Raw genomic sequence first — 57,671 nt, 5'->3', positions numbered from 1 at the left:
TGTATCAATCGAATCATAAAACACTGAAAAACAAGATCATTTTAAACCGAAATATGATCAATTTGCTAATAAACGGAAACAAAACGGTAGATTATCCAGAATCGTCTGTTGAAGTGAAAGCCGGAGAACTGATACTACTTTCCACAGGAAATATTCTGACTTCGGAAGTGACATCCGACCAGAACGAGTTTACCAGTATTCTGATCTATTTCAGCAACGAAATGTATAACCGTTTCTGGATTAAGTATGAACACCTTCGTTCTCAGGCTAAACAACACAATGGAAAACCTTATTTGATTTATCAACAAGACAGTTTTATTCAACAGTATATCAACTCTTTATTTATATTATTAAAACATCCGGATTTGCTTACTGCAGAAATAAGACAATTGAAGATGGAAGAACTTATGCTCTATCTCCTACAAAGTGATCCGGAGAAACTACAGTCGTTCCGAATTGTTACCCAGGATCGTGAAAATCTACAGCTAAAAAGGGTTGTAGAGCGTTATATTGGAAAACCGACCACGATTGATGAACTCGCTTTTCTCTGCAATATGAGTACTTCCACTTTTAAAAGACGATTTGAACACTTATACAATACATCTCCGCAAAAATGGCTGCTTAATAAAAGAATGGAACTCTCTGCAGACTTGCTTCGTTCATCAGATACCATCCCTTCTCAAGTATTTTATCGGGTGGGATATCAGAATCATTCCAGTTTTTCAGAAGCTTTCCGGAAACATTTTGGAATTACTCCAAGTCAATATCATTCTCAATATTTGACCGTCCGGGAATAGCCGATGATCTTCCAGCCCTAACCACTCTTCTCGTAACCGCCCTACCTTTGTCCTGTAATTAAAAAAAAATACTATGAATTCATTAACAGACACTAATAAAAGTATTGTACGTCGTTTCAACAAAGAAGTTATCGAACAGGGAAACATCCAAAGTTTTCAGGAACTTATGGATGATCATTTTATCAATCATTCTGCTCCATCCGGTTCAGATAATGGCCCGAACGGAATGATCTATACGTTTAATCATATTCTGCGTCCGGCAATGCCAGACTTACAAGTAACTATCTATGAGCAGATTGCAGAAGGCGACCTTGTGACTACTCGAAAAAATATCAGCGGTACACACACTGGCGAATTGATGGGCATTAAAGCAACGGGACAAAGAATAAGCATTGATGTTATTGATATTGTAAAAGTAAAAAATGGGAAGTTTGTGGAACATTGGGGAATCAATACTCTTCCGACGGTTCTGGCTCAACTAAAAAAATAATCCATTAGTAAAACCGATCGATCTTATCGAAAAAAAGCGTTTTACCGATTTTGAAATGCAGGGTAACTTTGCTAAAAAATTGAGATGCAGTCATTAGTCGCATTAAAATCCACAAATTTCAGATTATTTTTCACTGGCCAATCGATATCCTTATTAGGCACCTGGATCCAAAAAACAGCTGTTGCATGGGTGGTTTACAAACTCACAGGCTCTCCTTTTATTTTAGGAGTGATTGGTTTTGTAGGGTTAATTCCTACCTTACTTTTATCTCCTTATGTAGGAAGTTTTGTAGAGCACAGCCACAAATATAAGGTGATGAAAAACACCCAGTTCTTAGCGGCACTTCAGGCTTTTTTACTGGCCATTTTATTTTATTTTAAGGTATACAATATCAGTATTATTATTCTGCTAACGCTGATGCAGGGCATTATTAATGCATTCGACGTCACCTGCAGACAGGCTATGATGATTGATCTGGTGGATGATAAGGAAGCTTTACCTAACGCTATTGCGCTTAATTCAGCAATGAGTAATCTTGCACGGGTTGTGGGGCCGGCACTAGCGGGAATTCTGTTATCTGTATTTGGTGATGATTTTTGTTTCATCAGTAATTTCGTCAGCTTTATTCCTGTCATTTATTGTCTGTATATGATGAAATTGCCTTTATATGAAAGTAAACCTCATCTTTCTAATGTATGGAGTGAATTAAAAGAAGGATTCCGATATGTGAAAAACGAAAAGACTATTTTTTCCCAGCTTTTGTTGCTTTCTTTTTTCAGCCTGATGCTCATTCCGTTTACGACTTTGCTTCCGGTAATTGCTAAAGAAGTTTTTCAGGGAAATTCCAAAACATTTACTTTATTTGAAAGTGCGGTAGGAATAGGGTCTTTGCTGAGCGCTGTGTATATGACGAAATTGAAACAAATGGGCAAACTTCATAAAATTATCATTTTTTCAAGCTGTATTATGTCTTTGGGACTTTTTACTGTTTCGTTAAGTCCAGGAATTCATCTGGCATTTTGGGGGTTGGTTTTAAGTGGTTTGGGAATGATTTCTCACTCTGCTGCCGTTAACACTTATATTCAGCTGAATACTGATCCTAAAATGAGAGCCCGGGTTATCAGCTATTATATTATGGCTTTTATTGGGATGACGCCTATCGGAAGTTTATTAATTGGATTTATGGCAGAGTTTCTCAGTACGAGAAGTGTCCTTTTTATAGAAGGAGTATTGGGAATATTAGCTGTTACTGTTTTTGTGATATACTCCAGAAAGTCAAAAAGAGCTGATGTTTCTCCTGAATTATAATTTTTTTCTACAGAAAAAGGTTGAAGGTTTTGCTTACATTTGTTGAGTCTTTGAAAATATAAATTAATGGAACTTCGTCAACTAAAATATTTTCTCAAAGCGAAAGAGCTATTGAGCTTCACTGCAGCAGCGGAAGCACTCAACATTAGCCAAAGCACACTTTCTCAGCAAATAAAACAGCTGGAAGATGAAATTAATATACCTCTCTTCAATAGAATTGGCAAGCGCATTATGCTAACTGAAGCCGGAAGTCTGTTTTCGGAATATGCTGCCCAAAGCGTGAACAGAGCCAACGATGGATTGGTGCTGATGAAAGATCTCAGCCTTCTTCAGACAGGAAGATTGTTTATAGGAGTTACTTACGCTTTAAGAAATCTTCTTACCAAAGCACTAATTATATTTTCGGAACGGTATCCCAATATCAAAATCAATGTTATTTTTGGAACAACAAGAGAACTCATTGATAAACTGGATCATACAGATCTGGATTGTATTCTCACCTTCAGAAACGAATCTGAAAGTTCTTCTTTCAACTATCAGCCTTTATTTTCATCTCCTATGACATTGGTCGTTTCCAAAAATTCTATGCTCGCAAAGAAAAAAACGATTACCATTAATGAAATTTTGAAAGTTCCTCTTGCTCTACCCGACAGCGGATACAGTACGACTTATTTTATCAAAAAAATACTGGAAAGTAAAAATATTGAACCCCACATTTCTATTGAGATTAACGATATTCCAACCTTACTGGAATTGGTAAAAACCAACAACTGGAATACAATTCTGACGGCCATCAGTGTGAATGATCCTGAATTGGTAACGATTCCCATTATAGGTAAACATATGCTCCGGGAAGCTACGGTTATTTCTCTGAAAGAAGCTTATCAAAAGAAAAGCATGCAGGAATTCTTAGCGATCCTTGCCAATATTTTACCTCCACAAGGATCTTTAAAGCTTCAAAAAAATCAGTAAAGACCAAGTACTGCATAACCAAAAAACAGAATAAATATTCCTCCCATAATTCCCGATACTAAAAATGAAAGAAGGTAATAGGAACCCTTTTTCTCTTTCTTCTTCAACTTATTGTAAATAAAAACCGGCAGTGTATATAATATTGCAGGAATCAGAAATATTAAAAAAAGCAGAACAATGAGTCCTTCTTCTGTAAATATACTGGCTATCATAGTTATTATGTTTTCCGGGAATATCTACAAATATAATGCCTTCTCTTTTTTAATCCTCAAGGACAATGCAATATCGTAAATGAAAGATTGTGCCAATTTTATTCAAAAAAAATCGGCACAAAATATATTTGTACCGATCCCAACCATTATTAAAAACTAACGAAAAGATGATTTCGCCAAGATTTTAGATGAAGAAATAAGATGTTTAATAAAGAAGCCAGATGCCCAAAAGAAAGGTTTTATGATGATTTTCATTGAACAAGGATTAATAAAATGTATCATGTGCTGAATTTAAAGTATTAAAATGCATTCAGCTCTTCTGCATATAAGGATACGTTCTTTCGGCATCTGGGCTTCTTACCCACAATCAAATCTTTAAACAAGTCTGAATTTCAAGTATTTAATCTTATTTCTTTATAAATTTATTTCTATACTCTACTCCGGAGGTACTTTGGGAAATAATAATATAATTCCCTGGCACCAAATGGCTCACATCAATGGACTGATTATATTGATGATTGCTTTTTGTCATAACAAGTTTTCCGGACATATCTATGATTTTTATTTCTTTATACTTTTCAGATTCTTTTCCAATATAAAGAAGCTGAGCGGTTGGATTAGGGTAAACCTTCAATTGGTTATCTTTCGCTTTTACTTCTCCGGTTCCCAGATTGTTACAGAATGGCCAGTCTCCAAAATTCAGTTCCAAAAAAGCAAATGAATCCAACATCTGACACTGGTCCGGACAATATTCTGTACAGGCATAAAATCCATACGTTCCACTATCCACCGCATTATAAGTAGGGCCTGAAATACCCGGAATGATACAGGGATCATTTACTGCCGGAGGATTGCTTGACGGAAGGCATCTGAACCAGGTATGTTTACCATACAACACCGGAAATATATTCTCCAGTTTTACGGAAGCTCCGTTGCACACATTAACAGCTCCGGTATCAGTTTGTTCGTAAGTACCTGGTGTAAATGTGGAGATCATTGCAGGAAGTCCATACACAAATCCGTCTGCAAAAACGGCCGGGCTTTCCGCTGTACAATCTCCATCTGTAACGATTACTTTAAAATAATTCAACTGCTCACTCCCATTCACCGTTAATTGTTGTGATGTTGCTCCAGGAATAGCCATCCAAGGATTGGTATTGGGAGACTGCCAGGTCCATTCCTGCTTATACCACTGGTAACTTCCGTAGGTTTGTGTGGTGGAAAGTATTTCATTTTCAGTATCACAGAAGAGAATGGTTCCTGGAGATTTTACTCCAAGCCTTGGGCTGGTAATTGTAGGAGTACATTGCGCCTTGATATTCAGAAAGCTGAATAACACAAACGCTAAAAGAATTAGTTTTGTTTTCATATATAAATATTTAAGATTGATTTTTATTTACCTATTCTTCCACATTTAATCCAGCAACAGTCTTACCCCGAATCTCACATTGAAATAAAATGGTTTTTCTCTATAAATGGTATTGGGGGAATGGTCTGCATTGAAATGATATCCTATTCCCGGTTCTGCGTAAATTCCGAATCTGTCGACAAGTTTTAACTGAAGTCCAATAGCTGTATTTACAGAAAACTGCAGAGGTTTACTTTCCAAATCTTCTTTATAGGTTTCCTTTATTTCATTATTCACGATATACTTTGTTGTAATATTTCCCGCCACGGGTTTCTCCAGCAACGCTCCACCTGTTACATATCCTGTGAACCTACCTTTCTGAAATACATTGTAGTTGATCTGAACAGGAATTCCTATATAATGAATAAACTGATCGGCCTTGATATAATTGGTGTCACCTCCTGAATGAAGCTCGGACGCTAACTTTGTATAGTTCAGTCCAGTTCCGATTCCCCATTTTTTTCCTAAGCTATAATAAAGAGAGAGGCCCATTGTGACTGGAACTTTATGCCTGATCGTTGCTTCTACAGCTCTATCCTGGTTAGCCAGAAGTATCTGTGTAAGAGGATCATCTATATATTCAGTAGCACTCAAGACTTTTTCTATATTCATTGCTTTTCCGTCTATAGAAGCATATCCGGGAAACTGCTGTTCTGCGGAATTAGAAGAAGCACTCCCAGTAAGCATACTCAACATCCACGATTTCTTTTGGGCTGGTTCTGAAACTTTTTTGCTTATATTTTCAGCATATAATTCCTTTGACAACTGTTCTTTGAAAGGAGATTCATCCACTTGAGATTCTTTATCATTTTCATTGTCAGCCATCTTTTCATTTTCGGGAACGGTTTTCATGGATCGAGCATTTTCGTTAGAAAATACTTCTGTTGTACCATCCGGTATTTTTCCTATTTGTTGCAGATTATCATTGATTTCGGTTTTATTTTGTCTAAAACTTTGATAATTTTCAACTTTTTGAGCTTCTTTTATCGACAAAGCATTTTCAGCCACAGAAGAATTGAAATTTGAAATTATATACTCTTTTTCGTTTAGATCACTCTGCATTTTCTGCATTTCCCAACCTGAATTTTTCTCTTTTTTCTTCCGAATATCTCGCTGGTTTTGAGAAAGTACTTTAGTTGTATTATTGTCAGGCAGCAATTGTATAATCCAGATAAGCAAAGCAATGGCCGCTGCCATTCCTCCAATACGATAGAACAAAGCCCGATTCCCTTTCACACTCTTTGCCGGCGGCAATTCAGAATCCATATCATCCTGATTTTCATTGAATAAACCAACAATCGGAGCATTATTTTTCTCTTCAGCGAATAATTCATCTCTGATGTCATCCCACAATCCTTCAGGAATATCCTCTTCATGGTCTTCCATTCTGCTACGCAGGTTATTTAACCATTCATTATTCATATTGTGCTTTTTTTGACATTTTAAACTCTTTTATTTTCTGACTGAGCAATGCTTTCGCTCTATGAAACTGGGATGCTGAAGAGTTCTCTGCTATTCCCAGGATGGCGGCAATTTCTTTGTGACTTTTTTTCTCAAACACATACAGATTGAAAACCGTTCGGTACCCATCTGGTAAGGTTCTGATCATGTTCATAATATCTTCTTTGGGAATTTCCTCAAAATCCGGTTCTTCTTCATTGGGAATATCCGGAATTTCTTCTACCTCAACGGTAGATTTGAAATCTCCTTTCTGCCTGATATGTTTCAGAGATTCGTTGACTACGATGCGGGTTAACCATGCTTTTAGCGATCCATTTCCTCTATATTCAAAAGATTCTATAGAGCGGAACATTTTGATAAAGCTGTTTTGAAGAACATCATGAACATCTTCTCTTTCGGCAATGTAACGGAAGCATACATAAGTCAGATTTCGGGAATAAGCTCCGAAAAGCTCTTTCCAGGCAGCTTCTTCTTTATTGAGAAGTTGCTTTATCAAAATCTGTTCTTTAGTTTCTTCCATAGACTGCTGCCGTGGCTCTTTCGATAGGTATTAAAATTTTCAGCAAAAATAGATTGCATCTTTATAAAACGCAATCCATTGATGATGAGATCTGTTAATTAATTTTCGCAATTACATACTTTAATGTACCAATCATACCCGATTTCTTCACTGAGATAGTATAATAGTTAAAAATAGCTATAAATGTCTACTACAAATTTACATAAAAATACATTTTTCAAATCTATAATTGACCTAATTGACAATCTTCAAACTGAGAATGATTGCAGGGAATATTTGGAAAAAATTAGATGGAATGGTGAACCGGAATGCCCTCATTGTGGAAGTAAATCAGATAAGCATTATAGATTAAATAAGGAAAATTTCAAAGGTCTATATAAATGTAGTGATTGTAAAAACCGATTTACAGTAACTGTGGGAACTATGTTTGAATCATCACACATTTCATTAAGAAAATGGTTTACCGCCATTTACATATTCTGCTCGCATAAAAAGGGAATTAGTTCTGTACAGCTGCACAAAGACCTCCATATCACGCAGAAATCAGCTTGGTTTCTTTTGAGCCGAATTAGATATAACTTTAATCAGGATCATATTGTGGTTTTTGATAGCGATACACAGGCTGATGAAACTTATGTAGGTGGTGAAGCAAGAAAGAAGAATAATGAGCATAAAAATACACAGGGTAGGTCTTTGAAAATCAAAACACCTGTATTTGGCCTTATTTCCAACGGAACTGTTTTTACCAAAGTAATACCCAATGCAAAAGGAAAAACGCTTAAATCTATTATAAGTAGTCGTGTATTGAAAGGAACTACACTCATTACAGATGGTTGGAGAGGTTATAAAGGCTTACATGAAGATTACCGTCATGAAGTAGTAGAACATAGTAAAGGTACTTACAAAAGAGGTGAATTCCATACTAATGCGATTGAGGGCTTTTGGAGTATACTAAAACGTGGTCTGATCGGAATATATCACTTCTGTTCAGTAAAACACCTAGAAAAGTATTGTAACGAATTTTCTTACCGATACAATACCCGTGATATGTCCGATGGGCAAAGATTCGTAGAAGTATTGAAAATTATAAATACAAGACTAACATATACCAATCTTAAAAATACAATAACAATAATTAAAACTTAAAACAAAATTTTATGAACACACAAAAAGCAAAACAAGCAAACGAAATGACAAACAGAGAGTTGTTTGAAGAATTAAAAGAAAGAGGATTTTTTATGTTTGATAAACTTAGACATACTGGTAATGAACAATATGTTTTAGTTTCAACTAAAAAACCTACTAAAAATGTATGTATTAATCACAAGACTGATGAAAATATTCCCCAAAATTATGAATATGTTGAAATCCATCTATAATGATGGATTTCAACATTTGTATTAATCTTTTATAAGATTAAATAATGAAATAAATTCAGTTCTAGCCACAACTATACTATTTTTAGCATTAGTTTTTAAAACTGCATTTCTTGCATTATCAAAAACTTTTTTATGCTCTAAATTCTTACCTGATGCATAATAAACAAAATTACTTGAAATTTTGTGTGCAGTACCATTAATATCCACTATTTTATCCGAAAAATGACCATCTTCAAGCATGTGCTTTTTTAGATTTTCATAATCATTGACGTTCGCATCATGTAATTCGATATAAACAATATAATTATCCATAGTTATTAGTTCAATTTTTCCCAAAAATATCACTAATAACCGAAATAAACAAACCATCACATTTTTGTGAGGGTTTAATGTTGTTTCTGAGGTAATGTATAAGGACTAGGTGCACCAAATGTTGTATCTGACATATCAATCATTTCTAAATCAGAATTATAACTAGGGTCTATAGATTTTTCCTTTAAAATAAGCATCCAATCAAGTTGATCATTAAATATAATCTTTGGAGTTTTATTATCTAACAGTATCTTTTTGTTTTCTACAATTACAGGTATTTCATTAATGGATATATTTTCTTCAAATGGTTTTCTATAGTCTGTTATAATTGTACTTTTTATTGATTTATCATTAACAAAGTAGTATGTGTTTTTAAACGATAAGTCACCACCAATTTCAAATTTAGCTATGTTTTTTATTTTACCATCTTGTGCATTACCATAATAATAACATGAGCAATGTATACTATCATAGAAATAAAATTCATCATTTAATTTACCGTCTTTAAAGTTTACTGTATAATTTGGAAATTTGAATTTATTATCGATATTTGATAACCTGCCATTATTAAAAGTATATTCTATTCTAACCCATTTATTATCAGAATTCAAATATGTGTAAGATTGAGTACCATTGTAGCTACCATTATCGTTGTAATTAAAAACTTTTTGTATAGCATTCCCATTCATAAAAGGTTGTGCAATGTATACTATTTTGTTGTTGTGGTAATATCTAATAAGGCCTACACTTGTATCACTTCTATATTCAATGTTTATTCCATGCAATTGACCCATTGCATTATATTCAGTAATATTGGTAACTCGTTTGGTGAAGTTGTTCACATTTTTAACCGTTTTGGATGGCTTAACTAAATTGGATTTGTTGAAATATGGTAGATCAGCATTGTAAATTTTAACTTGTGCGTTTAGACTTGTAGTTGACAGAATAATGGCTAATGATAAGATAATTTTTTTCATAGTTTTTGATTTTTTAACTCACAAAAGTATTATGTGAGATGATGATTTCCTTACGGCTTACCGTAATTCGATTGAACATAAATTGATTTAGGTTCTTCTCACCCTCTATGAAGAAAAAATATACTTATTGAAAAATAGAAAGCGTGAGGGTTACTAACTTACTTTATCAGATAGGGTACTGGTATACCGCAGGAGTAAAATAAGTAGCAGACCCCTCACGCCATATAATGACATGAGAGTTGCTAACATATTCCCCTCCATTTTAAAAATTACCAGTTTCTATCTGAGAGAATGTTGTTAAACACTTTCGATGTTTATTCCGTTGAAATTTGAACGCAAATGTAAAACAAATATTTGGATGAATAAATACAATTATGAAAATAAAAAATCCACTAACAGATTGATGTTAATGGATTTATAAAATGTATTATACTGATATACTTTTGGTTATAAAGTTTGGTACATTCAAGTATATAAATGCGTTAATTTTTTATACAGAATGGAAAGTTATAATTAATGACTTCATAAGGGGTAAGAACTGTTCCATCTACTGTAATTTTCTGTGCTGTAAAAGCATATCTCAGGGATCGGTCCATTCCTACATAAAATCCTTTCTGCTTAGCTTCCAGTGTGACCACGGTTTTTTTGTTCACTCCGTTTACCGGGATCTGAAACTCCAGGGCTTTAGGGGCAAACGCTAATTCTACAACATTGTTAGCTGCGTTTACAGATGCGGTATAGTTTAGGTTATATTTCACTTTTCCTATTGCTTTTAAGGCTGTTTTTACTTTTCCTGTATCTTTTACTACTGTTTTTACAATCTCATTGATAGGGAATTCTGCAAAGATTATAGTATCTTTTTTTACTTTAAAATCTTTGATGCTCTCTGTTTTGGTGGTTCCCTGTATGATAATCAGTTTTCCTTTATAATTTCCGGGCATTTCTTCGAGCTTCACCAGTGGAATATCTGGTCCGTCGTCATTGCAAGAGTATAAAGTGAATCCTGTAACTATCAGTAATACGGCTATAAAAAATTGGGGTACTGTAAATTTTTTCATTGCATTATTTTTTCGTTAAACATTAATTATTTTAGAGTACTCAATGATATAAACCTCGTTTTCCGGAAATCTTGCACGATTTTCTTCAAAAAAGAGAAAACAAAACATAACCACCTGATTTACTGATTATAAAATTTCATATTTCTATGACATTCTTTTTTTAAAATCAAAAAAAGGAAGCCACCAACGTAACTTCCTTTTGCATTAATCTATTATTTTACCTTTTATTGTACTCCTCCTCCAAGAGCTCTGTAGAGATCCACCTCAGCATTGAGTCTTTCAAGGGTAACGTTTACTGTTTCCAGATCGTTCTGGAGTTTATTGTTCTGCGCTGTGATCACTTCCAGATAAGTGGCCATACCGCTTTTGTAAAGTTTCAGAGCATCATTGATTCCTTTATCCAGAATTGCCGTTTTTTGTTCCAGAAGTTCTAATCTTTCGGTAGAACCTTTAGATTTAGCCATAGCATCGGATACCTCTCCCACTGCTGTCATGACGGATTGTTTAAAGTTGACAGCGGCTTTTTCCTGTTCAATAAGAGCGGTTTCATAAGCTGTTCTCAACTCTTTTTTCTGAAAGATAGGAGCTGCGAGGTTAGCCGCAACCGCTTTTGTAATAGACCCCGGGATATCAAACCAAGAATTGAATTTATTAGAATTTACTCCAATCTGAGGACTTAGGCTGATACTTGGATACATGGCAGCCTTTGCCAATCCTGTTTTTGAGTTTAAGCTGATCACGTTCAGTTCTGCGACTTTCAGATCTGGTCTTCTGCTCAATAGCTGTGCAGGAAGACCTTCTGAAAGTTTATTTTCCGGGATCATTGTTTTTAAATTTCCTTCTCTTTCTATCTTATTCGGATATTCACCACAAAGGATGCTTAATGCGTTCTCCTGAATGGAAATATTCTGTTTTGCTAGTGGAATCAGTAATTCTGCGGTCTTCTTCTGCGCTTCAGACTGTTGAACCGCTAACGAATTGATTTGTCCGGCTTTAAACTGAAAATTCATCATCTTAAGAGTACTGTAGCTCAATTCAATGTTTTGTTCGGCTATTTTCACCTGTTCATCGAGACTTATTAAGTTATAATAGGCCTGAGCTACCTGAACGACGATTCTGCTTTTTATGGCATTTAGGTTTTCTTTTTGTGCAAAATATTCTGCAGCAGCAGATTCTTTCTGCATTTTAGCTTTCCCCCAGATATCTACTTCCCACGAAAGTCTAAGAGCCGCGCTGAAGTCGTCTATGTATTTCGTTCCTACAAACTGCTCGTTAAGAGAACCGTTAAGGGTATTTATGGATGCCCAGCTTCTGTTAGCTCCTGCAGTGAAATCCAACGTCGGCATCAGCGACAATTTTGCTTTTTTATAAGCAAGATCCAGCTGTTCTATATTTTTTAAAGCAACGCTCACTTCATTATTTTTGGTAAGGGCTCTATCTATTAATAGGATCAGTTTTGGATCTTTGAAAAACGTCTTCCAGGGAAGGACTATGGTATCTCCTGTTACCTGTAGTGATTCCCGATAGGTCTCAGGAACCTGAAGTTCTGTTCTTGTATAGGGTTTTCCTACAGCGCACGACATCAGAACTGATGCCACTGCGCCTGAAATAAGGAAATTCTTTATCTTAAATATTCTCATTTGTCAATTGATTTTGTATTACCGGATACTTCTTTTTAGATGAAAATTTCTCATCCAGATACTGGAAAAACATATACAGTACTGGGATTACAAATACTCCCAGAACAACTCCGCTCAGCATTCCTATGGCCGCACTTACACTGATCGATTTATTTCCGGAAGCCATCCCTCCTGTAGAAATCATAAGTGGGATCATTCCTACAATAAATGCTAAAGACGTCATAATGATAGGTCGTAATCTCGCTTTGGCTCCTTCCAGCGCTGAATCCAGAATAGAAAGACCTGCTTTTCTTCGCTGGATGGCAAATTCCACAATAAGGATTGCATTTTTGGCTAATAAACCGATAAGCATAATTAATCCTACCTGTACATAAATATTATTATCCAGTCCGATCGCTTTTATTCCTAAAAATGCTCCTACAATCCCCGTCGGAATAGAAAGCATTACGGCTAAAGGAAGAATATAGCTTTCATATTGAGCAGCCAACAGCAGATAGACGAATAACAAACACAATCCAAGAATTACAACGGTTTGATTTCCTGCAGACTTTTCTTCCAAGCTTAGCCCTGTCCATTCATAGCTATAATCGGAAGGAAGCTTGTTTAAAGTAGGTTCAATTTTATCCATTAAAGCTCCGTTACTTATACCAGGTTTCGGCACTACGTTGATATTTAATGAATTATACAAGTTATATCGTTGTACAGATTCTGGTCCATATACTTTTTTCAAAGTAATCAGGGTATTGGCAGGTACCATTTCGCCTTTGTTATTCTTCACGAAAATATCATTGAAAGCCTGCTCATCCATTCTGAAAACACCATCCGCTTTTATATTCACTCTATAGAATTTTCCAAATCTTGAGAAATTCTGAGACTGATCTCCCGAGAAATAAGTCTGTACAGTTCCTAATAAATTGGCGATACTTACACCAAGCTGCTTTGCCTTATCTTCATTTACTTCCAGCTCCAACTGAGGATAATCTGCCCTGAACATGGTATAAGCATAAGCTACTTCCGGAACCTGCATCAGCTGGCCGATAACATCATCTGCTTTGGCTTTAAGAGATTGTGGATCTCTTGCCATACGGTCCTGAAGCACAATCTCTGCATCATTGGTTACTCCATATCCTTCTACAGGAGGCATTCTGAAGCTCATTACACTTCCTTCTTTGATAACTGAAAGCTTTTCGTTCACAATGGTCATGATCTCATCAATATTCTGGACTGCTCCTCTTTCCTTTTTAGGCTTTAGTTTCACAAATCCCATGGCATAGGCTGGCCCGGCACTGTTACTCAACAGGTTAAATCCTGTAATGGATGTATTTTCCTGAACAGCATCTACTGTTTTCAAAATTGCATTGATCTTGTTGGAAACCTCTGTTGTTTTCGTTAATCCTGTTCCTGGTGGCATACTTAAAGAATAGATAAAAAATCCGTCATCTTCCATAGGAACAAAACTTTTGGTGGTACTTGTCATCAGCCATGCGGATAATCCTATAATACCTGCGACCAAACCTGCGGCAATCCATTTTTTTCCAATTAGAAAACGGACTCCTTTGGCATAACGGTTGGTCATATTATTAAATCCTGCATTGAAAGCTACAGCAAACCTTTGTCCGAATCCTTTAGGTTTATTCCCTTCTTCTGCGTGGTGATTTTTCAAAAATACGGCACATAATGCAGGTGTTAAAGTAAGTGCGTTTACGGCAGAGATGATAATTGCAATGGCCAATGTATAAGCGAATTGTTTATAGAAAAGCCCTGCTGAACCTGACATAAAACCAATCGGAATAAATACCGCGGACATCACAAGCGTAATAGATATTACGGCTCCTGTAATTTCGCTCATCGCTTTATGAGTAGCTTCTCTTCCGGAAAGATCTGTACCTTCCATATTACTGTGAACGGCTTCTACCACTACAATAGCATCATCCACTACAATCCCGATCGCCAACACTAGTGCAAAAAGTGTTAAAACATTGATGGTAAATCCTAATACCAAAAGGAAAAAGAATGTACCTATGATGGCTACCGGAACAGCAATGGCTGGAATAATGGTAGATCTGAAATCCTGTAAAAAGATAAACACCACGATAAATACGAGGATAAAGGCTTCTATAAGGGTTGATTTTACCTGTCCTGTTGCTTCATCCAGTCTTTCTTTAGTACTCATTACCTTGGTATATTTTATACCGGGAGGAAATGATTTTGAAAGTTGATCGATTGCTTTGTTTACCCCTATTTCAATTTCGTTGGCATTAGAGCCAGTTGTCTGCATGATCGCTACCGTAACTGCATTTTTACCATTGGAAAGGTTATCTCCACTGTTGTTGATAGATCCAAATTCTACTCGGGCCACATCTTTAAGCCTGATCACATTGGTGCCATCATTTTTAACAACGATATTTTCATATTGTTCAGGTTTATTCTTTTTTCCTTTGTATCGGATGACATATTCCAGTGCCGCCTCAGATTCTTCACCCAATTTCCCCGGTGCTGATTCTAAACTGTGGTCTGCAATAGCATTGGATACATCTGAAGGTTCAAGCCCGTAAGAAGACATCTTCTGTGGATTCAGCCAGATTCTCATAGAGTAATCCTTTACCCCAAAGATCTGTGCCTGCCCTACTCCTTTTACCCTTTTTATCTGAGGGATAAGGTTGATATTGGCATAGTTCTGCAGAAAGGTTTCATCATACTGTTTATTATCTTCAGTATAAATATTGAAGATAAGCACCATACTATTCTGCTGTTTCGAGGTTGTAAGCCCCATCCTTACTACTTCCTGAGGAAGTATCGGAGTAGCCTGCTGCACACGGTTCTGTACATTTACAGCAGCCTGGTCTGCGTTCACTCCCTGTTTGAATATTACTGAGATTGTAAATGTTCCGTCGTTACTTGCAGTGGATTTCATGTAACTCATATCTTCCACTCCATTGATCTGCTCTTCTAAAGGCGTAACCACGGAACGGATCACCGTCTCACTGTTTCCTCCAGGGTAAGATCCGGAAACCGTAATGGTAGGCGGAGAAATGTCCGGGAACCTGGTCACTGCCAACTGGTTTAATCCTATTATCCCTAAAATGACAATGATAAGGGATATTACCGTCGCCAATACCGGACGGTCTATTATCTTTTTTAACATTTTTGAATTTTGTAAGAATGTTTATACGACTATTTAGAAGGCACTACTTTAGCAACAACCAGAGCTCCGTCTGTAAGAGCATCAATTCTGTTGGCTGCAATCTTGTCTCCTGTGTTCACGCCTTCTTTTACAAAGTAATCCTCAGAAGTGCTTCCTGAGATTTTAATCTGAGTCATTTTCACTTTGTCTTTTCCGTTCAGTTTATAGACAAAAAATTTATCCTGGATATCTTTTACGGAAGTCTTTGGGAGTTTAATCACTCCATTCAGTTCATTGTGAATCATTACTCTTGCTGTACCTCCTGCTCTCAGCAATTTGTCCGGATTTTGGAAGACAGCTTTCATCTGAATACTTCCTGTATTTCTGTCGAAATTTCCACTGGCGTTTTCCAGTTTCCCATGGAGAGAATAGGTAGATCCGTCTGCCAGAATCAATTCTACATTTTCTGAACCATTTCCTGTGGCTTTACTGTGTGCAATAAACTCGGCCTCATTCATAGAAAAATAAACGTTTACCGTATTTATATTGGAAAGGGTTGTTAACGGAGAAGCATCAGAAGGGCTGATGAGGTTTCCTATTCTATTAGGAATTCTTCCAATGTATCCACTAACGGGCGCTTTGATATAAGTAAAGTTAGCATTGATCTTTGAAGAACCTAATGAAGACTGAGCCTGTGCAACCTGTGCAGAAGCTACTTTATAACTGGCCTGTGCCGTTTTAAGCTGCATATCGGAAACTACTTTTCCTTCCACAAGAGGTTTTAGCTTTTCAACTTCGAGTCTTGCTGTTTCCTGAGCAGCCAGAGCGGCTTTCAGTCCTGCTTCATTGGTATTTACCTGTTCATTATACACAGAAGGGTTGATTCTGAAGAGCGTCTGCCCTTTATTGACATATTGACCTTCTTTAATATATACTGCTTCCAGATATCCTGTCACCTGTGCTTTGATGTCCACATTGTCCTGTCCCTCTATACTTCCGGGGTAGCCCATTGCTACATCTGCGTCACCAGATTTCATCTGGATAAAGTCTGTAGGGAGAGCCTGCATTTGTTGGGCATTTTCCTGTCCGTTTCCGGAACCGCAAGAATAAAGTATTGCTGCTACGGTGAGTGAAAGAACCCAATATCCTTTTCTGTAGTTCATAACATTTGCTTTTAAATTTTACAGTGGCAAAATAAGCTTATATAATAAGGACATTCATGTGAAAATATGGTGAAGCGTAATTAATCGCAGGTGAAGCGTATGATATGAAAAATGAAAGGAAATATGACCAAATTACCTGATTAAATTCGTAAAAAAGCAGCTATTTCACTCTAACATTCTAAAAATACGGTTGAGATTTTATTTTATACGGTTGGCTTTAAAACTATCATAGCGAGCTATTTATCGCCATAATTTCGCAGTATTAAAAAATCAAAAAATAAGTCGATCATTTAAATTTTTATCAAATGAAAAAGTTATTAATTATTACTGCCATCGCATTAGGTTTCGGACTACAAGCCCAACAGACAAAAGAAGCAAAAAGAGAAACCGGAATAGAGCTAATTCCCAAAGCTGGAATAAGCATTACCAACCAAGCCATCAAAAATGTTAACGGAGAAAAATCGAAAACGTCTTTTCAGGCAGGTTTAGGAGTGAATATACAGACGGGTCTTACCAATTTCTCTGTACAGCCAGAAGTTAATTTTATCAGCAAAGGGACAAGGTTCAAAAACAGTTTTGGAAATCAGACGTATAATTTCAATTATATAGAGATTCCTGTATTGGCGAAGTACACCTTTGGCCCGGTATACGTAAACGCAGGTCCTTCCATTGGTTTCCTTATGGGGAAAAATGACAAAGTAAAAGCCGCATACGGCAGTACCAAATCTGTAGACTTTGGATTGCAGATGGGGGCAGGATTAGCATTTCCTGCAGGGCCAGGCAAGCTGATTGTAGATGGAAGATATAATCTGGGATTAAGTAATATTTCTGATGAAAAGGGACTGGATGTAAAAAACAGAGGTTTTGCTGTTTCCCTAGGGTATGCTATTCCTTTGTAGAAATGATTTTCACAGTAAGATCTTTTATATTCTTCCCTATTTCAACAGATCTCCTCATACATTGATGAGGAGATTTTTTATTTTGAAAATAACAGGTAAATAGGTTAAAGGAAACAAAATTTATTATTCGAAATATTCATAAGAAGATCATCTTAATAATCCATCCAGGATTTGAATATAGAGGCTTTCTCTCTGCTTACAATCACTTCCATTTCAGGTTGTTTTCGAAGTTCGAGCTTGAGTTTACCATTAAAGTGGTTGGAAATCTGCCTTACAGAGTCTATATGAATAATAAACTGTCTGTTGGCTCTGAAAAAGAACTTAGGATCGAGTTGTTTTTCCAGTTCTTCAAGAGTTTGGGGAACATTTTCAACGATACCGGTATTCAGCATCGCCTTACTCATTCCCAGTTCTGTATAAAAATAGAGGATATCTTCCGCCAAAACGGTTTTATAACCATCACGGTGAGCAATAAGAAAGCGTTTTCTGTAGTCTTTGGGTTGAATATAGTTTAAAAGTCCTTCAATTGCTGTTCCTACAAACGGAACTGTTTCTATGAAGGTTTCGTAACGTCTCAGCGCCATATCGAGTTCTTCTTCTTCAATGGGTTTCAGAAGATAATCTATGCTGTTGTATTTAAATGCCTGAACGGCGTATTCATCATAAGCCGTCGTAAAAATCACAGGGCTTCTGATTTCAAATTTATTAAATATTTCGAAGCTTAATCCGTCTGCAAGGCGTACATCCATCATGATCATGTCCGGGGCAGCATTATTTTCCAGCCATTGAACAGATGAAATAATAGAATCTTCTACCGCTACAACTTCTGCGTGGGGCCTTAGCTTCAGCAAGAGTCTTTTCAATCGGTCTGCATTAGGTTTTTCGTCTTCGATGATTAAAATTTTGTTCAGCTTCATATCAGGGGAAGTTTTACGATAAATTGATTTTCAGTTTTTTCTATAATGGGTTTTGTATATCCCAGAATATCATATCTCGCGATAATATTGGTAAGCCCGACTCCTGAAGAATCCGGTTTATTGATGAGCGGTAAAACGGTATTGGAAACTACCAGTTCTTTCGTAGGAAGTGTATACACTTCTATTCTTAACGGATTAGATTTTGAGGTTTGGTTATGTTTAATTGCATTTTCAACCAATAGTTGTAATGATAAGGGAAGCGTATACATCGATTTATATTCTTCCTCAATATCTATTTTAAATACGACGCCTTCTCCTATTCTTTTTTCGATTAGAAATATATAAGACTCCAAAAATTTCAATTCTTCTTCTAAGGCAATGATATCTTTTTTGGAATTAACAAGCAGATAGCGGTATACTCTGGCAAATTTCTCCGAATATTCATATCCGAGTTGTTGATCTTCGAGAATAAGCTCAGAGAGAACGCTCAGATTATTAAAAATAAAATGAGGATCAATCTGCAATTTAAGGGCCTGAAGTTCTGCTGCCATGGCTGCCTGTTTATGTTTTGAAGCTCTCAATTTATGTTGAGCCGCCTCTACTGCGGTTTTTTTCCAATTTGCCAAAAGATAATCTACGGTGTTAAAAGCACTGATAATAAGGGATATAATAATATTGGTTGCCACCCACTGTCCCAGCAGAGTATATTCTTTTCGGGAATCCATTTCCGGGAGACTTTCCGAGGTACTTTCAATAATAAAGTTGATGATAATTACCATCAGGATACTTCCTATGATCTGAAGTCCTCCTTGAATCAAAAGTCTTTTTACCGTCCTGTTTCTCCACGGAAGCAGTCTGTTGAGAATTCCATCGATGGAAATACTCACTTCAGAAATGATGGCAGAAAAGAAAAATACCCACAATAAATCTTCTACAATTGTTTGCCATGAAGATTTGGGATAACCATCCCAAAGAGGATCAAAAGGATTGATCAGATAAGAAAACACACAGAACGTGATGATCGCTACCGTCCAGATCACCAGTCTTCTCTTCATGGTAGAGAGTATTTTTTTATTCCGTACAATTTTTTTCCTGATTTTAGAAATCCTGTTCATATTCGGGAATTTATGATTGTAAATATAGAAATAGATTTTCTATGAGATATCCATCATTTCAACGAGACCGCCAAAACAATCGATGAACCGTTAAATAGAACACTTAGAATGAATCGCAACGCTTCATCACCTCAAAAGTACATTTCATCACCATTTTATGCAATGTCACTTTATTTTTAAAGAAAGAATGTCTCTTTGTATGATAGTTTTGCAGGATCAAATCCGGTACAATGAAAACAATAATTGTCTGCACAGATTTTTCTCAGGAAGCTGAAAATGCCACCCATTATGCAGCTTCTCTGGCTAAAGAAAACAACTATAAAATCGTTCTTTTCAATCTTCAAACAGTGTCTATTCATGCATTGAATGCCCAGGCATCAGCAGATTTTTTCTATGAACAGACCCTTAAAAATCAAAAGAAACTGACTGAAAAGGCATCTGAAATCAATACATTATACACCATTGAAACCGAATATTATCTGGCTTCAGGAAGTTTTATAGAAGAGCTGGAAAAATGTATTTCAACTATTGTTTGTGATTTTATTGTATTGGGAATGGCTGAAAAAACGCTCGAACAAAGGTTGTTGGGAAATACGGTTAGCAAAGCTATACACAGGATCAAAAAGCCTGTCCTTATAATTCCTTCCCATATTGAATATACAGGAATACGAAAGATTCTATTTGCTTATGATACCCACAAAAGCATGACCTGGTCTGCTATGAATGATATCTATTATTTCATCAATGCATTCAATTCTGAAATTGAGATCTTCAATGTAAGTGAAAGTCTGGAAGATTTCACAGAGGTCATTCACGACCATGATCTGAACTCCGGATATGATCTGAATGATATTAAATATAGTTTTAAAATGATCAAAGCCATAGAAGTGATTAAGGCTATTGAAGAAGAAGTAAGAATTACGAATCCTGATCTTCTTACAATGGTTCCTTATAAATACAATCTTGTAGAATCTATTTTTCACCGTAGCAAAACAGCCATCATGGCCTACAAAAATAAAGTTCCATTATTGTCAATTCCTTTAAACATAGATTAAGCATCAATAAAAATCTTTAATCACTTGAATTATCCTTTTTGCCCTTAAAGGCTAAATTTTACACTTAATCTTGTTTGATAGGACCGGAAAATGTCTTCCGGTCCTATTTTTTAGTGTTTTTGATTATTTATCACCTAAGCTACAGAAGTATTTGCTGACTCTATCAGTTTTATTTTTTCTAATGTTTCAAAAATTAACTTATTCATTTTCAATAATTTTATGACACACCGTCCTCTGATCTTTCAAGCCAAACTAGGTGATCTAATCTTTTAGAGATATAGTACAAAATGAACTATATTAGGTATGATTTCAATTTTTTATTAAACAAAAGGAGGGCTTCATAAAGATGTTTAAAAGCTTCTCCAGATTGTATATTTGAAAATCTTTCTAAACTGTCCAAATATTCTTTTACCTTATCTACATTATGACTTGCTTTTTTAGATTTTGTAAAGAACCATGCACTTGGGATCACCCATTCTGTGGGGCTAAACATACGAAGGTCTTTTCTTTGGAAACCCCGCCATTCAGATTCAAAATATGTAAATACAAAACTACTTACAGCAAATATATTCTAAAGAAAAAGGCCGTTTTCTAGTTAAAAACGGCCTTAATTTACATATTTTCTATTTCTGATAAACTGATAATATAATCTCCACTGAGATATTTATTTAATATAAAAATAAGGTCTTCATAATATATCGTAAAAAATCTAAAAAGATCTTCATTGGTATTTGGAGACTCCAATAATCCTTTATAATCATATTCAGGATGTTTTATTATCCACTCAAAAATTTCTTTATTTCTTAAAACAATATCAATGTTTAGATTACTTAAATCTATATCTCCAGTTATAAACTTATACATATCTTTATGGGTATAAATCTGACTTACTCTTTTCCTCCATACTGCAGCATGCGTTGCGTCTAGTATTAATTTACTTTCCATATTAAATAATTTTAAATTACTTTTCTACACCTATTTCTTCAGTAACTGGTAGATATTAGTACTCCTGATAAAAAAGGATGATGAGGTTTGCCATATTCATATATTATTTCCTATGTCAAATAATTTTTCTGGTCTTTCAAACCAAACTAGAAGATCTAATCTTTGGAGGTATATTAAACATGAACTGAATTAGCTAAGATTACAATGCTTTCACCTCCTTTACATCTATTTGATTATTAGACAACGTACTACCTCGTGGAGTAGCTTTATTTGTGTTATTTCCCTATACAATTATCATCAAATCTTATAAACTAGGCATGGGACTAGGCTTTGCTCCTTGGCTAATCAAGCGAAGTTTCATATCTCTGAAATACTTTATATCTCCAAAAGTGCCATCCAAAAATTCTTCTTTATAATCTCCATTCCTTAGTGTATCATGTAGAAATACAGGAAATACCTTATCTAAACTTTGCTTATTGTTAGAAGAAACTTCCAGATCATTTTTATACAAACTAATGCTATCAACCCCAATCCAGTTGTATAGGAAACGAATATCTTCAAAATAAGGACCATCATCTATATATAATCGGTAGTTTGCTGGGCGGTCAACCTTCCGGATAATATACATCCAATCATCCAGATTAAAATCTTTCCATAATTCAGGAATAATAACCAAAAGGCTTCTTATATTTTTGTACCTAAAATTTTTCGAATTTAGCAGATTAACTATTAAGTCTCTAGAATTGTAGGTTAATAATTCATTTTTTAAAAGTTTGTAAGAATCCCAACCAAGTTCTTCTATTTCATGTTGTAGTTTTTGTATAATTTGCTCCATTACTTTATGTTTTCTATATATATTATTTTATCTTTTCCAAGCCGTATAATTTCTCCTTTACTATTTATACCTAAAGGTGTGATCTCATTACGAGCCCTTTTGACAGGTATTTCAAGGCCTTTTAAAATTTCTCCTAATCTCTCTGCTTCTTCTAATGTTGGTGTATAATGACCAGACATATTATCAAACTCTACTATTCTTCCATTTTTAAAACGAATCCCTCCAGCGGCTAATACATCCTCCCGATTACCTAATAAATGATGTTTATATCCTATTTTTAATTCTCCAGATTTTGTAATAACAAAATCAAATTCATCAGATGGAAAAATATTATTATTTAATTGTCTAAAAACTCCCTGAGAATCCATTTTATAACCAATAACAAGCCCCTCTTCTGGTAAAACATCTAAAGGATCCTTATTAGTAATATTGGGCATTCTTTCACAAAAAGCAGATATTCTAAGCTCCTCCAAAATCTTTTCAACTTTTTCAAAATTAAAGCTCATTTTTCTAATCTCCCGCAAAACTTTTTGATAAACCATATCATATCTACTCCCTTGAGCAATAATCTCACCTTTATAAACTAAAGCAAACTTCCTGTTACTACTGATCGCACCTATAACATCAGGGTTAATACCACTGCCTTTATTAATGCTCTCCATAATAGCTGCAGCATCAAGCTCTATAAAGAATGCTCCATTTTGTATCAAAGCATCACATTCCAACGTTTTTGAAAAGAACCCTACGCTTGGGATTACCCATTCTGTAGGGCTAAACATATGGAGATCTTTTCTTTGGAAACCCCGCCGTTCAGATTCAAAATATGTAAATACAAAACTACTTACAGCAAATATCTTCTAAAGAAAAAAGGCCGTTTTCTAGTTAAAAACGGCCTTAATTTACATATTTTCTATTTCTGATAATCTGATAATATAATCTCCACTGAGATATTTATTTAATTTAAAAATAATATCTTCATAGTATATGGTAAAAAATCTAAAAAGATCTTCATTGGTATTTGGGGACTCCAATAATCCTTTATAATCATATTCAGGGTGTTTTATTATCCACTCAAAAATTTCTTTATTTCTTAAAACAATATCAATGTTTAGATTACTTAAATCTAAATCTCCAGTTACAAACTTATACATATCTTTATGTGTATAAATCTGACTTACTCTTTTTCTCCATACTGCAGCATGCGTTGCGTCTAATATTAATCTATCTTCCATATTAAATAATTTTAAAACATCTGATAAATTTTATCAATTAATTTTATAAGTATTGCGATATTGCATCATTTTTATAGTAAAAATTTTTAAAAAAAAGTATTAATTCACTAATACTAATTTCATTATTTTTTAACTTTAAAACATTAGAAATTAGTCCAGCATCCTCCAATTTTTCCATAGTCCATTTATTATCTTTTTCTACAATCATAATATTGAACTCGTTATCATTATAATTGGAACTAAAAAACTTTCGTCTCTTGTTATCTCTGAGATCTTTTTTTAAATGAACAAACCCCTTAAAACCAATAAGGTTTAATTTTTCTTCTATAGTCATTATTATTTATTTTTTTAAGAATACCACATCTACAGAAATATAGACTCCTTCAGAGTTTTTAATTGTAGAAGATTCTAATTTAACAGTATTAAATCCTAATTCACTTGCCATTTTTCCAGTAAAAGTATTCCTTGCAGCCTCTTCTGGAGCCATACCTTTTTTTATAAATTCATTAAAAGAAAATAAATTATCTCCAATTTTTTTATTTGCTCTCCAAGTTCCTCTAATTTTAAAAATTTCGTCATATTCATTGTTAATAAAATTAAATAAATTTTTAAAAATTTTCCTCCCATTTTTTTCTAAAGAAGTATTTTTTGTAACAATCGAAATATTAAATTCTCCCTCATTATCTAACCAAGCTTTAGCAACATTTTCATCTTCTATACCTCGAATTACGACCCAACCATCTTCTTCAATTATTCTATTTATACGTACTTGTTTTATTAACTCTTCTAATATTTCTCCAATTTTTTCAGAACTAGCACTTACCTTCCTGATCCCTTGTAAAACTTTTTGATAAGCTTTATCATATCTACTTCCCTGAGCAATAATCTCTCCTTTATAGATCAAAGCAAACTTTCGATTATTGCTGATCGCTCCTATAACATCAGGATTAATACCACTTCCTTTATTAATGCTCTCCATAATAGTTGCAACATCAAGCTCTATAAAGAATACTCCGTGTTGAATCAAAGCATCACATTCCGAAGTTTTTGAAAAGAACCCTGCGCTTGGGATTACCCATTCTGTAGGGCTAAACATACGGAGATCTTTTCTTTGAAAAACTCCACTGTTCAGATCCAAAAATACAGAAATAGCTACCGTTCTCAAACCCCGTTTTACTTTTTCAGCCGTCGCAGGTAATTTCAGTAAGCTTAAACAGCCTCTGTAAAAAGCTACAACAGCTTGTGACAAGGCCACTACAACCTGTGGTGCTGCAACAGCTGCTCCCAAAACATTATAAACCAGATCCCATTGTCTCAGAAACTCTTCTCCTCCCGGCAATTTGGCAATCTGTTCCCGAAATGCCTGTATGGTAAGATCAGGTACTGCTAAGCTGAGATCCGCTAATGCTGCCAATAACAGATAGGGATTGTCTGTTAATACCAATGTTCCTATTCCAAAAACGACTCCCATCATATCTGCTACGATTCGCATCGTTTCATTGATGTTTTCCCAATTTTCTGCATCAGCCAATGCTTTTACATAAATAGCAGGAACCATCATAGTAATTGAATCTTCTTGCCCTGATTCCTTATCCAAAGCCTCTGACCGGGTTATATCTCTGAAATAGACCATATCCAGAGGATAAAACTGAGCACCTTCATCCAGATCCTTTGTCACTTGCTCAGTTGCATTAGGATCTCCTTCTTTGGGGACAATAAAAATTCTTTTTACCACTTCCTGTTGCTGTTGGAGATAAAATGTTTTATCGCTGGACTTTCCCAAGCCTAAAAGAAACCCTCCTAATTCCAATACCTTTGTATTGACCTTATATCCGTTTCCTATTTTGAACTCTGGGGCTCCTTCCTTTGGTCGGTTCTCTGAAAGCAAGCAGGCTTCCATCAGAAAAGTAGCAAAAATAATCCGGTTAGATTTCATTTCACCGTTTATCTCGCTAACCCCATCTAAGTTAAAATAAATTCTGTTACACAGCCCCGGATCAGCTTTAAATTTTTCCAGGAGAAAATGATGACCAGAAAGCGCTTTTATTGCGTTGATCAAAGCAGAGCTTCCATCTCTCCACCCACTGAAAACACCGGTATCATCAAGATTGGTCAGAGCCAATATATGTCCGAATATTGTTTCATCTTCGAGTTCCATTCCCTTAAGAACAAACTCCGGTGCCTGAGTATAAAGAAACTTAATCTCTTTAGCTGCTTTATCTCCGTCAGCTTTAAGAAAATGGGATTTAAAAATTTCGATAAAGTATCGTTTATATTCAGGATAATTTTCAAAATCATCATAGCCAACGTATTTAACAAGATTTCTGAACTCTTCATAAGAAAAAGTTTCCAGTACAATTGCTTTTTTTCTCCTTAACGACACATTATCAGCATCCCTGTGATAAAAATAAATTAATTGTGCAGATACTTTCTCCTGTGGCCCATTAATCTCAAATTTAATTTCGCATTGAGTCTGTACCAGATCAACAAGTTCTTTATTCTTGTTAAGATAAGTGTTTATATAAATGAAATTTTCTTGATCATCCTTTATATAATTTTCTTCTGCAATGGCATCATAATCATTGATATTATAATCCAGAATATAGTGCATATTGAACTGATTGCTGTATTTCAGCTTGTTGCATAGCAGCTGCTTTTTTATATAATCATCGGTACGCCATTCTTTACTGATAATTTCTCTAAGTTCAAGTGTTTCCATCATTTTTATTTTTTGAAAAGGCAGAGCGTTACACTCTGCCATTAATTAATACTTCTTAGGAAAGCTTGTCCAGACTGTCTCTGCAACTTTTCACAAATTCATCCAGATAAGAGGTTAAAAGCTCAGTAAGGCCTACCTTATTATTTTTCAGAAGCCAAAGCATGTACTGATAGCTTGGAACTTTTACCTTATCTGAATCCTTATCAGCTTCAGGATTAAGCAGAGGAAGTTCTATAAAATTACTGTTGCTGTCACGGAGGTAGCTCCATGTTCCTTTATAGATCACCCATTCCGGCGTCGGCAATGAGATGTTGATCTCTTCTCCTGTTGCCTTGTCTTTCAGTACCTGCTCATACCTGAAAGAGATAAATTGTTGTTTAGATTTGGCGTCTATATCCAACACCCGAATGCTTCTTGCAAATTGTGGAAGCTTTGGATGCGCATGCAGGGGTAACTCTACAAGATTCAGTGATGTATTTTCGATACTGCTGAGAATTTCTTTAATATTTTCGGGTATAGTTAAATGTGTGTTCATAATTTTATATTTTTTTAAGACAATAATATTTTTCCAAGTAGGTTCATTGATAGTGATCCTTGGCCACCGCTTCCTCTCGAAATGCAAAACCTCTTGGGAGACTGATTAAAAGTGGAATTGAATTGTTGATAGGTCATACCGTTACTTTCTGCAATGACATATACAACCCCATTATAATAAGCAATGTGAAACGTCTCATTTCTCACAGGCAAAAGGTCTCCCTGATAAATGATCCAGTTTCCTTCGCCACCATAAGCTGCAAAACCGTAAAAGGTACCATCATCTCCCATAATTCCTCCATGAAAGTAGCTTATGAAATTGGCTCCGTAATTAGACAGGTTATTATTTACTGAAAAAGAAACCATAAATCCTGCATTAATATCTTCGATAGAAATTAAGTCATCAGATTGGGCAAATGAACCCTGGGATATTGAAATAGAGGTATCATCTATGGTTGCACTTCCCGTTAACGAGGTCCAATTGGTAATTCCTTTAAACTGACTATAGGTAAGACCAGCCTTTACAATGAGCTCAGGAGAGCTGGGGTTTGTTAACCCATTATGGGTAACGAATACCTGATAATATCCTTCTGGCTTTGTACTCCAATTGATCCCAAAATTTAAATTGTTGGGAAAGTTCTGCATCACTGTAAAATTATCAACATGATACTCTTCAGGAGTTGACAAATTAGTACCATTAGCATCTTTGATTCTTTTGACCTTGATGTACGCATTAGATGAAACATTATCTACAAAGAGATTTAATCCCACCAATGTTGTATACTGAATAAAATTTTTCGTATTGTCGATAAATGGTAATAACAGCACATCAATTCGTGGAGTTCCGGTCGAAAATTTTTCTGTTGAAAGCTTCATCCTGTTTCTCCATGCTACTTTCTCCGCATCACTCAACAGTAATGGATAATTGGAAATCATATTTTTTCCATTACTCCACGAAATCTGTCCGGAAGAGTTCTGTACCATCATTCTATTGAAGGTTGTATCTGCAGATTTATCACTCAATCCTGTTACCGAATAATAAAACCCGGAAGTATTGAGAGTCCAGTTAGCTCCAAGGGTCAATCCGGCACCAGGCACAGTAGTAAGTGAGGAATTAGCTATATTTTTACCTAAATCTCCTGCTGGCAGTTTTGCCACATTTCCATTATCATCCAAACCAACAATTTTAGGATAATTCTGGGCATTTCCATCAACAGAAGGCATATCCAGCTTATGATCCAGTTTTTCTCTTGTCTGGGTATTGTATTGTGCCTGGTATTTAATTCCTTCCGCAACAAATGAAGCATTTGAAATCGAAAGATGGGTATCTGCCAGCTCCAGTGGAATACTTCCATCGGTAACGGCATGGGTCTTAAGGTCGCCATTTTGATCAATAGCATAATCTGTATAAATAGGTGAGCCAGACTCGGCTACCTGGTAAATGACATTGGTTTCTCTTTCCCCCACCGGAGGCAATTCATTTACACGTATAATTTTTCCTATAATAGACATATTCTGATTTTTTTGATTAATAATTTTTCTTACACCCAATCTCCTGAAATAATTTTCTGTCCTTCACCGGTTTCTACGCCAAGTAAGTGATCATTGGATTCAAAATTGGTGGCACAAAAGTTTCCCAATTCATCATCAAACTTCACATCCGGTTCACAGTTACAAGGCAAAGCTTTTTCAACTTTTAATCCTATAGAACCTGCCTGTAGAATAGTAAGAGATGTAGGAATTTTTTCTCTCCACGGCTCTCCTTCTTTTGTTGCTTTTGGTGAACGTAATTCATCCACAATGGATAAAAACAAAGGATCATCAATTACAGGAACTTCTCCTCCATTCCAGATTTGCCCTGTCGCCAGGAAGTGTCTTACAGCTTCCTCAAACCCTGGTCTTACAGTAACGATAACTCTCGCCATACCAGACTGCATGAAGGCTCTGAAGGTAGGATCATTATCATCAAACTGATATAAATCTGCCCAGGACTTTCTTTCGCCCCAGTAATAAGGATAGAAATAGTAGCTCATGATTTCCCATTCAAATGCCTGTTCCATAAATTTGATAAATGCAGCATATCTGTCCAGCTTTTCGTCCACTTTAATATCAGTGTTTTCAAAGGTTTCTGTAGTGGAATTATCATTGGTATAATATCTTTTTTTACCAAAAGTGAGTGATGCCTCAGAGTTTTGATTAAGCATATAGGAAATACAGTTTCTTCTTAGAATTGTGTTTTCTATTTTTCTATAGAATCCAGGATTTGACCCTTTTATCTGAATTCCTACAGCTTTTGCATCTGCCAAGGCTGCTTCATACTTATTCAGCTCATCTTTATAAGCATCTATGATCTTGTTAAATGCTTTCTGTAACCACCCATTTTTATATTCCTCCTGCAGCACACATTTGATATTAACCGTGGCATGGAAATAATGAGCATTGGTTGTTGCAATAGTAATTGGAACTTCTCTGACAAATCTTAAAAATGCATTAGGCGAACTTTCTCCTCCCACTAATAAACTTGCTCCATTTCCCCAGCCATTATAACCGGGAAAAGAATTACTACTTTTCACAACATAAGATTCGGTAATATAATGTTCCGGAATGGCAATAAGATCTGATTTTGAAGAGGCTTGTTTTGATTCCGTAGAAGAATAATCAATTGATTTTCCAACGTACACTATGGATTCCAGTCTGTCATCAACTTCTACATTATAATACCCTAACCAGTATTTCAGTTTTGTTGAGTCTGCAAGGGCACTCCAATCTTTAATCTGCATACCTGGCGCTTCTCGTGGATCAATAGGTTTTACCAGTTGGTTTTCAGAAGTGTTACTTATTTTTATTCCCAGGGAATGTAGCTTAGCCGGCTCAGGAATCATAAACTCAAACATCATACGTTTTCCATAGTTAAAAATTTGATTCTTAACCACTTTATCTACCCACCGGTAAACACCTACAACATGATTATTCCCTTTGGTATTGTCAAATCCATGTTTATTATTTTCTTCGTACTCTTCCAGAATTTTATCAATACGTTCTTCTTTTACTTTTGTAATAATCCTTTCCAATGCTCTTGCCGTAACATCTTTTGCTTCGGTAACGGCCTGTCTGTTACTTTCTTCTTTGGAACTATGAGTAGCATAGTTGGCTGCGGTATTTAACATATATTTTGCTCCGGCTCCCCATGAAGCATTAAATCCTGCCTGTGCTGCAAAATCTTTGGATTCCTGAAGTACTTTCGAAATTTCGTTTTGCATCTCATTTCTCTCCGTAGATGTAGTATCCGTCAATTTCTCTTTTTCAGATTCTGTAGATTTAGTGATTTGAGATTCACTTCTTTTAAGTCTCCTTGTTGATTTCTCTTTATATTCTTTTGCCATGATATTTTCAATGTGGGAAACTTCCCCCTCTACATAGCAATAAGTACTTTGTTCTACTTTTCGGTAATCAGCAATACCTATGTTTCTCATTCCAAAACCTGATGGAATAAATGGTTGATCTTCTTCAGGTGTGATCGGATTATCTTTACCCTTCAGGCAAATGCTCCCTTCACCTGTCAGATTATGAATTTTCGTTACCGGATCTATTCCTCCTGCAGTATATGTAATCATAGGAATTTTACAGGTATATATTTTTCCGTCATCAAGGGTAAGCTCTGCTTCAAACTGACAGCCGTTCTTGATAGTATCTTTAATAAGTAACTGAGGCAGAACACCATCGCTGAACAGGGATAAATAATCTCCTCCACCGGCAACTTTTAATTGATTTGAGGTTTGAACAACATTACCATTATTATCCAATATTTTAACTGTTCCTGAAGCTGATGAAAAAAGTGATGTAGTCTCTCTAGGACTCATACTCAACAGCCATCTGTCAGAATAGTTTTGAAAGGATCTGGTTCTTAATAACACAGGCAGGCAATTACCGGTTGTTCCTCCATCGCCACCAGTTCCTTTATTTTTTAGTGTAAAAATTCCGGTTCCCTGAAATCTGTAAATTCTATCAGAAGTCACCCCTAGTTTCCCTTTCATAATGTATACAAGTCCATCATTAAGAGTAACTTCTCCTTCTAATAATAAAACCTCATATCCTCTTACGGTAGTATTGGGTATTTTTTCCGGGGTATTAAATAAAGAGGTTACATTAGGGGCATCAAAAGTGGAAGCTAAAGTACCACTAGCCAAGACTGATTGATCTTCAGATTTAATATTGTATTTTCCGCTTACAATATGTTTTGGATCGTTTATATCGGTAGTCAAAATCATAGAATGGTCACCAACTCCCAAGCTCCCATTCCAGGTTACAGCAGTAAAAGAAATTTCCTGAGTATTGATTGATTGTGTTACAGGTATAACAACTCCACCTACAATTTTAGAAACCTGAGGGGAAAGGTTTGTATTATTTAAGACCGTTTGCTGTAATAAATGATTATTATGTTCAATGGCTTGAAAAAGCTCCGTAAATGTAGAGACGTCTTTTAAGGCTTCGGTCAAGTCAGAAGTTTTGAATATCCGGTGTAAAGCTTCTGTGTTCTCTTCACTCAATTTTTGCAAGAAACTTTCTGTTTCAATTTCAGGACGGAAATTAAATTTAAAAGCAGGAACATCAGGAACCGGAATATATTTTAAACTTGATAAGCCCTCGTTATTTTTTGCAGCTAGAAAAATTTCTTTCTGATATTCCTGTTCTTTTACTTGCTTATCATATTCTGCCTGTGCAGGTCTTGCTCTTTCTAAGTATTCCCCATAAGCTATACCATAGGCTATTTCATACTCCTTTTGATAAGTTCTTTCATATTTCTCTAAAACTGTAGACAGGTCCTGATTTCTCTTAAGATTCACTGTTGCTTCTGCAAATTTCAGATCACTTTTATTGAAAGGAATATTGCCTGACATTTTACCCTCTGCCCTTGAAACTACCGTATTATTTGAAGATGAATTTTCTTTTACCTTAAAAAGTTCCCTGGGAAGAACCACTTTTGCTTTAATTACATCCTCATATTGTTCCTGAGTCCCATAATAGTTTGATAATATATGATCTAAATGCAGAAACTGCATTAATAGTTCTTTGGCATAAAAATCCTTTTGAGTGACTACCTGATAAATAAGATTATCCCAAATTGCAGAAGTAATTTCAACAATTGTCTGAGATTTTTTATAAGCATTGATCTTATCATCAAACTCGGTTTTACTGGCTTTTTCTTTATTTTTTGCTACCCAGACAGCAAGTTCATAGAATGCTATATTCCTCGCCTGTAAAGATTCTTCAGTTTCTATGATTAAGTCCCTGATTTTTTCACAGACATTCTTCAGCGATTCTCCAGCTTCTACTCTTGAATCAATTACTCCTTTTTGTGTAAGAGCATTTCTGAAAACAAACCTTCTTTCTTTGTTTTTGGGTTCAGATAGCTCCGGACTGCGCATTGTAGCAAACCTGAATAGGGTTTGTGAGCTATTATTTTGATTAATTGCTTCCATCTTTTTGTAAATTTGGTTGATTTTATAAAGGTTTAAGATCTGAAGTTCTTTTTATTAGAGCCTCTTCAGGTTTTAGCCTTATTTTTTTACGTGGTTTCCGGCAAAAGATGTCCACCTTGTGTTTTTAAGTCAAGTTTCATTTTCTGTGTTTTTCTGAAGCAAATATCCATCAGAGAAGCGACAAAACTTGACATATAAAAAGTATTTTTATTTTTAAATCCGAAAACCTTTGTTACAACCCACCTCAGTATTCTCAATATTTTAATACATTTGTTATCAAACATATTCAAAATGAATTTCGAACAGGTTAATCTCCATCTTGAAGCCTACAAGGAACACAACCAGATTTTGGATGCGGCCCAATACCTGATCCATTCTTTTAATCTGGAACATGAAAACTTTGCAGGTTTTGGTTTCAGGGAAGAACTTTCATCTACCTCAATGCTTCTGACGGCAGAAGGAGAATTGGGTGGTCCGCAAACGGTGATGATCCCAAGAAATTTATTTGATTTCGATCTGAACCTTGTTTTGAATATGGTAGCCCACGAAATGCTTCATGTAAGGCAAAAAGCTCCCGGACAGGTTATTGAAGACAAAAATGAACGAGAATTCCAGGCCTATTATGAAATGCTTTTTCATAAAGTATTTCCCCAGGTTCCGGAAGTTTCAGATTTTCATAAAAAATTCTTCGGCGGCAAAGCTTTGGAGTATTATAAAAGAATGGGTGAAGATTCAGTATTACAACAGAAATATGCAGAACAGAAAACAGAAGTAGAACATTTAATCAACACATTATCATGACAGTAAAACCAGACATTACCTGGGCAGATTTTGAAAAGATTGACATCCGATGCGGAACCATCATCGCCGTGAACGATTTTGAAAAAGCAAGAAACCCCTCTTACCAGCTTGAAATTGACTTTGGTGACTTAGGAATCCGAAAATCATCCGCACAGATTACCACTCTTTATGAAAAAGAAGATCTTGTAGGAAAGCAGATTTTAGCAGTAGTCAATTTCCCTAAAAAGCAGATTGCCAATTTCTTCAGCGAATGTCTTGTGCTGGGAGTATATGGTGAAGACAAAAAAGATGTCACACTTATCACTCCTTCACTGCCTACCAAAAACGGAATGCAACTAGGATAAAACTAAAAAACACATATGATACAGAACATACCTTTAGAAAGGGTCTTATTTCTTGATATTGAAACCGTTCCTCAAGCTGGATCCTGGGATGAACTCTCTGCAACAGAACAACACCTTTGGAATAAGAAAACGAAATTTCAAAGAAAAGATGATATTTCTGCAGAAGATTTCTATGAAAGAGCCGGTATTATGGCCGAGTTTGGAAAAATCATCTGCATTACCATCGGAATGGTAGAAAAAAATGAAACGCTGAAGATAAAAAGTTTCTCCGGACACGATGAAAAGAAAATGCTGAAAGAATTTGGTGAAATTTTCAACAGTCCCAGGCTTTATAATGTTATTCTCTGTGCTCACAACGGAAAAGAATTCGATTTTCCATGGATTGCCAGAAGATACCTCATTAACGGAATGCAGCCCCCAGCTCCGTTTCAAATGTTTGGAAAAAAGCCATGGGAAATTCCACACATAGATACGATGGAGTTGTGGAAATTCGGAGATTATAAAAGTTTTGTATCCCTTGAGTTGCTGGCTCATGTCTTTGGTATTCCCACTCCAAAGGATGATATTGACGGCTCAATGGTTTCATCAATTTACTACATAGAGAAAGACTTGCAGAGAATTGTTGATTATTGTGAAAAAGATGTCTTAACTTTGGCAAATATTTTCCGGCGTATGCGTCAGGAAGATTTGTTGAAAAGGAATATCAATCTAGATTAAAAAATGAAATTTACAGACGATCAAATTGCTGACATTGGTGAGGAAATCATTGGTGTACTGAAAACCGTATATGACCCCGAAATTCCGGTAGATATTTACGAATTAGGGCTGATTTATGATGTCCAGATCTCCGATGATGCTGACGTAAAAATTATAATGACACTTACTACTCCGAACTGTCCTGTTGCAGAAACTCTTCCGCAAGAGGTGAAAGATAAAGTAGGCGAAGTAGAGAATGTAAAAAGCGTTGATTTAGAACTTACTTTCGAACCAAGCTGGAATAAGGATATGATGAGTGAAGAAGCCAAGTTTGAATTGGGAATGCTTTAATCAATTTTAAAAATATAAAACCCCAGAACGATTTCCGGGGTTTTACTTTTATATTTCTGTTGCTATTTCTTTGCCCTCTCTTCGGCTCCATTCACTCCACGAGCCTACATACAGGTCAGGAATTGGAAAACCAGCATAATCTAAGGCCAAAATAGTATGGCACGCAGTAACTCCTGATCCACAATGAATAATCAGATGCTCAGGTTTGTTTTCTAATAACTTCTTATATTTTTCTTTTAAAACCTCAGGTTGTAAAAAGTTTCCATTTTCATCAAGGTTTTCAGAAAAAGGAATATTGATCGCTCCCGGAATATGTCCTGCAACCAGATCAATCGGCTCAGACTCTCCATTATAACGATATGCATCTCTTACATCAATAACGGTAGAAGAACCATTTTTCAAATCATTTTCAACAATTTCAAGACTTGAAATTGGTAACTTCCATTGATTCTTTTGGATTACAGAAGCTTTATCAAATATTTCTTCTCCTGAAGAAAATTCTAATCCAGCTTTTTCCGCAGCCTGTATTCCACCATCAAGAACCTGAACATGCTCAAAACCAAAAGACTTTAATATCCACCATGCTCTAGCAGCTGCATTCGAAGCGTTTTTATCATCATAAACAACAATATGAGCACCCTCTGGAATTCCAAGGTCTGAAAGTGTTTCAGCAAATTTTTCTACAGAAGGAAGCGGATGCCTCCCTCCAAAAGCAGCATTTTCACCTATTTCAGCCAGATCTGCATCCAAATCTATAAATCGGGCACCTTTGATATGTTTGTCAAGATAATTTTGTTTTACATCTTTTCCGGTTCTTGCATCAAGAATGATGAGATTTTCTGCCGGAAGGTTTTTTAATTCAGATGGAGAGATGATTGACGACATTCTGTTGATTTTTTAGGTTGAATTGAATTACATTTTGGCTTTACCCAATACGTTCTAATATAGCGAAGCGGGCTAAAACCCGCTCCTGTTGTATCTTATATCTCAAAAAGGTTTCGTTGATGAGATCTATAATTATCTTAAAAATGAAAAATATCCTTCGCCTTGTTATAAGAACTTTCGAAATTCAGAAGGTTCAGCTTATGGTCCGCTTTTTCAACACTCATAAAGTTGATAACCTGCTCTGTAGGCATATTTCCTACAAGATCATCTTTCGCCATCGGGCATCCTCCGATTCCTTTGATAGCACTGTCGAATCTTCTGCAACCTTTGTCATAAGCCGCTTTCAATTTTGAATAGGAATCTTCATAACGGTTATGAAAATGTCCTCCGAAGTTAATTTCCGGATATTTCGAAGGTATTTTATCAAACAAAAGAGCAATGGTTTCAGGAGTTGCCACACCAGTTGTATCCGACAGTAAAATATCCGTCACACCAATATCTGAAAACTTTTGTGCCCATTGGTCTACATCCTCCCATTTCCACATTTCACCGTACGGATTCCCAAAGGCCATCGAAAAGTAAATATTGAGCTGCTTTCCTTCACTTTTTACAAGTTCTAGCATTTTGATAACTTCATCAAAAGCTTCTTCCTGACTTTTGTTGGTATTTCTGTGTTGGAAAGTTTCAGAAATAGAAAAAGGAAAGCCCAGAATATCCACCGATTGATGTTTCAATGCTTTTTCCGCCCCTCTGTAATTTCCGATAATGGCAGAAACTTTTGTATTGGAACGGGATTTATCTATATTTTCTGCTACCTCATCAGAGTCAGCCATTTGCGGAATTGCTTTTGGAGAAACGAAACTCAGGCAATCCAATACATCAAACCCAACATCCATTAAGGAGTTGATATAATCTATTTTTTTATCGGTAGGGATAAACTCTCCCCATCCCTGCATGGCATCTCTAGGACATTCTGTAAGAAACATTTTTACTTTTTGATTTTCTCAAATATAATAAAACTAAACTACTTCGTATACTGTACATACAAATCTAACACTATTTTGATTTTCAAAGTTTTATATCTGATTTATAATTTCAATAATTGATATTCGGTCGCAAATAACGTATTCTGAGCATCAAATTTGCTAACTTTGTTAAAATTTATGATAAATCTGATGAGTACAATAGAATTCAACCCATTGTGGAAAGAAAAATTACTGAACCGTTTTCTTAGTTATGTAAAAATATATTCTACCAGCGACGCTGAAAGTGAGGCAACTCCTTCTACAGCCCGCCAGTGGGACATTGCCAACTACATCACTGAAGAACTGAAGGCAATCGGTTTGGAAGATGTTTCAATTGACGAGCACGGTTATATTATGGGATATGTTCCTTCTAACCTTGAAAATGATGACAGACCTACAATCGGGTTCATTTCACACTATGATACTTCACCTGATTTCAGTGGAGAGAATGTAAAACCTCAGGTTTGGGAAAACTACGACGGAAGTGATCTTTTATTGAATGAAGCAACAGGATTCACTCTATCTCCTTCAAGATTTGAAAGTTTAAAAAAATATGTAGGCCAGACTGTTATTACCACTGACGGAACCACTCTTCTTGGTGCTGATGATAAAGCAGGTTGCGCAGAAATTGTAACAGCTGCAGAATACCTTATTGCACATCCGGAAATCAAACACGGAAGAATTGCTGTAGGATTTACTCCTGACGAAGAGATCGGAAGAGGAGCTCACAAATTTGATGTAGCAAAATTTGGTGCAGAATGGGCGTATACAATGGATGGTGGAGAAGTTGGAGAACTTGAATATGAGAACTTCAACGCTGCCGGAGCCGTAGTTAAAATCCACGGATTGAGCGTACACCCAGGATATGCATATGGAAAAATGATCAATGCGGCTCTACTTGCTGCTGAATTTGCTCAAACCCTTCCTGCCAATGAAACACCGGCAACAACAAAAGGTTTTGACGGATTCTATCATTTGATGGACATCACTGCTGATATTTCAGAAGCAAAACTTCAATATATCATCCGTGATCATGATGCTGATAAATTTGAGGCTAGAAAAAAATTCCTTCAGGAAAAAGTAGCAGAATTCAACCAAAAACATGGAGAAGGAACTGCTGAAGTGGAAATAAAGGAACAGTACAGAAATATGAAGCAGCAGTTTGAAGGTAAAATGCACATCATAGATCTTGCTGCAAAAGCAATGACAGAAGCAGGTATTGAACCTAAGATTAAAGCGATCAGAGGAGGAACAGACGGAGCGCAGTTATCTTACATGGGACTTCCTTGTCCTAATATCTTTGCTGGTGGAATCAACTTCCACGGTCCTTATGAATATGTTGCTTTGGAAAGTATGGAAAAAGCAACTGAAGTAATTATTAATATCGTAAAAGCTTAAAAAATGAAAAAGCTCCTGGCATTAGCATTTATTTTATCTTTTGTTTTAGGAAGTGCACAGATCTCTGATTTTCAGAGAGCAGATTCCAAATACGAAAGAAAGAAAACGGCTCTGTATAAAAAATATCCTAAGCCTAATGATTTAAGAACTAAGCTGGAGTGGCTTCTTACCGAGGATAAAATCAATACCTATCAAGAAGCTCTTGATAAAGTTTCCGAAGAAGAGAAAAAAGTGATTGCCAAAGATCCGCCTGTAAAAACGAAAGTGACAAAAGAAGCAGAATATGATCAAGGTAAATCCGCTTTCCAAAAGCAATTATCTGAAGCAATTAATCTGGATTTCTTAGGTTTTTATTCCGATGCTTATAAAGTGACGATGACTTTTGTGGTGGATTCTAAAGGAAATGCTCTTGATGCCAATGTAAAAGGAAGTAACGAGGATGTAAACTCATTCATTGAAGCTGCTTTTTACCGAATCAGAGAAAATGGAAAATGGAAACCTGCAGAAGACAAAGGAAAACCCGTGTCATCTACTGTTTCTCTCCCCTTAGTATTCACTTTTAAAAAATAATATGAAAACCCGCTCTTATTGTAGCGGGTTTTTCTTTCTTTATAAAGTATAGATTTCATCATAATCAGAAAGGAATAAAATATAAATCTCACTGAAAATCATTATGTTATTGACAGTAATTTAATATATTTCTATTGTAAGCTTTAAATAATTCTTCTAAATTAGAAAGAAACTTAAAATCACAGCTTATGAAAATGAAATCTAATGACTTCAAAATCAACAGAAAATTGTATTTTTCTTTTCTTCTTTCTATTTTCTGTTTGTTTCTCTTAACGTCTTGTTCTCAGGATGACCCGGCGGAAACTCCTGTTGAAAAACCCATAGAATCTGTTCAAATGAAAACTTTGGGGAGCCTGACTTTACAAAAAAATGTTATTATTCTGAATGACGAATCGGTGAATGCCATTTCTGCTCATAATGAAGGGCAAATTACATTTAGCCGAACGACACCACAAACAGACAGTATTTCTGCAGGAACTGTTATTGTGGGTACAAAAGTAGAAGGAGATCAGGTGAGTACCATCCTTTCAAAAGTAAGTTCTGTTTCTAAAACTAACAACCAGTTCACAGTACAGACCTCGAGTGCCAAGCTTGAAGAATTTATTTATAGCGGAACATTAAGTGGTGTGTATGATCCTTCAGATAAAGCCCCTGTGAGCATCAATGGAAAAATGGTGAATTATGTTCCTGTAGAAGGGATGGTTTCCCGGGAGATCAATAATAAAATCCTTTCTATTGAAGCAAAAAATCTGCAACAACAAAAGGTAGTAGCTTTCAACCGTTTTAATTTTGATAAAACCTTTTCGTTTCCTCTATCTTCGGCCGGAGCATCAAGTGTGAATGTGAAAGGTGGATTTACTCCGAAAGTTGATTACAACATTACATTCTCGTGGGGACAATTATCCAATTTTTACGTCAACTTCATCATGGATGATATCCAACTTCAAAGCACAGCAACTATTGTTGGAAGTATTGGCTACACCGCAAGCACTACAGACTATCTGAATATTCCTATTGTACCTGTAGTTTTAGGACCTACCGGACTTATCTTAAGCCCTACTATTTCTGCAGGTCCATTTCTTGGAGTGCAAGCAACGGGAAAAGTGCAGGGACAGCTTTTGGACCTTGAAGGAAATGCCAACTTTTTAGTAAGCAAAACTCCATCAATCAATATTAATCTGCAGAAGAAATCAGATCCTGCCATCACAGGTGTGGAAGGTAACTTATCTGCTGAAGCTGGTTTAGAGGCTAAAGGAGCTGTAGGACTGATGTTTATTTCTATTCCTATTGCCAATTCCGGGTTGCGGGGAAGAGCCTCTGCCCTGTCATCTTTAGGACTCACTTTTATTCCTGAAAGAAAAGGAATATTTTCTGTAAAAGGTAAGATTCAGGCAGACATGTTTTATGGTTTTGGAATTGCTCCTTTAAGATATGAAGGAACCATTCCTCTTTTCCAAAAAGAATATATGCTGTATCAGAAGGACTTCAGCTTCTAAGATCCACTATTTATCAATCATAAGAAAGCCACTCCTGTAGTGGCTTTTATTTACAATACCCATTCACATGGAATTCATTGACAGTTCTTTAAGTCAATTTTATTATATTTACAAGAATGTACAATTTTAAACAATAACATTTAACACCAAATTATCATGAAAACAATGAAAAAACTTTTAAGAAAAGAATTATCTGAAATTTTAGGGAATGGAATCGGAGGATGCCATATGGGAGGTAACTCTTATAATTGCCAAGACGACTGCCAATGCGCCTGGGGGTATGCGTGCGAAATGTATGAAGACGGAAATCCCGGACAATGTATCGCTGTAGGGGGCGGTGGTAATCCTGGCGGCGGCGGATGTAACCCTCCTTCTATCTGCGAAGAACAACCTTATTAATAATGAAAAATCGGAAGTAGTGATACTTCCGATTTTTATTTTCATCCGAAAACAGATTCTTGTCAAAGCTTTTCTACCGTTCATCAAATAAAATTCCTCCCATGCCCTGAGAATTGTTGTTTTGCATCCAATTTCTAACAATAATAAAATTATGAAACAACAATTTTTAGCATTCTCTGCTCTTTTATTGTGTATCACTTGCTCTGTGGATACTCATGCTCAACAAAAGACAGCTTTTCATATTGGGGTAAAAGGAGGGGCCAATTTTACCAAAACGTCAACGGAGTCTTCTTCCTTGGAAGGAAAATACGGTTTCGGATATCAGGCAGGAATCGTGACAAGGTTCGATGTCGGAAGCCTGTATGTACAAGGCGAAGCGTTATTCAACAAAAGAAAAGCCTCTTACGATGTAAAAGAAGGAGGTTCTGCAAAGCTGACATGGAATGCCATTGATATTCCTGTAGTAGTAGGATATAAAATCATAAAAAATGATGACATGAATCTAAGAGTATTTGCCGGTGGAGTGTACAGCTATGCTTTCAACAACAGTTTATCTGCTTCTCAAAATTTTCAGGATGGTTTTAAAAACTTTGACAAATCCAACATTGGGATTACAGGAGGTCTTGGGATGGATTATAAAAACTTCACGGTTGATCTCCGGTATGAAACCGGGCTTTCAAATATCAGTAAAGATTTCAAATCCAAACCTCATGGTTTCAGTCTTGGAATAGGTTATTTTCTATTCTAAAAACTTCAATTATCTTTACGTGTTAGAAACTGTTATTCCTACAGTTTCTAATTTTTTTTATCAAATCATTGTAAATCTTTATGATAAAATCTTTTGTACAGAAAGAATACCTGTTTACCATTATATTCTGGTTTGTTTTTGCGATCGTTCTGTGGTGTAATTTCCAGACCACAACAGAGGTTTATCTGGCAATGGTTCAAGCGGTTATCGTTACCGCCTGCTCTTTTTTATTCACTCACTTTTTGACCAATAAACTTCTTCCCAAAGCTTTAAGGGAGAAAAGGATGAAACGGTTTCTTCTTCATGCAACCTTGGTTATCATCCTGCTGAGTTTACTCTTTTCCATTATTTTCACCTATGTTGAACTCGCTCCCAAAAACAGACTTCCAGAGAATCTGCACGATCAGCTTCCTTTTTTATGGCAGGGTTTTTATATGTCTTTACCAGCTTCATTTCTTATTAATGGCGTCTCCTGTGGAATAAAATTCTACAAAGAACACGGAAGAATTGAACGTGATCATATCCTTCTCCAACAGGCTCATCTGGAAAACCAGCTTAAACTTTTGCAGGATCAGATCAACCCTCACGTTGTATTTAATATTCTGAATCACATTCATATTCTTATGAAGACCAATACGGAACTTGCAGACTTTCTGCTGATGAAGTTTTCGGATATTCTCAGGTATCAATTGTATCATTGTAATCAAAATCTGGTATCGCTTGACAAAGAAATCGACTATCTTAAAAATCTGATTGAAGTGGAAAAATTACGTTGGGGAAACGAGCTGAATGTAAATTCCACCATGGAGTTTCAGAGTAAAACAGCTTATATTGCTCCTCTCCTTCTGGTTCCTTTTATTGAAAATGCATTCAAATATGTGTGTCGGCTTCCCGGCCAGACCGGTTATGTGAAAATTATCTGTAAAGAAGAACATCATACTCTTTTCCTGTATGTTGAAAATTCATATTCCGATATTCCCCTTCAAAAAAAGAAAGACGGAACAGGCGGAATCGGCCTCCAAAATGTAAAAAAACGTTTAAAATTACAATATCCTGATGCTCATGATCTTACCATTGAAACTGATCATCTGATTTATAAAGTAACTTTAACGCTAAAACTGTCTGAAGAACATGAGTAATATCCCCAAAATGAAATGTCTGATTATCGATGACGAACCTTTGGCCAGATTCCACCTTAAAGAAATGGCAGCACAGATTGATTTCCTGTCTGTAGAAGGTACCTTTGCAACAGCACTGGAAGCCAATACCAAGGTAAAAGAAAGTGATATTGACCTTCTTTTCCTTGATATCAATATGCCTTATCTTAATGGTATTGATTTTTTGGAACAGCTTGAAAATCCCCCATTATGTATTTTTACTACAGCCCATTCTGAGTATGCTTTAGAAGGATTTCGTCTGCAGGTGGTAGATTATCTTTTGAAACCTATTGCTTTCAACCGTTTTTATCAGGCTGTTAATAAAGCTCAGCAACAGTTTATTGCCAATGAAAAACTAAAGAAGAACACAACGCTAGATGATCCGTTTCTCTATGTAAGGCAGTCTGACAGTTTCATCAAAGTATCCTGGGTAGATATTTTATATATTGAAAGTATGCAGAACTACACCAGGCTTCATTTTAAAGATAAATCCCTGATTATTCATCAGACTATGAAAGCAATTGAGGAGTCTCTTCCTTCTGATCATTTTTTCAGGATTCATAAGTCTTACCTCATCAATATCACCCACATTGATATGATTTCCGGAGGTCGTTTATTCATTAATAAAACCGAGCTTCCTATTTCACGTACAAGAAAAGAAGAACTGCTGAACCAGGTGGTTTATAAAAAACTTATCAGCAAATAGAAATTAAAAGGGAAGAATAAACACCTTCCCTTTTTATAGTTATTCTATGGCAGGTTCCAGCGTAAGGATACTGCAGCATAAAATGTACTTGAAAACCTTGGATCGGCTATTTTTTTGTCTCTGAAAATACTTTTGATTTTCCTGTCATTTTCACTGAAACTTCTCAATAAGGCGGTTCCTCCCGTAAAACGTAGCGTAAGCTTATCATTGAGCTTCAGTTCGGGCCTGATCCCGGCAGTGATTTGCTGGTAACCCATTAAGATCGATTTCCCGTCTTTATTTCTTTCCACAGTCATTCCGTTGAGGTTAACTACCGCTTTTAATGCAAATTTATCGGAGAATAAATAACCAGCTTCCATCCCTTCCGGAAAATTGATATTGAATTTAATTTTTCCGTTGGTTTTCCAGTCAAAATAAATCCATGGCAACACCATAGGTACACCGAATGCTGTGGTAAGTACAGGCCCTCCTCCTAATGCGAGATTCGGATTAAAATGTCTGATAAACAGAACTCCTCCCTGTCCCAACACATCATCAAAGTTCACTTTTTCCATATCGGTGTACACTCCTACGGATGCTGTCATCATCATGCTCCACTTTTTTCCCAGAGGTCTCATATGCTGTATTCCCACTTGTGCATTCAGCATCTGATCTGGAAATAAAGAGGTTTCGTAATTTTTATGGGTCATCTTTGCATAAGATCCTCCCACAAGCATAGACCAGGCTTTTACTCTGCCATTTTCATCTTTTTTTACCGATAATGGAATACTCAGATTCAGGCCTATTCTTTTAAAATCACTTTTAGAATTTGTTTTCAGACTGTCCTCCGGGCGGATGTAGTTTGAAAAAGGAATATATTCAGTTTTAAGTTCCGCTGAAATTCCGGTTTGAGCTTTAAGCAAGGTTCCTAAAGGCAATAAACAGCAGAAAGCTGTGAAAAGACTTCTTTTCATATTTTAAATTTTATGCAAAGAGAGCCTTTTGACAATTTTTCACAAAAATTACTTGATTAAGTGCCCGGATGGTATGACAACATGATCAAATAATAGGATTTAACTTTCCGGCAAAATCAAATAGTTAAACTATCGGTTTCTGAGTCTTAAAAATACGATATCCGAACCCTACAGCGATCAATGCCATTACCGAACGTGTTACCACCATTGGAATGATAGAGTCTGCTTCTAAGAATCCTATTAACCCTGAGATTAAAAAGGTAACCATCAGCTGCATGAATCCCAGTAATGCTGCTGCAGTTCCTCTTCCTTCTTTAAATGGAGATAAAGCATGAGCCGATGTAATAGGAAACAAAATACCAATCGACAGTAACGACAGATAAAGCATCGCAATTTCCAGTGCAACCGAAAGATTTTCAGCCGCAATCAGGATATGAAGTGTACATACAACCAGCAACACAATGGTAGCGGTAAATAAAAGTGTTGAATTGCTTATTCTTTTAATCAGTTTTGGAGTAATATAAGCAGCTGTTATCAAGGCCAATGAGTTGAAAGCAAAGATAAAACTAAATGTACTGCTTGAGAACCCATGAATCTCCATGAATAAAAACGGAGCATTTGAAATGTAAATAATCAGAGAGGCAAACGCAATACTTCCAACCATGGTACTGTTGATAAAATCTTTATTGGAAATGATCATTTTCAGTTGGTCTTTCAATCCTTTTTCATTCAACACCTCATCATCCGAAAGAGTAATTCTGGCATTGGTTTCCGGCACATATTTATACACCATAAAAAAAGTAATCAGCCCCATAATACATAAAAAGGCGAAAGAACTGTTCCAGCCCCAGAATTTAAGAAATACACTTCCTAATAGCGGAGCAACAATAGGAGCAATACCACTGATCTGCGACTGCTGGGAAAAGATAGTGACCGCTTTATGTTTATCATAGAGATCAATAATGATCGCTCTTCCGATCACAATTCCGGCACTTCCTCCGAACGCCTGCAGAAAACGCATTGCCCATAAAACATAAATATCTGAGGTAAAATAAATTGCCGTTGCACCCACAATAAATAGCAATAATCCGCAATATAACATTGGTTTACGACCTTTCTTGTCCGATAGTGGGCCCCATAAAAGTTGTCCGAAAGCAAATCCAGCAAAGAAAACAGAAATGGACACCTGTATATGCCCGATATCTGTATTAAAAATTTTAGCCATACTTGGGAAAGCAGGAAGGTAAAGATCTATACTCAGCGACTCTAATGTGTTGAGTAGTGCAAGAATAAACACTACAATATTCAAATTCTTCTTCATAAATAATGATAAGCCTTCATAGGCGATTTTTCCAGCTGCAAAATTGCTGTAAAAAGCATCATTTTTCAATAAAAGAACTGAAGGAAGGATAGCACAAACTGAGGATTGGCTAATCCATTTAGACCAAAATTATTTATTCAGGGTAAAAAATAACGGAACATTCTGAGGATTAACCTTTTCCTGAATTAAATCCATCTGGATTCTGTCCGGTATGCTTTTTAAAAAACCTGGAAAAGTAAGAAGCATCACTGAAACCTAGCTTAAAAGCAATTTCTTTTACTGTTAAAGCTCCAAAACTAAGCTCTCTTTTCGCTTCCAGAAGGGTTCTTTGGGCAATCATTTTTTTCACGGTTATTCCCCTGGAAAGTCTGACAATATCATTCAGATGATGAGCACTTATTTTGATCTGTTCGGCATAGAAATCTGTATTTTTTTGGGTAACGTAATGTTCTTCTATCAATGAAACTAACTGTTGAATTCTTGGTTTGTCATCTTCGGAGGTATTCTGCACCTGAATCTGATCTGTGATGATAAGACAAAAGGCTCTCAGGTAAGCTTTTAAAATTTCAACCCTTCCACCTCCTAAGTATTCGCGCTTGATCATTGAAATAAGCAGATTCCCGGTCTCGCTACTCTCTTCATCTAAAAAGAAAGGTTTTGCTCCATTTGCCAAAATGACTTCGGTATCGCACGCTTCTTTGAAAATTTCTTTGCTTATGGCCAGTACATATCCTTTTTCATCGCGTAGTTTCATATTAAAGACTTGCCCCGGAACAATAATGCAGATCTGATTGTTTTGAATGGTATAGCTCTCAAAATCCAGTTCAAGCTGACTGTCCTTATGAACTTCCTTGAACCAGATAATTTCGAAAAAATTGTGCCGATGTACATCCTCAAAATTTTCAGGATGGCCGTTTTCCAAAGTATTGACCTGGAATTCCTCAGAGACCAGATTATGGACAGGTATTTTTTTCTCAGATAAGCTCATCTGTAGGGTATGAAGTTCAACAATCTAATTGCCTAATAACAAAAACCACAGCAAAAAAAGTGCTGCGGTTTTCTACAATATTCAAAATTAAATATAATTTATCCATTCTGATTGCCCAAAAAGGCATCCCAACCTTGTGCCGTAAGAGCCACCAATTGGTTTGAACCTCTGGCTACCATAAAGTTTCCGTCTTCTTTTTCAACAGCATGTCCTATAATGGTAAAATCAGGATGGTTTTTAATTTTATCAAAATCATTGGATGAAATTGTGAACAATAGTTCGTAATCCTCACCACCGCTTAAAGCAGTCATAACAGGGTTTAAGTTCATTTCATCGGCAGTAGAAATGGTAAGGCTATCCAGTGGTATTTTTTCTTCATACAGTCTGAACCCAACATTAGACTGATCGGAAAGGTGAAGGATTTCAGAAGCTAAGCCGTCCGAAATATCGATCATCGAAGTAGGTTTGATGTCTAATTCTTCTAAAATAGTTTTAATATCTGTTCTTGCCTCAGGTTTTAATTGTCTTTCAAGGATATAATCATATCCTTCCATTTCCGGCTGCATATTCGGATCTGCAAGGTAAACCGCATGTTCTCTTTCCAGAATCTGCAGTCCCATATATGCTCCTCCTAAGTCTCCTGTTACTACAAGAAGATCATTAGGTTTTGCCCCGCTTCTTTTTACGATATTATCTTCGTTTTCAATTCCTACTGCTGTAATACTCATGACCAGCCCGGAGTTGGAACTTGTTGTATCTCCCCCAATCAGATCCACTTTGTATCTTGTACATGCTGCCTGAATTCCGGAATAGATTTCTTCCAAAGCTTCTACAGGAAAACGATTGGATACTGCAAGGGAAACTAAAATCTGTGTAGGCGTAGCATTCATCGCAGCAATATCGCTAAGATTAACTACTACAGCCTTATATCCAAGGTGTTTCAATGGAACATACCCCAGGTTAAAGTGTACTCCTTCTGCCAGAACGTCTGTTGTAAGAACTACTTTTTTATTTTCAGGGTTAATCACTGCCGCATCATCTCCTACTCCAAGTACTGAAGATTCATTAGACAGAGGAAAATGTTCTGTCAGATGTTTAATGAGACCAAATTCTCCTAGTTTCGAAATGGGCGTGAGCTCCTGTGATTTATCTTCAAACATACATTGTTATTTATAAGTGATCATTGATAAATGATAAATCAAGGATACTACTTTTCATTGTGTATCGTTGACGAATCATCATTCATCATTTATATATTTATTTCTGCCGGATCAATATTGTGTGGATGGAAAGGAAGTTTTTTGAAATCTTCTTTTGACAATACCACGGTTTCCGGGCTCTTATATTTATTCATCGCTTCCACAACATCATCCGGTGGTGTGGTCATTTTTCTAAGCATCATATCAATCCAAACTCCTGTAGCCTCAGCGGTAGCACAGTGCAATCCGTCCGGTGTATAGAATTTGTGTAAGAAACGGTAGATAGAAGAATCTTCTGAGCATCCGTCTATTTCAACACTTACGATCACGGTTTGATCTGCATAGATTTCTTTAAAGAAAGAATATCTTTCGTGCAGGATCACTGGGCCAATTCCCCATCTGCTCAGCTGGGTAACTCCCATTTTCTCTTTGGTCATAAAAGCCATTCTGGCTTGTGCACAATATTGTACATAGGATGAGTTGGCTAAATGCTTATTGGCATCAAGATCGCTCCAACGCACTTCAAATTTATGGTAGAAAATCATGTGAAAATCGTTTTTTGTCTCAATAAAATTATAATCTTCAAAAATACTCAAATAAGATGGTTTATAAAAATTGTACTTTTGAAAAAATAATCTTCAGCATAAGATTACCTACACATGAAACAGATCATCATTATCGGAGGCGGTGCTGCAGGCTTTTTCTGCGCATCGAACCTTGACGAAAAGAAATATAAGATTACCATTTTAGAACAGAACTCAGATGTCCTTCAAAAAGTAAAAATCTCAGGAGGAGGACGTTGTAATGTCACCCATGCCTGCTTTGATCCTCGCGAGCTGGTACAGTTTTACCCGCGCGGAAACAAAGAACTCTTAAGTGTTTTCACCAAATTTCAGCCAGGTGATACAATGGAATGGTTCGACCAGCGAAATGTTCCTTTAAAAATAGAAAATGATAACAGGACTTTTCCTGAAAGCAATTCTTCCCAAACCATTATTAATACTTTTTTAACCGAAACCCAAAAGAAAAATGTCTTGGTAAAGACAAAATCTGTGGTTAAAGAAATTGAAAAACACGGTGAAAAATATATTGTAAAAACCAATTCAGAGGATATTGAAGCAGATTATATCGTATATGCAACAGGAAGTTCGCCAAAATCATTAAAAATTGTTGAAAATCTGGGTCATAAAATTGTAGATCTTGTTCCTTCTCTTTTCACTTTTAATATTAAAGATGATTTGTTGAAAGACCTTCCGGGAACAAGTTTCGAAAATGCCGGAATTTCAATTCCAAAGCTGAAAACCGAAGAAAGCGGACCTTTACTGATTACCCACTGGGGGCTCTCCGGGCCTGCTGTTCTAAAAATCTCCGCATGGGAAGCCATCAGTCTGGCAAAGCTTAAATATAATTTTGAAATAGAAGTTAATTTCGTATCTATAGAAATGGATGAGGCAGAAGAAATTTTCCATAATTTCAAACAGAATAATCCTAAAAAGACCATCGGACAATCCAAAATCTTTGATATTACCAATAGATTCTGGCAAAAGATTTTAGATGTCTCAAAAGTAGACCTCAACAAACAGGTTGCTAATATTTCTGGGAAAGAGATGCAGAAAATTCTGGAAAACCTCTGTAAGAAAAAGTTTCAGGTTACGGGCAAATCAACATTTAAAGATGAATTCGTAACAGCCGGAGGAGTTGATTTAAAGGAAATTAACTTTAAAAACATGTCTTCCAAACTACTTCCCAATTTCTATATTGCCGGAGAAGTTCTCAATATAGATGCGGTAACGGGCGGTTTCAATTTTCAGGCTTGTTGGAGTGAGGGATGGCTGATTGCACAGGATCTTAATAGCTTATAAAAACATAACTTGTAATAAAACTAAACCATGAAAAAAACATTAGTATTCATTATAGGCTTTGGATTCGGACTTACCTTCGCTCAGACAGAGGACGCTAAAGCACAACCTTTAGAGGAACATCCGAAAGATCAGCAGCATATCGTAAGCAACATACCCTCTGAATATCCCGGAGGCATGATGGTACTTCGAAAAGATATTGCTGACAAAATAAGAACGAAAAGAATAAAAGGAGTAGGTATAATCACCGCAAGAGCAAAGTTTATAGTTAATGTCAAAGGCAAAATTGAAAACATCGTTGTAACGGGAGATAATGTCGATTTCAATAAAGAAACAGAAAGAGCTATAAAATCATTGAAAGCCCAATGGAAGCCAGCAGAATCCAATGGCACGATTGTACGCAGCTATTATACTTTTCCGCTTACTATCAACTTTGATTAGCAAACAATGCTTTATGCCAAAAGAAATATATATACCTTTTTTAAAATCCTTCTCATCATAGGGTTTGGGTATTTCTTTTGGTTGATGCTCAAAATCACATTAGAATATATTCCTTTTGATCCTGAAGTCAGTTTTTTGATGATCAAACAGACAGAAGTGGTAGAAAGACCGGAGTATCTCATATTTTTCTATACTCATGTTTATACCAGTATTTTTGTCCTTCTTTTCGGGTTTCTTGCGATGCTTCGGAAAGATTTTGGCTTCAAAAAGTTTCACCGCAATGTAGGTAAACTTTATATTTTTCTCATTCTTATTGTAGCGGCTCCATCAGGAATTTATATGGGAATATTTGCCAACGGAGGAATTCTCTCGAAGATTTCCTTTGTTATTTTGGGCGTTCTGTGGTGGTTTTCAACCTTTAAAGCCTATCAGCTGGCAAGGCAGAAAAAATTTAAAGCGCATCAACAATGGATGTGGCGGAGCTTTGCTTTTACATTATCCGCTATTACCCTGAGAATGTGGAAGGTTATTATCGTATATTTATTTCATCCTAATCCAATGGATATTTATCAGATCATTGCATGGTTGGGCTGGATTCCCAATATCCTTATTATTGAATATTTAATCACAAAAAAACAGATATGAAAATTGTAAATTACACATTGATCTCTTTACTGACAGTTTCTCTGATGAGCTGCAAGAAAGAGGGAAAAACAAATGAATCTGGGAAAGATTCCCTGACGGCTAAAAAGGACTCTGTTGTTATTCCGGAGGTTCACAAAGAATATTATGGGATTTATACGGGTGAGTTTATAGGCCTGGAAAAAGTCGTTGACCCAACAGACGGTTCTGAATATGATGTTGATAATTATAAAAAGATCTCTTTAAAGATCAACAGAATGACCAAAGACAGCGTGTATGGGCAAAGTATTGTCAATGGCAATCAGAGACCATTCAGAGGTGTTTTCAATGAAGCTACGGCCTCTTTTGTACTTGATGAACCTGGAAATGATAAAACAGACGGAAGATTTGAGGTAAAACTGAAAGGAGACAGCTTAACCGGAAAATGGAATGCCTTCAACAAAGCATCGGTAAAAGCGCCTTCAAAAACACTTAAACTGACGAAAAAAGAGTTTGTATACAACCCCAACTTCATGTTGGATAAAGATTCTGATCTTGTAGACTGGTCGAATCCTAAAGAGTTCACAGAAAAATATACCGACGAGCAAACCGGAAAAACAGAAAGCTATAAAACTTCTAAAAACCGTATTGCCTCGGATGCCATATTCAAGCTGAATGCATCCAAACAGAAACTGACGGAAAAAGATCTTAAAAATTTAAGAAAACTGGATCTTGAGATCATCAAAAATTCTGTATTTGCAAGACATGGCTATTCTTTCAAAAAAGAAACCTATAGAAATTTCTTTGAACAGACAGATTGGTATATTCCCGTTTCCAATAATGTAGATAACGATCTTTCTCCCATGGAAAAAGAGAATGTCGCTTTACTGAGCCGCTTTACCAAATATGCGGAAGATAAGTATGACAGCTTTGGAAGGTAGGTAGAAGATTCTTGTGATTAGATTACAGGATCAGGAATTAGAGGTTGAGACTTCTTTTTTCATGATTCTTACAAAAAGATAGAGGATCAGGCAGCCTACCGCATAGCAGAGATTATCGATCCATGAGAAAGAATTCCCAATAATAATATACATCAGGCTTCCAGCTCGGAAGCCTAGTTTTTCTGCAATATTGAAATACTGTGCAAATTCTACAAGAAAGGAAAAGATTAAAATTCCCAGAATCAGTTTTTCATTATTCACTCTGAAAAAGCTCTTTACAAACGTATAAAGAAGCATTACTACAATAACGTCTCCCAGATAGGCTCTTACAAAGAAAATATCTTTCCATATCGTAGCAATCAAAACTTCTACAAGAAAAATAAGTAGGGTAATAAGAAGATATTTAAGACTGAATTTTAATTGTATTTCCATCGTATTTTTTAAGTCATAAAAAATCGGCATTCAGAGAACACCGATTTTAATTATTTTAAGTAAGCAAATATATTATTTCTTCACTTTGATTGTACATCCGATAGCTACCGTTTTTGTCATTTTTACTGACTCACCCTTTATCAATGCATTTACGGCATCCTGAGCGTAGTATTCTGAAACGTCGTTCGGGTTATCATAATTATTGTCGATGGCACCAATATACTTTACGATATTCTTTCCGTTTTCTTTTTGCAGTACAAAAACATGGGGTGTTTTCGTGGCACCATATTGAGGATAGATCTTCTGCCCTTCATCTACCAGATAGGGAAAAGTGAACCCTTTCTGCTTAGCTCTGTCGATCATCTGTTTATAGCCATCTTCAGGCTGTACATTTGGATCGTTTGGATTGATGGCAATAACAGGATATCCCTGGCTTTTATATTTTTTGTCGAGCTCAATAATACGGTCTTCGTATTTCTTTGCATACGGACAATGATTACAGGTAAATATTACAATAAATCCTTTTGCACTTTTAAAATCGCTCAGAGAGACCATTTTTCCGTCAATGTTTTTAAGCTTAAAATCTGAAGCTTCATCTCCTACTTCATACCCTTTTGTAGAAGAAATATTTTCATTTTTGGGAGTATTTCGATCATGCGCTGTTGTTGTGAAACTCAGAAGAGCCGTTCCAACAATAAACGCAGTCATTACAATTTTCAGTTTTTTCATATTATAGATTATTTGTTATAAATTTTGGGTTATTGTATTTTCAAGGTCTTCTTTACTCATTTCTCCGTCGTTGAAATGTATTTTCTCCCCGTTCTTATAAAAAAGTGTTACCGGAATATTTCCGTCCCAGTCTTTTTCAAATCTTGGAATCCAGGTATTCATTCTTTTGATATCGTCCAGCAGAACAACTTCTGCGGTAAGATTTTTATTTTTAATGAATTTTAGGACTCTTTCTTTATCTGCAAGCCTGTCTAGAGACACCAGAAGCATTTTAAACTTTGGGTTAGCGATCTGTTTATTGTTAACGTCCATGAAATGTGGCATTTCCTTTACGCAAGGCCCACAAGTCGTTGACCAGAAATTAACAACAAGAAGCTTATCTTTTTCCTGTTGGATACGCTTTTCAAGTTCTTCATATTTCATCACAGAAAGCTGAGTCTGCTGAGCTTTGAAAATCGTACAGAATATGAATAATGCCGCTATTTGTATTAAGTTCTTCATATTCAAATTTAATAAATTAATGGAAATCAAATCCCTGTAAAACAAAATTATCTCTTCAAAAAAATATAAACAAGTCATTTTTTTCAAATATTTATTACAGAATTCTTTTATTTTCCAATACAAATCATTTTTTTTGATATTTTTACACTCGTTTAAGAATAAAACCATGAAAAAAATATATTTGCTTCTGCCAATATTCTTTTTGGTATCCTGCTCAAGCAGTAATGATGATAACGAATCATCGAACACCGACACCGATCCTAATGCTCCGGTTCTCGTTACTAAAATGGTAGCGGATGGAGAGGTATCAACCTATATGTACAAAGGCTCAAAAATTTCTCAAATAAATAATACCACAACTGGAGAAACTACCACCTTTATTTATTCCGGGAATTTAATTACCCAACAGATCACTTCAGGTGCATCAACACTCTATAAGACCAATTATACTTATGATGCCAACAGCAGACTGAGTAAAAAAGTATACGTTGAAACCTATCTTGTAGCAGGAGGTTCTTCCAGTGTAGAAACAGATTATACCTATCTTAGTGGTAATAATGTAAAGATAACCTATGTCACCAACAAAACAGGTGCTTCTGCCTCAAAAACGGGTTCTAAAACTGCGGTTTTAAATGCAGACGGATCTTTAAGCAGCTGGACAGAAACAGCAGCAGTTCCTAAAAATACAGGAGGATTCTATGCAGCAACCGGCATCCTAAAACCTATAGATTACGATACGAAGAACATGCCTTTTAAAAATATAACAGGGTTCTTAAAAATCATTGATTCGGAAGATGAAAATGGATCTAGCCACAATATCGTAAGCTACAGCAATATATTGGAATACAACAACGGTACTGGAAATGCAGAATGGGGAATCTTCAAGTCTGTGTACGAGTACAACAAAAGTGATTATCCTACAAGAAATTCAAGAACATACTATAACAAGGCAGGAACGAATGTTACCAATAGCGCATTCACGACCTACGAGTACAACCATTTATAACACACAGAGAGCCTAGAGCTCTCTTTTTTATTTTCCAATTCACATTTTATTTTTCACAATGTTTAGAATTAATTAAATGATTTTGTATATTTGAGTACATTCAAACTAAAATCACTATGAAAAATTTAAACATTACAAAAAGAAAATTAAGCAAATCTGAACTAAAAAAAATCAATGGAGGGAATGCTCCTATATGTGTAAGAGGATTCTGTATGGTTCCCGGATCAGATGATTTGTTCAGAGGGCATGTTGGCCCTGATGGATACTGCTGCTAGTCATTTTTTATATTAAAACAAAATCTCAAATTATACTACTATGAAAAAGACAACCCTACAAAAAAGAAAGCTTAGCAAAAAAGCAATGAAAGAAATCAGTGGAGCAAGACCTTTCTGCCCATTGGTAGTAAGCTGTTTCGATCCTCGCACTGGAGAGGAGATGTTCGGTGTTCAGGGTATCCAGGATGGAGCTTGCTGCTAAGAACTGTTTATAAAAAATGATTGGATTACCCTCCAATCATTTTTTTTATGGCGTTCAGCTTCATTAAAGCTTCAATAGGTGTAAGTGTATTGATATCTATTTTTGTAAGTTCTTCGCGGATATTCTCCAAAACCGGGTCATCTAACTGAAAGAAAGAAAGCTGCATATTTTCTTCGGTTACCCTTTTAATACTTTCTGAAGTGCCTCCGCTTCCCTGTGTTCTACTCGCTTCAAGTGTTTTCAGGATTTCATTGGCTCTGTTTACTACTTTTGCAGGCATTCCCGCCAGTTTTGCAACATGAATACCAAAACTGTGTTCACTTCCTCCCGGAACCAACTTTCTAAGGAAGATAATATTCCCTTTATTCTCCTGAATAGAGACATGAAAATTCTTCACTCGTTCGAAGTTAACGGTCATTTCATTCAGTTCATGATAATGAGTGGCAAACAGCGTTTTAGCCTGAGTAGGATGCTGGTGCAGATATTCTGCAATTGCCCACGCAATGGAAACCCCGTCATATGTGGAAGTTCCACGTCCTATTTCATCCAATAAAATAAGGCTTCGCTCCGAAATATTGTTCAGAATATTGGCAGCTTCGTTCATTTCCACCATGAAAGTAGATTCTCCCGCTGAAATATTATCCGTCGCTCCTACTCTTGTAAAAATCTTATCCAACATTCCTATTTCAGCATGTTTTGCAGGAACAAAACTTCCAATCTGAGCCAAGAGACATACAATAGCAGTCTGACGGAGAATAGCAGATTTACCGGCCATGTTAGGACCTGTCACCATGATGATCTGTTGTGAATCTTTATCTAAAAAGATATCATTTGGAATGTATTTTTCTCCTAATGGAAGAGCATTTTCTATAATCGGGTGTCTTGCTTCTTTCAGATCAATGGCATAGCCGTCATTCAGAATAGGTTTTGTATAGCTTTCCGAAACCGCGAGCTCAGATAAACCGGCTGCTACATCAAGTTGAGCAATAATGTTGGAATTCCCCTGGATCTGATCAATATAAACCATTGTTTCTGCACACACATTTCTGTACAGAGAAGTTTCCAGAACGCCGATTTTCTCTTCAGCACCCAAAATTTGGTTTTCGTATTCCTTTAATTCTTCTGTGATATATCTTTCAGCATTTACAAGGGTTTGTTTTCTGACCCAATCATCCGGAACTTTGTCTTTATGAGTATTTCTTACTTCAATATAATATCCGAAAACGTTATTGAAATCTATTTTAAGGCTTGTAATTCCGGTTCTTTCAATTTCTCTCTGGCACATTTCGTCCAAAAAACCACGGCCTTTGCTTTGTAGATTTCGCAGCCTGTCAAGCTCTTCCGAAACACCTTCTTTGATGATGTTTCCTTTCGCTATGCTTACCGGAAGTTCTTCATTCAGATGATTCTGCAGAAATTTGATCAGCTCTTCCAAATCAAATAAGGGTTCCAGCCAAGCTAACACATCAGCATGAGGATGCAATAATGCTTTGATTTTATGGATATTAATTAAACTTTGACGCAGATATCCCAGTTCTTTAGGTGAGATTTTCTCTGCGGCCAGTTTACCCATCAATCGGTCAAGATCGGAGATTGATTTCAAAAGCTGGCAAATCTCGTATTTCAGAGGATCATTTTCGTTTAAAAAATCGATCAGGGAAAGCCTTCTCATGATCTCATCCACTGATTTCAGAGGAAGAATAATTCTTCTTCTCAACAATCTTCCGCCCATTGGAGTGGAAGTTTTGTCGATAATATCCAGTAAAGATTTTCCTTGAGGGTTACTTGGATAAACGATTTCAAGATTTCTCAAGGTAAAATTATCCATCATCAGATAATCTTCCTGTGGAATGATCTGAAGTTTTGTAATATGGGAAAGCAGATTGTGATGAGTATCTTCCACCAAATACGCAAAAATAGCTCCTGCGGCGGTAATAGCTAATGGAGAATTCTCTACACCAAACCCCTTTAAAGAATTGGTTTTAAAGTGATTCGTTAATTTTTCATAGGCAAAATTATATTGAAAAGCCCAGTCTTCAAGTTTAAAAGCATTTTTATTTTTAAACTGTTCCGGAATCTGTGCGCTTCTCTGAAAAATGATTTCGCTGGGATCAAAGGTATTGACAATATGTAACAGTTTTTCCAGGTTCCCTTCACTTACTAAAAATTCTCCCGTAGAGATATCTACCAGAGCAATTCCATATTTTTCTTTTTCCTTGTGTAGAGATAGAAGAAAATTATTCTTTTTAGAATTTAAAACCTGGTCATTGAATGTTACTCCCGGCGTTACCAACTCGGTAACACCTCTTTTTACAATTCCTTTTACCATTTTCGGGTCTTCCAGCTGATCACAGATTGCGACTCTCATCCCCGCTCTTACCAATTTCGGAAGATAAGAATCAATGGAATGATGCGGGAATCCGGCAAGCTCTACACTTCCTTCTCCGTTATTTCTTTTGGTAAGCACAATGCCCAGAATTTGGGATGTTCTCACCGCATCCTGCCCAAAAGTTTCATAAAAGTCCCCTACTCTGAAAAGTAAAAGCGCATCAGGGTATTTACCTTTGATGGTATTGTACTGTGTCATTAACGGGGTTTCTTTCTTCGATTTTGCCATAGTAAAAAATGAGCCCCAAATTTAAAAAAATAAATTCACGGTGGGAGTATTGTTTTCCGGTTAATATTCTACACTTTTTCTTATCATTAATAAGTTGTATTTTCACCATAAAATCACATCTTATTATGGAATTTCCTGTTTTAGAGACCGAAAGGCTTATTTTACGACAACTTACCTTTAATGATACTCATGATCTTTTTGAATATTTTTCCCTGGATGACGTCATGGAATACTATGATCTGGATACATTCAAGACACTGGAAGATTCACAGCGTATTATCAAGCACTTTAATGGTGAGTTTGAAAAAGGAAAAGGTTTTAGATGGGCTCTGGAGCTGAAATCAGACAATAAAGTAATCGGAACCTGTGGTTATCACAACTGGTATCGTGAGCATTTCCGGGCTGAAATTGGTTACGAACTCAATCCTAAATTCTGGCGCCAATCTTACATGAAGGAA

General features: G+C 36.0%; 58 protein-coding genes and 1 pseudogene (1 of these 59 running past the window's edge). 28 read left to right on the top strand and 31 right to left on the bottom strand.

The annotated features are described in order from the left end of the window. The 4 genes from ACL9RH_RS15440 to ACL9RH_RS15425 all read left to right on the top strand — a co-directional run. On the top strand, positions 1–797 hold the 3' portion of the coding sequence (locus ACL9RH_RS15440) for a helix-turn-helix domain-containing protein (protein ID WP_422694260.1). It extends 73 nt beyond the left edge of the window; 797 of the gene's 870 nt are visible here — the last part of the coding sequence; its start codon lies off the left edge, out of view; its stop codon occupies positions 795–797. A gap of 73 nt (positions 798–870) precedes the next feature. Then, positions 871–1,287, top strand: coding sequence for an ester cyclase (locus ACL9RH_RS15435; RefSeq protein ID WP_422694259.1), 417 nt, complete (start codon positions 871–873; stop codon positions 1,285–1,287). A gap of 84 nt (positions 1,288–1,371) precedes the next feature. Further along, positions 1,372–2,595, top strand: coding sequence for an MFS transporter (locus ACL9RH_RS15430; RefSeq protein WP_422694258.1), 1,224 nt, complete (start codon positions 1,372–1,374; stop codon positions 2,593–2,595). Between the two features lie 66 nt (positions 2,596–2,661). Next, the gene (locus ACL9RH_RS15425; RefSeq protein ID WP_422694257.1) at positions 2,662–3,567 is read left to right on the top strand and encodes a LysR family transcriptional regulator; all 906 of its coding nucleotides are present in this window, start codon (positions 2,662–2,664) and stop codon (positions 3,565–3,567) included. A 618-nt stretch (positions 3,568–4,185) separates the two neighbouring features. Here the strand turns inward: ACL9RH_RS15425 and ACL9RH_RS15420 are convergent. Genes ACL9RH_RS15420 through ACL9RH_RS15410 form a run of 3 tightly spaced genes read right to left on the bottom strand, consistent with a single transcriptional unit; the run spans position 4,186 to position 7,168 of the window. Further along, positions 4,186–5,148, bottom strand: a complete 963-nt coding sequence (locus ACL9RH_RS15420; RefSeq protein WP_422694256.1) for a T9SS type A sorting domain-containing protein — start codon at positions 5,146–5,148, stop codon at positions 4,186–4,188. Positions 5,149–5,193: 45 nt separating this feature from the next. Next, positions 5,194–6,609 (bottom strand): outer membrane beta-barrel protein, encoded by a 1,416-nt coding sequence (locus tag ACL9RH_RS15415; RefSeq protein WP_422694255.1) that lies wholly within the window; start codon positions 6,607–6,609, stop codon positions 5,194–5,196. Beyond that, positions 6,602–7,168: an RNA polymerase sigma factor gene (locus tag ACL9RH_RS15410; protein WP_422694254.1), complete on the bottom strand. Its 567-nt coding sequence runs from the start codon at positions 7,166–7,168 to the stop codon at positions 6,602–6,604. The genes ACL9RH_RS15415 and ACL9RH_RS15410 overlap by 8 nt, the downstream gene beginning before the upstream one ends. 183 nt (positions 7,169–7,351) lie before the next feature. On the opposite strand from ACL9RH_RS15410, the pseudogene ACL9RH_RS15405 reads away from it, so the two are divergent. The 3 genes and pseudogenes from ACL9RH_RS15405 to ACL9RH_RS15395 all read left to right on the top strand — a co-directional run. After that, positions 7,352–7,555 (top strand): annotated as a pseudogene (locus ACL9RH_RS15405) (transposase); the annotation flags it as partial. Between the two features lie 36 nt (positions 7,556–7,591). Continuing rightward, entirely contained in the window at positions 7,592–8,314 is a 723-nt protein-coding gene (locus ACL9RH_RS15400) for an IS1595 family transposase (RefSeq protein ID WP_422694639.1), read from the top strand. Between the two features lie 11 nt (positions 8,315–8,325). Continuing rightward, positions 8,326–8,547 (top strand): hypothetical protein, encoded by a 222-nt coding sequence (locus tag ACL9RH_RS15395; protein ID WP_422694253.1) that lies wholly within the window; start codon positions 8,326–8,328, stop codon positions 8,545–8,547. A 21-nt stretch (positions 8,548–8,568) separates the two neighbouring features. Here the strand turns inward: ACL9RH_RS15395 and ACL9RH_RS15390 are convergent, their stop codons facing one another. The 6 genes from ACL9RH_RS15390 to ACL9RH_RS15365 form a co-directional block, all read right to left on the bottom strand. Then, positions 8,569–8,859, bottom strand: coding sequence for a hypothetical protein (locus tag ACL9RH_RS15390; protein ID WP_422694252.1), 291 nt, complete (start codon positions 8,857–8,859; stop codon positions 8,569–8,571). Positions 8,860–8,933: 74 nt separating this feature from the next. Beyond that, positions 8,934–9,836, bottom strand: coding sequence for a hypothetical protein (locus ACL9RH_RS15385; protein ID WP_422694251.1), 903 nt, complete (start codon positions 9,834–9,836; stop codon positions 8,934–8,936). 482 nt (positions 9,837–10,318) lie between these two features. Continuing rightward, a complete protein-coding gene (locus ACL9RH_RS15380) occupies positions 10,319–10,894 on the bottom strand; it encodes a DUF4840 domain-containing protein (protein ID WP_422694250.1) in 576 nt (191 codons plus the stop codon). A 224-nt stretch (positions 10,895–11,118) separates the two neighbouring features. Further along, a complete protein-coding gene (locus ACL9RH_RS15375) occupies positions 11,119–12,534 on the bottom strand; it encodes an efflux transporter outer membrane subunit (RefSeq protein ID WP_422694249.1) in 1,416 nt (471 codons plus the stop codon). Continuing rightward, positions 12,521–15,679, bottom strand: coding sequence for an efflux RND transporter permease subunit (locus ACL9RH_RS15370; protein ID WP_422694248.1), 3,159 nt, complete (start codon positions 15,677–15,679; stop codon positions 12,521–12,523). Before ACL9RH_RS15370 ends, ACL9RH_RS15375 begins: the two co-directional genes overlap by 14 nt. Before the next feature lie 29 nt (positions 15,680–15,708). Continuing rightward, on the bottom strand, positions 15,709–16,821 hold the full coding sequence (locus ACL9RH_RS15365; RefSeq protein ID WP_422694247.1) for an efflux RND transporter periplasmic adaptor subunit: 1,113 nt from the start codon (positions 16,819–16,821) through the stop codon (positions 15,709–15,711). A 305-nt stretch (positions 16,822–17,126) separates the two neighbouring features. On the opposite strand from ACL9RH_RS15365, the gene ACL9RH_RS15360 reads away from it, so the two are divergent. After that, positions 17,127–17,720 (top strand): porin family protein, encoded by a 594-nt coding sequence (locus tag ACL9RH_RS15360; protein ID WP_422694246.1) that lies wholly within the window; start codon positions 17,127–17,129, stop codon positions 17,718–17,720. Positions 17,721–17,872: 152 nt separating this feature from the next. Here the strand turns inward: ACL9RH_RS15360 and ACL9RH_RS15355 are convergent, their stop codons facing one another. Next, positions 17,873–18,637, bottom strand: coding sequence for a LytR/AlgR family response regulator transcription factor (locus tag ACL9RH_RS15355; RefSeq protein ID WP_422694245.1), 765 nt, complete (start codon positions 18,635–18,637; stop codon positions 17,873–17,875). Further along, the gene (locus ACL9RH_RS15350; protein ID WP_422694244.1) at positions 18,634–19,692 is read right to left on the bottom strand and encodes a sensor histidine kinase; all 1,059 of its coding nucleotides are present in this window, start codon (positions 19,690–19,692) and stop codon (positions 18,634–18,636) included. Before ACL9RH_RS15350 ends, ACL9RH_RS15355 begins: the two co-directional genes overlap by 4 nt. Before the next feature lie 290 nt (positions 19,693–19,982). On the opposite strand from ACL9RH_RS15350, the gene ACL9RH_RS15345 reads away from it, so the two are divergent. Continuing rightward, positions 19,983–20,807 carry a universal stress protein gene (locus ACL9RH_RS15345; RefSeq protein ID WP_422694243.1) on the top strand — a complete coding sequence of 275 codons (825 nt, stop codon included), beginning with the start codon at positions 19,983–19,985 and terminating at the stop codon, positions 20,805–20,807. Between the two features lie 612 nt (positions 20,808–21,419). On the opposite strand, the gene ACL9RH_RS15340 is transcribed toward ACL9RH_RS15345, so the two are convergent. The 9 genes from ACL9RH_RS15340 to ACL9RH_RS15300 all read right to left on the bottom strand — a co-directional run bounded on the left by ACL9RH_RS15340 (position 21,420) and on the right by ACL9RH_RS15300 (position 32,552). Beyond that, positions 21,420–21,752 carry a hypothetical protein gene (locus tag ACL9RH_RS15340; protein ID WP_422694242.1) on the bottom strand — a complete coding sequence of 111 codons (333 nt, stop codon included), beginning with the start codon at positions 21,750–21,752 and terminating at the stop codon, positions 21,420–21,422. Positions 21,753–22,056: 304 nt separating this feature from the next. Beyond that, a complete protein-coding gene (locus tag ACL9RH_RS15335; protein ID WP_422694241.1) occupies positions 22,057–22,587 on the bottom strand; it encodes a hypothetical protein in 531 nt (176 codons plus the stop codon). Next, positions 22,587–23,366 (bottom strand): hypothetical protein, encoded by a 780-nt coding sequence (locus tag ACL9RH_RS15330; protein WP_422694240.1) that lies wholly within the window; start codon positions 23,364–23,366, stop codon positions 22,587–22,589. The genes ACL9RH_RS15335 and ACL9RH_RS15330 overlap by 1 nt, the downstream gene beginning before the upstream one ends. A 120-nt stretch (positions 23,367–23,486) precedes the next feature. Further along, positions 23,487–23,819, bottom strand: a complete 333-nt coding sequence (locus ACL9RH_RS15325) for a hypothetical protein (protein WP_422694239.1) — start codon at positions 23,817–23,819, stop codon at positions 23,487–23,489. A 43-nt stretch (positions 23,820–23,862) separates the two neighbouring features. Continuing rightward, positions 23,863–24,153 (bottom strand): hypothetical protein, encoded by a 291-nt coding sequence (locus ACL9RH_RS15320; protein ID WP_422694238.1) that lies wholly within the window; start codon positions 24,151–24,153, stop codon positions 23,863–23,865. Between the two features lie 6 nt (positions 24,154–24,159). Then, a complete protein-coding gene (locus ACL9RH_RS15315) occupies positions 24,160–26,541 on the bottom strand; it encodes a hypothetical protein (protein WP_422694237.1) in 2,382 nt (793 codons plus the stop codon). 52 nt (positions 26,542–26,593) lie between these two features. Further along, complete coding sequence (locus ACL9RH_RS15310; RefSeq protein ID WP_422694236.1) at positions 26,594–27,073, bottom strand: hypothetical protein; 480 nt, start codon at positions 27,071–27,073, stop codon at positions 26,594–26,596. 14 nt (positions 27,074–27,087) lie between these two features. Further along, the gene (locus ACL9RH_RS15305) at positions 27,088–28,584 is read right to left on the bottom strand and encodes a hypothetical protein (protein ID WP_422694235.1); all 1,497 of its coding nucleotides are present in this window, start codon (positions 28,582–28,584) and stop codon (positions 27,088–27,090) included. Positions 28,585–28,613: 29 nt separating this feature from the next. Continuing rightward, the gene (locus ACL9RH_RS15300; RefSeq protein ID WP_422694234.1) at positions 28,614–32,552 is read right to left on the bottom strand and encodes a hypothetical protein; all 3,939 of its coding nucleotides are present in this window, start codon (positions 32,550–32,552) and stop codon (positions 28,614–28,616) included. Positions 32,553–32,843: 291 nt separating this feature from the next. On the opposite strand from ACL9RH_RS15300, the gene ACL9RH_RS15295 reads away from it, so the two are divergent. From ACL9RH_RS15295 to ACL9RH_RS15280, 4 genes are read left to right on the top strand one after another with little or no spacing between them, the layout of a single operon-like run. Then, positions 32,844–33,353 carry a hypothetical protein gene (locus ACL9RH_RS15295; RefSeq protein WP_422694233.1) on the top strand — a complete coding sequence of 170 codons (510 nt, stop codon included), beginning with the start codon at positions 32,844–32,846 and terminating at the stop codon, positions 33,351–33,353. After that, positions 33,350–33,697 carry a tRNA-binding protein gene (locus ACL9RH_RS15290; RefSeq protein WP_422694232.1) on the top strand — a complete coding sequence of 116 codons (348 nt, stop codon included), beginning with the start codon at positions 33,350–33,352 and terminating at the stop codon, positions 33,695–33,697. The genes ACL9RH_RS15295 and ACL9RH_RS15290 overlap by 4 nt, the downstream gene beginning before the upstream one ends. A gap of 15 nt (positions 33,698–33,712) precedes the next feature. Continuing rightward, entirely contained in the window at positions 33,713–34,414 is a 702-nt protein-coding gene (locus tag ACL9RH_RS15285; RefSeq protein WP_422694231.1) for a 3'-5' exonuclease, read from the top strand. Positions 34,415–34,417: 3 nt separating this feature from the next. Then, positions 34,418–34,744 carry an SUF system Fe-S cluster assembly protein gene (locus ACL9RH_RS15280; RefSeq protein WP_089693143.1) on the top strand — a complete coding sequence of 109 codons (327 nt, stop codon included), beginning with the start codon at positions 34,418–34,420 and terminating at the stop codon, positions 34,742–34,744. A 48-nt stretch (positions 34,745–34,792) separates the two neighbouring features. Here ACL9RH_RS15280 and ACL9RH_RS15275 read toward each other — a convergent pair whose 3' ends face one another. Beyond that, positions 34,793–35,629, bottom strand: a complete 837-nt coding sequence (locus ACL9RH_RS15275) for a sulfurtransferase (RefSeq protein ID WP_422694230.1) — start codon at positions 35,627–35,629, stop codon at positions 34,793–34,795. Between the two features lie 137 nt (positions 35,630–35,766). Next, positions 35,767–36,615: a hydroxymethylglutaryl-CoA lyase gene (locus tag ACL9RH_RS15270; protein ID WP_422694229.1), complete on the bottom strand. Its 849-nt coding sequence runs from the start codon at positions 36,613–36,615 to the stop codon at positions 35,767–35,769. Between the two features lie 189 nt (positions 36,616–36,804). On the opposite strand from ACL9RH_RS15270, the gene pepT reads away from it, so the two are divergent. The 7 genes from pepT (at position 36,805) to ACL9RH_RS15235 (ending at position 43,128) form a co-directional block, all read left to right on the top strand. Beyond that, complete coding sequence (gene pepT / locus ACL9RH_RS15265) at positions 36,805–38,052, top strand: peptidase T (RefSeq protein ID WP_422694228.1); 1,248 nt, start codon at positions 36,805–36,807, stop codon at positions 38,050–38,052. A 3-nt stretch (positions 38,053–38,055) separates the two neighbouring features. Further along, complete coding sequence (locus tag ACL9RH_RS15260) at positions 38,056–38,622, top strand: energy transducer TonB (RefSeq protein ID WP_422694227.1); 567 nt, start codon at positions 38,056–38,058, stop codon at positions 38,620–38,622. Positions 38,623–38,810: 188 nt separating this feature from the next. Continuing rightward, positions 38,811–40,118 (top strand): hypothetical protein, encoded by a 1,308-nt coding sequence (locus tag ACL9RH_RS15255; protein ID WP_422694226.1) that lies wholly within the window; start codon positions 38,811–38,813, stop codon positions 40,116–40,118. A 165-nt stretch (positions 40,119–40,283) separates the two neighbouring features. After that, positions 40,284–40,517 (top strand): hypothetical protein, encoded by a 234-nt coding sequence (locus ACL9RH_RS15250; RefSeq protein WP_422694225.1) that lies wholly within the window; start codon positions 40,284–40,286, stop codon positions 40,515–40,517. 151 nt (positions 40,518–40,668) lie between these two features. Beyond that, the gene (locus ACL9RH_RS15245; RefSeq protein WP_422694224.1) at positions 40,669–41,265 is read left to right on the top strand and encodes a porin family protein; all 597 of its coding nucleotides are present in this window, start codon (positions 40,669–40,671) and stop codon (positions 41,263–41,265) included. Between the two features lie 80 nt (positions 41,266–41,345). Continuing rightward, complete coding sequence (locus ACL9RH_RS15240) at positions 41,346–42,404, top strand: sensor histidine kinase (protein ID WP_422694223.1); 1,059 nt, start codon at positions 41,346–41,348, stop codon at positions 42,402–42,404. Continuing rightward, positions 42,397–43,128 (top strand): LytR/AlgR family response regulator transcription factor, encoded by a 732-nt coding sequence (locus tag ACL9RH_RS15235; RefSeq protein ID WP_422694222.1) that lies wholly within the window; start codon positions 42,397–42,399, stop codon positions 43,126–43,128. Before ACL9RH_RS15240 ends, ACL9RH_RS15235 begins: the two co-directional genes overlap by 8 nt. A 44-nt stretch (positions 43,129–43,172) precedes the next feature. Here ACL9RH_RS15235 and ACL9RH_RS15230 read toward each other — a convergent pair whose 3' ends face one another. From ACL9RH_RS15230 to ACL9RH_RS15210, 5 genes are all read right to left on the bottom strand, one after another. Beyond that, complete coding sequence (locus tag ACL9RH_RS15230) at positions 43,173–44,081, bottom strand: DUF6268 family outer membrane beta-barrel protein (protein ID WP_422694221.1); 909 nt, start codon at positions 44,079–44,081, stop codon at positions 43,173–43,175. 124 nt (positions 44,082–44,205) lie between these two features. Beyond that, the gene (locus ACL9RH_RS15225) at positions 44,206–45,402 is read right to left on the bottom strand and encodes a multidrug effflux MFS transporter (RefSeq protein ID WP_422694220.1); all 1,197 of its coding nucleotides are present in this window, start codon (positions 45,400–45,402) and stop codon (positions 44,206–44,208) included. Positions 45,403–45,571: 169 nt separating this feature from the next. After that, entirely contained in the window at positions 45,572–46,390 is an 819-nt protein-coding gene (locus ACL9RH_RS15220) for a helix-turn-helix domain-containing protein (RefSeq protein ID WP_422694219.1), read from the bottom strand. 98 nt (positions 46,391–46,488) lie between these two features. Continuing rightward, positions 46,489–47,550, bottom strand: coding sequence for a thiamine-phosphate kinase (gene thiL, locus ACL9RH_RS15215; RefSeq protein ID WP_422694218.1), 1,062 nt, complete (start codon positions 47,548–47,550; stop codon positions 46,489–46,491). An 89-nt stretch (positions 47,551–47,639) separates the two neighbouring features. Further along, complete coding sequence (locus ACL9RH_RS15210) at positions 47,640–48,134, bottom strand: acyl-CoA thioesterase (RefSeq protein WP_422694217.1); 495 nt, start codon at positions 48,132–48,134, stop codon at positions 47,640–47,642. A gap of 114 nt (positions 48,135–48,248) precedes the next feature. Between ACL9RH_RS15210 and ACL9RH_RS15205 the strand changes: the two genes are divergently transcribed. Genes ACL9RH_RS15205 through ACL9RH_RS15190 form a run of 4 tightly spaced genes read left to right on the top strand, consistent with a single transcriptional unit; the run spans position 48,249 to position 51,451 of the window. Continuing rightward, positions 48,249–49,451 (top strand): NAD(P)/FAD-dependent oxidoreductase, encoded by a 1,203-nt coding sequence (locus ACL9RH_RS15205; protein ID WP_422694216.1) that lies wholly within the window; start codon positions 48,249–48,251, stop codon positions 49,449–49,451. 27 nt (positions 49,452–49,478) lie between these two features. Beyond that, positions 49,479–49,889, top strand: a complete 411-nt coding sequence (locus tag ACL9RH_RS15200) for an energy transducer TonB (protein WP_422694215.1) — start codon at positions 49,479–49,481, stop codon at positions 49,887–49,889. A 6-nt stretch (positions 49,890–49,895) separates the two neighbouring features. Continuing rightward, complete coding sequence (locus ACL9RH_RS15195; RefSeq protein ID WP_422694213.1) at positions 49,896–50,534, top strand: DUF2306 domain-containing protein; 639 nt, start codon at positions 49,896–49,898, stop codon at positions 50,532–50,534. After that, entirely contained in the window at positions 50,531–51,451 is a 921-nt protein-coding gene (locus ACL9RH_RS15190; protein ID WP_422694212.1) for a YARHG domain-containing protein, read from the top strand. Before ACL9RH_RS15195 ends, ACL9RH_RS15190 begins: the two co-directional genes overlap by 4 nt. Positions 51,452–51,481: 30 nt before the next feature. Here the strand turns inward: ACL9RH_RS15190 and ACL9RH_RS15185 are convergent, their stop codons facing one another. From ACL9RH_RS15185 to ACL9RH_RS15175, 3 genes are all read right to left on the bottom strand, one after another. Then, positions 51,482–51,883 carry a DUF2809 domain-containing protein gene (locus ACL9RH_RS15185; protein WP_422694211.1) on the bottom strand — a complete coding sequence of 134 codons (402 nt, stop codon included), beginning with the start codon at positions 51,881–51,883 and terminating at the stop codon, positions 51,482–51,484. A gap of 72 nt (positions 51,884–51,955) precedes the next feature. Next, entirely contained in the window at positions 51,956–52,612 is a 657-nt protein-coding gene (locus ACL9RH_RS15180; protein ID WP_422694210.1) for a thioredoxin family protein, read from the bottom strand. A gap of 15 nt (positions 52,613–52,627) precedes the next feature. After that, entirely contained in the window at positions 52,628–53,113 is a 486-nt protein-coding gene (locus tag ACL9RH_RS15175) for a TlpA family protein disulfide reductase (protein ID WP_422694209.1), read from the bottom strand. Positions 53,114–53,279: 166 nt separating this feature from the next. Between ACL9RH_RS15175 and ACL9RH_RS15170 the strand changes: the two genes are divergently transcribed. From ACL9RH_RS15170 to ACL9RH_RS15160, 3 genes are all read left to right on the top strand, one after another. Beyond that, positions 53,280–54,119 (top strand): hypothetical protein, encoded by an 840-nt coding sequence (locus ACL9RH_RS15170; protein WP_422694208.1) that lies wholly within the window; start codon positions 53,280–53,282, stop codon positions 54,117–54,119. 116 nt (positions 54,120–54,235) lie between these two features. Continuing rightward, a complete protein-coding gene (locus tag ACL9RH_RS15165; RefSeq protein WP_422694207.1) occupies positions 54,236–54,394 on the top strand; it encodes a hypothetical protein in 159 nt (52 codons plus the stop codon). 40 nt (positions 54,395–54,434) lie between these two features. Beyond that, positions 54,435–54,596 (top strand): hypothetical protein, encoded by a 162-nt coding sequence (locus ACL9RH_RS15160; protein WP_422694206.1) that lies wholly within the window; start codon positions 54,435–54,437, stop codon positions 54,594–54,596. A 25-nt stretch (positions 54,597–54,621) separates the two neighbouring features. On the opposite strand, the gene mutS is transcribed toward ACL9RH_RS15160, so the two are convergent. Further along, on the bottom strand, positions 54,622–57,213 hold the full coding sequence (mutS, locus tag ACL9RH_RS15155; RefSeq protein ID WP_422694205.1) for a DNA mismatch repair protein MutS: 2,592 nt from the start codon (positions 57,211–57,213) through the stop codon (positions 54,622–54,624). A gap of 125 nt (positions 57,214–57,338) precedes the next feature. On the opposite strand from mutS, the gene ACL9RH_RS15150 reads away from it, so the two are divergent. Next, on the top strand, positions 57,339–57,671 hold a 333-nt coding region (locus tag ACL9RH_RS15150; RefSeq protein WP_422694204.1), incomplete at its 3' end, for a GNAT family N-acetyltransferase.

This window comes from Chryseobacterium sp. Mn2064, from assembly GCF_049319685.1.
In the GTDB taxonomy this organism is placed as follows: Bacteria; Bacteroidota; Bacteroidia; order Flavobacteriales; family Weeksellaceae; genus Chryseobacterium.
Note: the sequence above shows the minus strand (reverse complement) of the source record. Positions and strands in the feature narration are given on the sequence as shown.

Coding starts and splice junctions, on each gene's coding strand:
- ACL9RH_RS15435 (WP_422694259.1), top strand. CDS start 871: ATGAATTCATTAACAGACACTAATAAAAGTATTGTACGTCGTTTCAAC.
- ACL9RH_RS15430 (WP_422694258.1), top strand. CDS start 1,372: ATGCAGTCATTAGTCGCATTAAAATCCACAAATTTCAGATTATTTTTC.
- ACL9RH_RS15425 (WP_422694257.1), top strand. CDS start 2,662: ATGGAACTTCGTCAACTAAAATATTTTCTCAAAGCGAAAGAGCTATTG.
- ACL9RH_RS15420 (WP_422694256.1), bottom strand. CDS start 5,148: ATGAAAACAAAACTAATTCTTTTAGCGTTTGTGTTATTCAGCTTTCTG.
- ACL9RH_RS15415 (WP_422694255.1), bottom strand. CDS start 6,609: ATGAATAATGAATGGTTAAATAACCTGCGTAGCAGAATGGAAGACCAT.
- ACL9RH_RS15410 (WP_422694254.1), bottom strand. CDS start 7,168: ATGGAAGAAACTAAAGAACAGATTTTGATAAAGCAACTTCTCAATAAA.
- ACL9RH_RS15400 (WP_422694639.1), top strand. CDS start 7,592: ATGTTTGAATCATCACACATTTCATTAAGAAAATGGTTTACCGCCATT.
- ACL9RH_RS15395 (WP_422694253.1), top strand. CDS start 8,326: ATGAACACACAAAAAGCAAAACAAGCAAACGAAATGACAAACAGAGAG.
- ACL9RH_RS15390 (WP_422694252.1), bottom strand. CDS start 8,859: ATGGATAATTATATTGTTTATATCGAATTACATGATGCGAACGTCAAT.
- ACL9RH_RS15385 (WP_422694251.1), bottom strand. CDS start 9,836: ATGAAAAAAATTATCTTATCATTAGCCATTATTCTGTCAACTACAAGT.
- ACL9RH_RS15380 (WP_422694250.1), bottom strand. CDS start 10,894: ATGAAAAAATTTACAGTACCCCAATTTTTTATAGCCGTATTACTGATA.
- ACL9RH_RS15375 (WP_422694249.1), bottom strand. CDS start 12,534: ATGAGAATATTTAAGATAAAGAATTTCCTTATTTCAGGCGCAGTGGCA.
- ACL9RH_RS15370 (WP_422694248.1), bottom strand. CDS start 15,679: ATGTTAAAAAAGATAATAGACCGTCCGGTATTGGCGACGGTAATATCC.
- ACL9RH_RS15365 (WP_422694247.1), bottom strand. CDS start 16,821: ATGAACTACAGAAAAGGATATTGGGTTCTTTCACTCACCGTAGCAGCA.
- ACL9RH_RS15360 (WP_422694246.1), top strand. CDS start 17,127: ATGAAAAAGTTATTAATTATTACTGCCATCGCATTAGGTTTCGGACTA.
- ACL9RH_RS15355 (WP_422694245.1), bottom strand. CDS start 18,637: ATGAAGCTGAACAAAATTTTAATCATCGAAGACGAAAAACCTAATGCA.
- ACL9RH_RS15350 (WP_422694244.1), bottom strand. CDS start 19,692: ATGAAGAGAAGACTGGTGATCTGGACGGTAGCGATCATCACGTTCTGT.
- ACL9RH_RS15345 (WP_422694243.1), top strand. CDS start 19,983: ATGAAAACAATAATTGTCTGCACAGATTTTTCTCAGGAAGCTGAAAAT.
- ACL9RH_RS15340 (WP_422694242.1), bottom strand. CDS start 21,752: ATGGAAAGTAAATTAATACTAGACGCAACGCATGCTGCAGTATGGAGG.
- ACL9RH_RS15335 (WP_422694241.1), bottom strand. CDS start 22,587: ATGGAGCAAATTATACAAAAACTACAACATGAAATAGAAGAACTTGGT.
- ACL9RH_RS15330 (WP_422694240.1), bottom strand. CDS start 23,366: ATGTTTAGCCCTACAGAATGGGTAATCCCAAGCGTAGGGTTCTTTTCA.
- ACL9RH_RS15325 (WP_422694239.1), bottom strand. CDS start 23,819: ATGGAAGATAGATTAATATTAGACGCAACGCATGCTGCAGTATGGAGA.
- ACL9RH_RS15320 (WP_422694238.1), bottom strand. CDS start 24,153: ATGACTATAGAAGAAAAATTAAACCTTATTGGTTTTAAGGGGTTTGTT.
- ACL9RH_RS15315 (WP_422694237.1), bottom strand. CDS start 26,541: ATGATGGAAACACTTGAACTTAGAGAAATTATCAGTAAAGAATGGCGT.
- ACL9RH_RS15310 (WP_422694236.1), bottom strand. CDS start 27,073: ATGAACACACATTTAACTATACCCGAAAATATTAAAGAAATTCTCAGC.
- ACL9RH_RS15305 (WP_422694235.1), bottom strand. CDS start 28,584: ATGTCTATTATAGGAAAAATTATACGTGTAAATGAATTGCCTCCGGTG.
- ACL9RH_RS15300 (WP_422694234.1), bottom strand. CDS start 32,552: ATGGAAGCAATTAATCAAAATAATAGCTCACAAACCCTATTCAGGTTT.
- ACL9RH_RS15295 (WP_422694233.1), top strand. CDS start 32,844: ATGAATTTCGAACAGGTTAATCTCCATCTTGAAGCCTACAAGGAACAC.
- ACL9RH_RS15290 (WP_422694232.1), top strand. CDS start 33,350: ATGACAGTAAAACCAGACATTACCTGGGCAGATTTTGAAAAGATTGAC.
- ACL9RH_RS15285 (WP_422694231.1), top strand. CDS start 33,713: ATGATACAGAACATACCTTTAGAAAGGGTCTTATTTCTTGATATTGAA.
- ACL9RH_RS15280 (WP_089693143.1), top strand. CDS start 34,418: ATGAAATTTACAGACGATCAAATTGCTGACATTGGTGAGGAAATCATT.
- ACL9RH_RS15275 (WP_422694230.1), bottom strand. CDS start 35,629: ATGTCGTCAATCATCTCTCCATCTGAATTAAAAAACCTTCCGGCAGAA.
- ACL9RH_RS15270 (WP_422694229.1), bottom strand. CDS start 36,615: ATGTTTCTTACAGAATGTCCTAGAGATGCCATGCAGGGATGGGGAGAG.
- pepT (WP_422694228.1), top strand. CDS start 36,805: ATGAGTACAATAGAATTCAACCCATTGTGGAAAGAAAAATTACTGAAC.
- ACL9RH_RS15260 (WP_422694227.1), top strand. CDS start 38,056: ATGAAAAAGCTCCTGGCATTAGCATTTATTTTATCTTTTGTTTTAGGA.
- ACL9RH_RS15255 (WP_422694226.1), top strand. CDS start 38,811: ATGAAAATGAAATCTAATGACTTCAAAATCAACAGAAAATTGTATTTT.
- ACL9RH_RS15250 (WP_422694225.1), top strand. CDS start 40,284: ATGAAAAAACTTTTAAGAAAAGAATTATCTGAAATTTTAGGGAATGGA.
- ACL9RH_RS15245 (WP_422694224.1), top strand. CDS start 40,669: ATGAAACAACAATTTTTAGCATTCTCTGCTCTTTTATTGTGTATCACT.
- ACL9RH_RS15240 (WP_422694223.1), top strand. CDS start 41,346: ATGATAAAATCTTTTGTACAGAAAGAATACCTGTTTACCATTATATTC.
- ACL9RH_RS15235 (WP_422694222.1), top strand. CDS start 42,397: ATGAGTAATATCCCCAAAATGAAATGTCTGATTATCGATGACGAACCT.
- ACL9RH_RS15230 (WP_422694221.1), bottom strand. CDS start 44,081: ATGAAAAGAAGTCTTTTCACAGCTTTCTGCTGTTTATTGCCTTTAGGA.
- ACL9RH_RS15225 (WP_422694220.1), bottom strand. CDS start 45,402: ATGAAGAAGAATTTGAATATTGTAGTGTTTATTCTTGCACTACTCAAC.
- ACL9RH_RS15220 (WP_422694219.1), bottom strand. CDS start 46,390: ATGAGCTTATCTGAGAAAAAAATACCTGTCCATAATCTGGTCTCTGAG.
- thiL (WP_422694218.1), bottom strand. CDS start 47,550: ATGTTTGAAGATAAATCACAGGAGCTCACGCCCATTTCGAAACTAGGA.
- ACL9RH_RS15210 (WP_422694217.1), bottom strand. CDS start 48,134: ATGATTTTCTACCATAAATTTGAAGTGCGTTGGAGCGATCTTGATGCC.
- ACL9RH_RS15205 (WP_422694216.1), top strand. CDS start 48,249: ATGAAACAGATCATCATTATCGGAGGCGGTGCTGCAGGCTTTTTCTGC.
- ACL9RH_RS15200 (WP_422694215.1), top strand. CDS start 49,479: ATGAAAAAAACATTAGTATTCATTATAGGCTTTGGATTCGGACTTACC.
- ACL9RH_RS15195 (WP_422694213.1), top strand. CDS start 49,896: ATGCTTTATGCCAAAAGAAATATATATACCTTTTTTAAAATCCTTCTC.
- ACL9RH_RS15190 (WP_422694212.1), top strand. CDS start 50,531: ATGAAAATTGTAAATTACACATTGATCTCTTTACTGACAGTTTCTCTG.
- ACL9RH_RS15185 (WP_422694211.1), bottom strand. CDS start 51,883: ATGGAAATACAATTAAAATTCAGTCTTAAATATCTTCTTATTACCCTA.
- ACL9RH_RS15180 (WP_422694210.1), bottom strand. CDS start 52,612: ATGAAAAAACTGAAAATTGTAATGACTGCGTTTATTGTTGGAACGGCT.
- ACL9RH_RS15175 (WP_422694209.1), bottom strand. CDS start 53,113: ATGAAGAACTTAATACAAATAGCGGCATTATTCATATTCTGTACGATT.
- ACL9RH_RS15170 (WP_422694208.1), top strand. CDS start 53,280: ATGAAAAAAATATATTTGCTTCTGCCAATATTCTTTTTGGTATCCTGC.
- ACL9RH_RS15165 (WP_422694207.1), top strand. CDS start 54,236: ATGAAAAATTTAAACATTACAAAAAGAAAATTAAGCAAATCTGAACTA.
- ACL9RH_RS15160 (WP_422694206.1), top strand. CDS start 54,435: ATGAAAAAGACAACCCTACAAAAAAGAAAGCTTAGCAAAAAAGCAATG.
- mutS (WP_422694205.1), bottom strand. CDS start 57,213: ATGGCAAAATCGAAGAAAGAAACCCCGTTAATGACACAGTACAATACC.